The organism is Burkholderia sp. SR8 (assembly GCF_052851275.1).
Genome location: NZ_JAULUC010000003.1, coordinates 282803 through 338427, shown reverse-complemented (window position 1 = coordinate 338427; position 55625 = coordinate 282803). Strand labels below are relative to the sequence as shown.

Annotated in this window: 58 protein-coding genes and 1 riboswitch (1 of these 59 cut by a window edge); of the genes, 24 read left to right on the top strand and 34 right to left on the bottom strand. The window is 68.6% G+C overall.

Translation table 11 applies throughout. The features are described from left to right. Positions 1-14 precede the first annotated feature (14 nt). The 5 genes from Q3A80_RS05755 to Q3A80_RS05735 all read left to right on the top strand — a co-directional run bounded on the left by Q3A80_RS05755 (position 15) and on the right by Q3A80_RS05735 (position 3944). Entirely contained in the window at positions 15-431 is a 417-nt protein-coding gene (locus Q3A80_RS05755) for a nuclear transport factor 2 family protein (protein WP_446328099.1), read from the top strand. A 3-nt stretch (positions 432-434) separates the two neighbouring features. After that, the gene (locus Q3A80_RS05750; RefSeq protein WP_446328098.1) at positions 435-1292 is read left to right on the top strand and encodes an SDR family NAD(P)-dependent oxidoreductase; all 858 of its coding nucleotides are present in this window, start codon (positions 435-437) and stop codon (positions 1290-1292) included. A gap of 40 nt (positions 1293-1332) precedes the next feature. After that, a complete protein-coding gene (locus Q3A80_RS05745; protein ID WP_446328097.1) occupies positions 1333-2091 on the top strand; it encodes an SDR family oxidoreductase in 759 nt (252 codons plus the stop codon). 37 nt (positions 2092-2128) lie between these two features. After that, positions 2129-2965, top strand: coding sequence for an SDR family NAD(P)-dependent oxidoreductase (locus Q3A80_RS05740; protein ID WP_446328096.1), 837 nt, complete (start codon positions 2129-2131; stop codon positions 2963-2965). Between the two features lie 73 nt (positions 2966-3038). Next, a complete protein-coding gene (locus tag Q3A80_RS05735; RefSeq protein WP_446328095.1) occupies positions 3039-3944 on the top strand; it encodes an NAD-dependent epimerase/dehydratase family protein in 906 nt (301 codons plus the stop codon). 95 nt (positions 3945-4039) lie between these two features. On the opposite strand, the gene Q3A80_RS05730 is transcribed toward Q3A80_RS05735, so the two are convergent. From Q3A80_RS05730 to Q3A80_RS05710, 5 genes are all read right to left on the bottom strand, one after another. After that, complete coding sequence (locus Q3A80_RS05730) at positions 4040-5905, bottom strand: phosphoenolpyruvate carboxykinase (GTP) (RefSeq protein ID WP_446328094.1); 1866 nt, start codon at positions 5903-5905, stop codon at positions 4040-4042. A 525-nt stretch (positions 5906-6430) separates the two neighbouring features. Beyond that, entirely contained in the window at positions 6431-7207 is a 777-nt protein-coding gene (locus tag Q3A80_RS05725; RefSeq protein WP_446328093.1) for a glucose 1-dehydrogenase, read from the bottom strand. Positions 7208-7332: 125 nt separating this feature from the next. Next, positions 7333-8088, bottom strand: coding sequence for an SDR family NAD(P)-dependent oxidoreductase (locus tag Q3A80_RS05720; protein ID WP_446328092.1), 756 nt, complete (start codon positions 8086-8088; stop codon positions 7333-7335). Between the two features lie 8 nt (positions 8089-8096). Beyond that, a complete protein-coding gene (locus Q3A80_RS05715) occupies positions 8097-8963 on the bottom strand; it encodes an SDR family NAD(P)-dependent oxidoreductase (protein ID WP_446328091.1) in 867 nt (288 codons plus the stop codon). A gap of 53 nt (positions 8964-9016) precedes the next feature. Next, the gene (locus Q3A80_RS05710; protein ID WP_446328090.1) at positions 9017-9517 is read right to left on the bottom strand and encodes a nuclear transport factor 2 family protein; all 501 of its coding nucleotides are present in this window, start codon (positions 9515-9517) and stop codon (positions 9017-9019) included. 186 nt (positions 9518-9703) lie between these two features. On the opposite strand from Q3A80_RS05710, the gene Q3A80_RS05705 reads away from it, so the two are divergent. Then, positions 9704-10216: a nuclear transport factor 2 family protein gene (locus Q3A80_RS05705; protein WP_446328089.1), complete on the top strand. Its 513-nt coding sequence runs from the start codon at positions 9704-9706 to the stop codon at positions 10214-10216. A 51-nt stretch (positions 10217-10267) separates the two neighbouring features. Further along, on the top strand, positions 10268-10984 hold the full coding sequence (locus tag Q3A80_RS05700; RefSeq protein ID WP_446328088.1) for an EthD domain-containing protein: 717 nt from the start codon (positions 10268-10270) through the stop codon (positions 10982-10984). 54 nt (positions 10985-11038) lie between these two features. Here Q3A80_RS05700 and Q3A80_RS05695 read toward each other — a convergent pair whose 3' ends face one another. Then, complete coding sequence (locus Q3A80_RS05695; protein ID WP_446328087.1) at positions 11039-12625, bottom strand: isocitrate lyase; 1587 nt, start codon at positions 12623-12625, stop codon at positions 11039-11041. 410 nt (positions 12626-13035) lie between these two features. Here Q3A80_RS05695 and Q3A80_RS05690 point away from each other — a divergent pair, with 410 nt between their 5' ends. From Q3A80_RS05690 to Q3A80_RS05675, 4 genes are all read left to right on the top strand, one after another. Further along, entirely contained in the window at positions 13036-13584 is a 549-nt protein-coding gene (locus Q3A80_RS05690; protein WP_446328086.1) for a YbaK/prolyl-tRNA synthetase associated domain-containing protein, read from the top strand. Continuing rightward, positions 13581-14219 carry a helix-turn-helix transcriptional regulator gene (locus Q3A80_RS05685; RefSeq protein WP_446328085.1) on the top strand — a complete coding sequence of 213 codons (639 nt, stop codon included), beginning with the start codon at positions 13581-13583 and terminating at the stop codon, positions 14217-14219. Before Q3A80_RS05690 ends, Q3A80_RS05685 begins: the two co-directional genes overlap by 4 nt. Before the next feature lie 70 nt (positions 14220-14289). Then, positions 14290-15264: a threo-3-hydroxy-L-aspartate ammonia-lyase gene (locus tag Q3A80_RS05680; RefSeq protein ID WP_446328084.1), complete on the top strand. Its 975-nt coding sequence runs from the start codon at positions 14290-14292 to the stop codon at positions 15262-15264. Positions 15265-15394: 130 nt separating this feature from the next. Next, on the top strand, positions 15395-15628 hold the full coding sequence (locus tag Q3A80_RS05675; protein ID WP_446328083.1) for a hypothetical protein: 234 nt from the start codon (positions 15395-15397) through the stop codon (positions 15626-15628). 76 nt (positions 15629-15704) lie between these two features. Here Q3A80_RS05675 and Q3A80_RS05670 read toward each other — a convergent pair whose 3' ends face one another. From Q3A80_RS05670 to Q3A80_RS05650, 5 genes are all read right to left on the bottom strand, one after another. Beyond that, positions 15705-16529, bottom strand: a complete 825-nt coding sequence (locus Q3A80_RS05670; RefSeq protein ID WP_446328082.1) for an SDR family NAD(P)-dependent oxidoreductase — start codon at positions 16527-16529, stop codon at positions 15705-15707. 1 nt (position 16530) lies between these two features. Then, positions 16531-17406, bottom strand: coding sequence for an SDR family NAD(P)-dependent oxidoreductase (locus tag Q3A80_RS05665; RefSeq protein WP_446328081.1), 876 nt, complete (start codon positions 17404-17406; stop codon positions 16531-16533). 43 nt (positions 17407-17449) lie between these two features. Beyond that, complete coding sequence (locus tag Q3A80_RS05660) at positions 17450-18442, bottom strand: NADP-dependent oxidoreductase (RefSeq protein WP_446328080.1); 993 nt, start codon at positions 18440-18442, stop codon at positions 17450-17452. An 80-nt stretch (positions 18443-18522) separates the two neighbouring features. Further along, the gene (locus Q3A80_RS05655) at positions 18523-19155 is read right to left on the bottom strand and encodes a Dabb family protein (protein WP_446328079.1); all 633 of its coding nucleotides are present in this window, start codon (positions 19153-19155) and stop codon (positions 18523-18525) included. After that, a complete protein-coding gene (locus tag Q3A80_RS05650; RefSeq protein WP_446328078.1) occupies positions 19145-19489 on the bottom strand; it encodes a hypothetical protein in 345 nt (114 codons plus the stop codon). The genes Q3A80_RS05655 and Q3A80_RS05650 overlap by 11 nt, the downstream gene beginning before the upstream one ends. Positions 19490-19659: 170 nt before the next feature. Between Q3A80_RS05650 and Q3A80_RS05645 the strand changes: the two genes are divergently transcribed. Both Q3A80_RS05645 and Q3A80_RS05640 read left to right on the top strand, forming a co-directional pair. Next, a complete protein-coding gene (locus tag Q3A80_RS05645; RefSeq protein ID WP_446328077.1) occupies positions 19660-20700 on the top strand; it encodes an AraC family transcriptional regulator ligand-binding domain-containing protein in 1041 nt (346 codons plus the stop codon). 108 nt (positions 20701-20808) lie between these two features. After that, positions 20809-21000: riboswitch (cobalamin riboswitch) on the top strand. A gap of 351 nt (positions 21001-21351) precedes the next feature. Then, entirely contained in the window at positions 21352-23280 is a 1929-nt protein-coding gene (locus tag Q3A80_RS05640; protein WP_446328076.1) for a TonB-dependent receptor domain-containing protein, read from the top strand. A 58-nt stretch (positions 23281-23338) separates the two neighbouring features. Here the strand turns inward: Q3A80_RS05640 and Q3A80_RS05635 are convergent, their stop codons facing one another. Continuing rightward, the gene (locus Q3A80_RS05635) at positions 23339-23977 is read right to left on the bottom strand and encodes a LysE/ArgO family amino acid transporter (RefSeq protein ID WP_446328075.1); all 639 of its coding nucleotides are present in this window, start codon (positions 23975-23977) and stop codon (positions 23339-23341) included. A gap of 115 nt (positions 23978-24092) precedes the next feature. On the opposite strand from Q3A80_RS05635, the gene Q3A80_RS05630 reads away from it, so the two are divergent. Continuing rightward, positions 24093-24554 (top strand): Lrp/AsnC family transcriptional regulator, encoded by a 462-nt coding sequence (locus Q3A80_RS05630; RefSeq protein WP_446328074.1) that lies wholly within the window; start codon positions 24093-24095, stop codon positions 24552-24554. A 63-nt stretch (positions 24555-24617) separates the two neighbouring features. Continuing rightward, positions 24618-25028, top strand: a complete 411-nt coding sequence (locus Q3A80_RS05625; protein WP_446328073.1) for a VOC family protein — start codon at positions 24618-24620, stop codon at positions 25026-25028. A 186-nt stretch (positions 25029-25214) separates the two neighbouring features. Here the strand turns inward: Q3A80_RS05625 and Q3A80_RS05620 are convergent, their stop codons facing one another. From Q3A80_RS05620 to Q3A80_RS05610, 3 genes are read right to left on the bottom strand one after another with little or no spacing between them, the layout of a single operon-like run. Continuing rightward, on the bottom strand, positions 25215-25565 hold the full coding sequence (locus tag Q3A80_RS05620) for a copper-binding protein (protein ID WP_446328072.1): 351 nt from the start codon (positions 25563-25565) through the stop codon (positions 25215-25217). Positions 25566-25603: 38 nt separating this feature from the next. Next, on the bottom strand, positions 25604-26395 hold the full coding sequence (locus Q3A80_RS05615; protein ID WP_446328071.1) for a DUF2182 domain-containing protein: 792 nt from the start codon (positions 26393-26395) through the stop codon (positions 25604-25606). Next, on the bottom strand, positions 26392-27036 hold the full coding sequence (locus tag Q3A80_RS05610; protein WP_446328070.1) for a DUF1326 domain-containing protein: 645 nt from the start codon (positions 27034-27036) through the stop codon (positions 26392-26394). The genes Q3A80_RS05615 and Q3A80_RS05610 overlap by 4 nt, the downstream gene beginning before the upstream one ends. Before the next feature lie 334 nt (positions 27037-27370). Between Q3A80_RS05610 and Q3A80_RS05605 the strand changes: the two genes are divergently transcribed. Beyond that, positions 27371-28534: an MFS transporter gene (locus Q3A80_RS05605; RefSeq protein WP_446328069.1), complete on the top strand. Its 1164-nt coding sequence runs from the start codon at positions 27371-27373 to the stop codon at positions 28532-28534. Between the two features lie 12 nt (positions 28535-28546). Here Q3A80_RS05605 and Q3A80_RS05600 read toward each other — a convergent pair whose 3' ends face one another. Beyond that, entirely contained in the window at positions 28547-28795 is a 249-nt protein-coding gene (locus tag Q3A80_RS05600; protein ID WP_446328068.1) for a hypothetical protein, read from the bottom strand. A 137-nt stretch (positions 28796-28932) separates the two neighbouring features. On the opposite strand from Q3A80_RS05600, the gene Q3A80_RS05595 reads away from it, so the two are divergent. After that, on the top strand, positions 28933-29346 hold the full coding sequence (locus tag Q3A80_RS05595; protein ID WP_446328067.1) for a hypothetical protein: 414 nt from the start codon (positions 28933-28935) through the stop codon (positions 29344-29346). Here Q3A80_RS05595 and Q3A80_RS05590 read toward each other — a convergent pair. The 5 genes from Q3A80_RS05590 to Q3A80_RS05570 all read right to left on the bottom strand — a co-directional run bounded on the left by Q3A80_RS05590 (position 29321) and on the right by Q3A80_RS05570 (position 33342). Beyond that, positions 29321-29887, bottom strand: a complete 567-nt coding sequence (locus tag Q3A80_RS05590) for an acyltransferase (RefSeq protein WP_446328066.1) — start codon at positions 29885-29887, stop codon at positions 29321-29323. The two genes, Q3A80_RS05595 and Q3A80_RS05590, sit on opposite strands and share 26 nt — an antisense overlap. Before the next feature lie 3 nt (positions 29888-29890). Next, positions 29891-30850 carry an electron transfer flavoprotein subunit alpha/FixB family protein gene (locus Q3A80_RS05585; RefSeq protein WP_446328065.1) on the bottom strand — a complete coding sequence of 320 codons (960 nt, stop codon included), beginning with the start codon at positions 30848-30850 and terminating at the stop codon, positions 29891-29893. Positions 30851-30866: 16 nt separating this feature from the next. Then, the gene (locus Q3A80_RS05580; protein WP_446328064.1) at positions 30867-31616 is read right to left on the bottom strand and encodes an electron transfer flavoprotein subunit beta/FixA family protein; all 750 of its coding nucleotides are present in this window, start codon (positions 31614-31616) and stop codon (positions 30867-30869) included. A 38-nt stretch (positions 31617-31654) separates the two neighbouring features. Further along, on the bottom strand, positions 31655-32443 hold the full coding sequence (locus Q3A80_RS05575; RefSeq protein WP_446328063.1) for an SDR family NAD(P)-dependent oxidoreductase: 789 nt from the start codon (positions 32441-32443) through the stop codon (positions 31655-31657). A gap of 62 nt (positions 32444-32505) precedes the next feature. Continuing rightward, the gene (locus Q3A80_RS05570) at positions 32506-33342 is read right to left on the bottom strand and encodes an alpha/beta fold hydrolase (protein WP_446328062.1); all 837 of its coding nucleotides are present in this window, start codon (positions 33340-33342) and stop codon (positions 32506-32508) included. 137 nt (positions 33343-33479) lie between these two features. Between Q3A80_RS05570 and Q3A80_RS05565 the strand changes: the two genes are divergently transcribed. The 7 genes from Q3A80_RS05565 (at position 33480) to Q3A80_RS05535 (ending at position 41823) form a co-directional block, all read left to right on the top strand. After that, positions 33480-34259 (top strand): SDR family oxidoreductase, encoded by a 780-nt coding sequence (locus tag Q3A80_RS05565; protein WP_446328061.1) that lies wholly within the window; start codon positions 33480-33482, stop codon positions 34257-34259. A gap of 150 nt (positions 34260-34409) precedes the next feature. Next, on the top strand, positions 34410-35975 hold the full coding sequence (locus Q3A80_RS05560; protein ID WP_446328060.1) for a DUF1302 domain-containing protein: 1566 nt from the start codon (positions 34410-34412) through the stop codon (positions 35973-35975). A gap of 41 nt (positions 35976-36016) precedes the next feature. Next, entirely contained in the window at positions 36017-37399 is a 1383-nt protein-coding gene (locus tag Q3A80_RS05555) for a DUF1329 domain-containing protein (RefSeq protein WP_446328059.1), read from the top strand. A 106-nt stretch (positions 37400-37505) separates the two neighbouring features. Then, entirely contained in the window at positions 37506-38288 is a 783-nt protein-coding gene (gene dmpE / locus Q3A80_RS05550) for a 2-oxopent-4-enoate hydratase (RefSeq protein WP_446328058.1), read from the top strand. 13 nt (positions 38289-38301) lie between these two features. Continuing rightward, positions 38302-39201, top strand: a complete 900-nt coding sequence (locus Q3A80_RS05545) for an acetaldehyde dehydrogenase (acetylating) (RefSeq protein WP_446328057.1) — start codon at positions 38302-38304, stop codon at positions 39199-39201. A 16-nt stretch (positions 39202-39217) separates the two neighbouring features. Further along, entirely contained in the window at positions 39218-40249 is a 1032-nt protein-coding gene (gene dmpG / locus Q3A80_RS05540) for a 4-hydroxy-2-oxovalerate aldolase (RefSeq protein WP_446328056.1), read from the top strand. A gap of 194 nt (positions 40250-40443) precedes the next feature. Further along, positions 40444-41823: an MFS transporter gene (locus Q3A80_RS05535; RefSeq protein ID WP_446328055.1), complete on the top strand. Its 1380-nt coding sequence runs from the start codon at positions 40444-40446 to the stop codon at positions 41821-41823. A gap of 12 nt (positions 41824-41835) precedes the next feature. Here Q3A80_RS05535 and Q3A80_RS05530 read toward each other — a convergent pair whose 3' ends face one another. From Q3A80_RS05530 to Q3A80_RS05470, 13 genes are all read right to left on the bottom strand, one after another. Beyond that, positions 41836-42084, bottom strand: coding sequence for a hypothetical protein (locus Q3A80_RS05530; protein ID WP_446328054.1), 249 nt, complete (start codon positions 42082-42084; stop codon positions 41836-41838). Continuing rightward, positions 42081-43346, bottom strand: coding sequence for an alkaline phosphatase family protein (locus tag Q3A80_RS05525; RefSeq protein ID WP_446328053.1), 1266 nt, complete (start codon positions 43344-43346; stop codon positions 42081-42083). Before Q3A80_RS05525 ends, Q3A80_RS05530 begins: the two co-directional genes overlap by 4 nt. Before the next feature lie 435 nt (positions 43347-43781). Further along, a complete protein-coding gene (gene infA / locus Q3A80_RS05520; protein ID WP_006483034.1) occupies positions 43782-44045 on the bottom strand; it encodes a translation initiation factor IF-1 in 264 nt (87 codons plus the stop codon). Between the two features lie 464 nt (positions 44046-44509). Further along, positions 44510-44713, bottom strand: coding sequence for a cold-shock protein (locus Q3A80_RS05515; RefSeq protein ID WP_006751843.1), 204 nt, complete (start codon positions 44711-44713; stop codon positions 44510-44512). A gap of 294 nt (positions 44714-45007) precedes the next feature. Then, positions 45008-46087 (bottom strand): Rieske 2Fe-2S domain-containing protein, encoded by a 1080-nt coding sequence (locus Q3A80_RS05510; protein WP_446328052.1) that lies wholly within the window; start codon positions 46085-46087, stop codon positions 45008-45010. Positions 46088-46157: 70 nt separating this feature from the next. Then, positions 46158-48638: an efflux RND transporter permease subunit gene (locus tag Q3A80_RS05505; protein WP_446328051.1), complete on the bottom strand. Its 2481-nt coding sequence runs from the start codon at positions 48636-48638 to the stop codon at positions 46158-46160. Positions 48639-48726: 88 nt separating this feature from the next. Then, positions 48727-49686, bottom strand: a complete 960-nt coding sequence (locus Q3A80_RS05500) for a WD40/YVTN/BNR-like repeat-containing protein (RefSeq protein ID WP_446328050.1) — start codon at positions 49684-49686, stop codon at positions 48727-48729. A 157-nt stretch (positions 49687-49843) separates the two neighbouring features. Further along, a complete protein-coding gene (locus Q3A80_RS05495) occupies positions 49844-51049 on the bottom strand; it encodes an acetyl-CoA C-acyltransferase (protein WP_446328049.1) in 1206 nt (401 codons plus the stop codon). 30 nt (positions 51050-51079) lie between these two features. Continuing rightward, positions 51080-51565: a MaoC family dehydratase gene (locus Q3A80_RS05490; RefSeq protein ID WP_446328138.1), complete on the bottom strand. Its 486-nt coding sequence runs from the start codon at positions 51563-51565 to the stop codon at positions 51080-51082. Next, on the bottom strand, positions 51565-52365 hold the full coding sequence (locus tag Q3A80_RS05485) for an SDR family oxidoreductase (protein ID WP_446328048.1): 801 nt from the start codon (positions 52363-52365) through the stop codon (positions 51565-51567). The genes Q3A80_RS05490 and Q3A80_RS05485 overlap by 1 nt, the downstream gene beginning before the upstream one ends. Then, entirely contained in the window at positions 52362-53564 is a 1203-nt protein-coding gene (locus tag Q3A80_RS05480; RefSeq protein ID WP_446328047.1) for an acyl-CoA dehydrogenase family protein, read from the bottom strand. The genes Q3A80_RS05485 and Q3A80_RS05480 overlap by 4 nt, the downstream gene beginning before the upstream one ends. Further along, the gene (locus Q3A80_RS05475) at positions 53561-54814 is read right to left on the bottom strand and encodes an acyl-CoA dehydrogenase family protein (RefSeq protein WP_446328046.1); all 1254 of its coding nucleotides are present in this window, start codon (positions 54812-54814) and stop codon (positions 53561-53563) included. The genes Q3A80_RS05480 and Q3A80_RS05475 overlap by 4 nt, the downstream gene beginning before the upstream one ends. 3 nt (positions 54815-54817) lie before the next feature. Continuing rightward, a protein-coding gene (locus Q3A80_RS05470; RefSeq protein WP_446328045.1) for an SDR family oxidoreductase crosses the window boundary here: on the bottom strand, positions 54818-55625 show its 3' portion. 71 nt of this gene lie beyond the right edge of the window; only the last 808 of its 879 coding nucleotides appear in the window; its start codon lies beyond the right edge, outside the window — the gene reads right to left on this strand; its stop codon occupies positions 54818-54820.

Sequence of the window (55625 nt, the reverse complement as noted above, 5' to 3'; positions counted from 1 at the left end):
CCACGGGAGTACGCATGACCGATTCGAATCCCCGCTACGCGCTGTACGAGCTCGCGTGCCGCTACGCGCAAGCCGTCGACCGGCGCGACTGGCCGCGCCTCGCCACGCTCTTCACCGCCGACGCGCAGCTCGACGGCCCCGGTTTCCGCTTCGACGACCGCGACGCGATCGTCGCCGGCATGCGCGTGATCGAGCGCTACGAGACGACGCAGCATCACGTGCACAACCAGCTCGTCACGCTCGCCGGCGGCGAGGCCGATGTCGAGACCTACGGCGTCGCGTGCCACGTGTACGTGCGCGGCGGCGTGAAGCGCAAGCTCGACTGGGGGCTGCGCTATCGCGATCGCTGCGTGTTCGACGGCGGCACGTGGCGCTTCGCCGCGCGCACGCTGCACGTCGACTGGTCGCAAGACCTGCCGCTGGAGGGCTGAACGATGCGCGCTTCCGTTCCCCTCGCCGGCCGCACCGCGCTCGTCACGGGCGGCTCCGGCGGCATCGGCGCGGCCTGCGCGCACGCGCTCGTCGCCGATGGCGCAGCCGTCGTGCTGATGGGCCGCCGCCGCGATGCGCTCGAACGCACGCAACGACAGTTGAGCGACGCGGTGCCCGGCAGCCGCGTCGCGATCCACGCCGGCGACGCGTGCGACGACGCCGACCTGCAAGCGGCGCTCGACACCGCCTGGGCGCTCGACGGCCGGCTCGACATCGTCGTGCCGACCGTCGGCGGCGCCGGATTCCGGCCGCTGCTGCTGCACGACGCGGACAGCTTTCGCGCGGCACTCGACCTGAACCTGCACAGCGCGTTCGCCGCGATCCGCCACGCGGCGCCGCGGCTTGCCGACAGCGGCGGCGGCGCGATCGTCTGCATCTCGTCGACGGCCGCGCAGATCAATTTCCGCTGGCTGAGCGCGTACTGCACGGCGAAGGCCGCGCTCGAGGCGCTGGTGCGCGGCGCGGCCGAGGAACTCGCCGGGGCGCAAATCCGCGTGAATGCGGTGCGGCCGGGCCTCACGCGGTCGGAGGCCACAGCGCCGATGTTCGACGACCGTGCGCTGGTCGACAGCTTCCTCGCCCAGATTCCGCTCGGCACGCTCGGCGAACCGGAAGCGATCGCGCATGCGGTGCGCTACCTCGCCGGCCCGGAGTCGGGCTGGGTCACCGGTCAGAGCTTCGCGGTCGACGGCGGCCACGAGCTGCGCACCAACCCGCGCGTCGACGACACGATCGCGCAGATCTACGGCGCGGCCGCGCTGGACGCGGTCAAGGCCGGCCGTGTGCCGGACGCCGCATGAGCGCCCGCCTTCATTCAACGTCACAGGAATACGACCGGACATGAATCGAGTCGCAAACAAGGTCGCGCTGATCACCGGCGCGGCGAGCGGCGTCGGCCGCGCGGATGCGCTGCTGCTGGCTGCCGAAGGCGCACGCGTGGTGCTGACCGACATCGACGACGACGCGGGCCGCGCACTGGCGCGCGAGATCGGCGACACCGCGCTGTTCGTGCATCAGGACATCGCCGACGAAGACGGCTGGCGGCAGGCGATCGCGTCGACGCTCGCGCGCTTCGGCCGTCTCGACGTGCTCGTCAACAACGCGGCGATCTGTCCGGTCGGCTCGATCGAGGACACGAGCCTCGACACGTGGCGGCGTGTGCTGCGCGTGAACGCGGACGGCTATTTCCTCGGCTGCAAGTACGCGATCGGCGCGATGAAGGGCAACGACACGCCGGGCTCGATCGTGATGATGTCGTCGGTCGCCGCGCTCGGCGGCCTGCCGATGATGTGCGCGTACACCGGCTCGAAAGGCGCGGTGACGGCGCTCGCGCGCAGCGTCGCCGTGCACTGCAAGCGCAGCGGCTACCGGATCCGCTGCAACTCGATCCATCCGGACGGCATCTGGACGCCGATGACGCAGGCTTTGATGCCCGGCCTCGATCCGGCCGAACTCGGGATCGGCAACGATCCGATGGCGCGCATGTGCGATCCGCAGGACGTCGCGAATCTCGTGCTGTTCCTCGCGTCCGACGAATCGCGCTTCGTGAACGGCGCGGAACTGCGGATCGACAACGCGCAACTGGTGTCGTCGCTGTGATGCGGCGTGCGGCTTTTCCGTTCGAAGGAGGGTTTCGATGATTTCATTTGGCGGCAAGACCGTGCTGGTGACCGGCGGCGGCGCCGGTATCGGCCGCGCGTGCGCGGAAGCGTTCGGCGCGGCAGGTGCGCGCATCGCGGTCGCGGAGAGCGATCCCGCACGTGCGCAGGACGTGCGGCAGGCGCTCGAGGCCGCGGGCGTCGATGCGCTGGTCGGCACCGTCGACGTCACGCGCCGCGACGAGGTCAACGCATTCGCGCGAACGATCGACGCGCGCTTCGGCGGCCTCGACGTGCTGGTCAACAACGTCGGCGATTTCCTGCAGATCGCGAAACCGTTCGACGACCATACAGACGACGACATCGCGCGGCTGTTCGACGTGAACCTGCGCCAGGTGTTCGTCGTCACGCGCGCGATGCTGCCGTTGCTGCGCCAGCGCGGCGCGGGCAGCAGCATCGTCGGCATATCGTCGATCGAAGGCTTCCGCGCGATTCCGAACTGCACCGTCTATGCATCGTGCAAGGCCGCGCTGACCGGCTTCACGAAAAGCCTCGCGCTCGAACTCGGGCCGGCCGGCATCCGCGTGAACCAGATCGCGCCCGAAACCACCGAGACGCCGCAGGTGCCCGTGAGCGCGATGGTCGCGGCCGCGCATCGCGAGCACATCCAGCGCTGGATTCCGCTCGGGCGCTTCGGCGCGGCCGGCGACATCGCCGGCGCCGCGCTGTTCCTCGCGAGCCCGCTCGCCGCGTGGGTCACCGGCACGACGCTGCACGTGGACGGCGGCGCACTCGCGGCGGCCGGCTGGTATCGCGACCCGAACGGTTTCTGGACCAACTTGCCGGTCGTCATCGGCAACGGCTTCGGTTTCTAGGCAGCGGCCGGCCATCGAGACGGTTTCATCCGTTCAATTCACGCGGCGCGCGCGCGCCGCCACCGGAGACATCATGAAAATCCTGATCATCGGCGGTACCGGCCTCATCGGCGGCCACGCCGCGCTGCATCTGCGCGCACAAGGCAACGACGTGACGCTTGCCGCGCGCAAGCCGCCGGCGCCCGGCAGCGCGCTCACGCAATTCGACGTGCTGCTGCGCGACTACGTGGCCGGCGATTTCACGCGCGACGATCTCGCGCCGTTCGACGCGATCGTGTTCGCGGCCGGCAACGACATTCGCCATCTGCCGCCGGGCACCGACGAAGCCGCGCACTGGGAACGCGCGAACGTCGACGCGGTGCCGCGCTTCTTCGCGCTCGCGCGCGACGCGGGCGTGAAGCGCGCGGTGCTGGTCGGCAGTTTCTATCCGCAGGTCGCGCCGGCGCTCGTCGACACCGTGCCGTACGTGCGCTCGCGTCATCTCGCCGACGAACGCGTGCGCGCGCTCGCGTCGCCGTCGTTCGCGGTGTGCAGCGTCAATGCGCCGTTCGTGGTCGGATCGGTGCCGGGGTTGCGCAACGAGATGTTCGCCGCGTACGCGGCCTATGCGCAGGGCAAGCTCGCCGGCCTGCCGGTGTACGGACCGGCCGGCGGCAGCAATTTCATTTCGACGCAATCGCTGTCCGAAGCGATCTGGGGCGCGCTGCAACGCGGCGAGGCCGGTCACGCGTATCTGGTCGGCGACGAGAACCTGAGCTTTGCCGACTACTTCGCCGCGTTCTTCCGCGCGGCCGGCAATCCGCAGCCGGTGCCGTCGCTCGACCAGGAGCATCCGCTGCTGCCGGACATCGCGATCTACACGGGGCGCGGCAACGTCGTGTCGTATGAGCCCGATCCGGCCGATATCGCGTTGCTGCGCTATCGGCGCGGCGACGTGCAGCGTGCGGTCGATGAAGTCGTTGCGCAGTGCGGCGCGTGAGCGCACGGCACAAACGACAACGTCCAGCCGCCGGCGCTGCATGCCGGCGGCGGGACGTTCATACCGCGTTCGACCCGTGACGTCGATACCGCGCGTCACGCGCCGATGCGCTGTTCGATCCTCTTCATCGTAGCGGTCATCTCGGCCGGCAGGCGCAGCTTCAGCTTGTCGAACAATTCCGCATGCAGCTTCAGCTCCTCGCGCCATTCGTCGGCGTTGATCGACGTGACTGCGTCGAACTGCTCGCGCGTGAAGTCGAGCCCGTCCCAGTGCAGGTCGTCATACGCGGGCGACACGCCGAACGCGTGTTCGCCGCCGCCGCCGTTGCCTTCGAGACGATCGAGCATCCACTTCAGCACGCGCATGTTCTCGCCGAAGCCCGGCCACACGAACTTGCCGTTCGCGTCCTTGCGGAACCAGTTCACGCAGTAGATCTTCGGCAGCTTCGCGCCAGCGGCTTCGAGCTGCTTGCCGAGCTTCAGCCAGTGCGCGAAATAATCGCTGACGTTGTAGCCGCAGAACGGCAGCATCGCGAACGGATCGCGGCGCACGATGCCCTGCTGGCCGACGGCGGCGGCGGTCGTCTCGGAACCCATCGTCGCGGCCATGTACACGCCTTCGACCCAGTCGCGCGCTTCCGTCACGAGCGGCACGGTCGTCGAGCGGCGGCCGCCGAAGATGAACGCGTCGATCGGCACGCCGGCCGGATTCTCCCAGTCCGCGTCGATCGACGGGCATTGCGACGCCGGCGCGGTGAAGCGCGAGTTCGGATGCGCGGCCTTGCGGCCGGTTTCCTTGCCGATTTCGGGCGTCCACGGGTTGCCCTGCCAGTCGGCGAGCTTCGCGGGCGGCGTGTCGGTCAGGCCTTCCCACCACACGTCGCCGTCCTCCGTCAGCGCGACGTTCGTGAAGATCACGTTTTCCTTCAGCGTCGAGATCGCATTCGGGTTGGTCTTCACGCCGGTGCCCGGCGCGACGCCGAAGAACCCGGCTTCCGGGTTGATCGCGTACAGGCGGCCGTCGCGGCCCGGTTTCAGCCACGCGATGTCGTCGCCGATCGTCGTGACCTTCCAGCCGTCGAAGCCCTGCGGCGGAATCAGCATCGCGAAGTTGGTCTTGCCGCACGCGGACGGGAATGCCGCCGCGACGTGATACTTCTTGCCGGCCGGCGACGTCACGCCGAGGATCAGCATGTGTTCCGCGAGCCAGCCCTGGTCGCGGCCCATCGTCGACGCGATGCGCAGCGCGAAGCACTTCTTGCCGAGCAGCGCGTTGCCGCCGTAGCCCGAGCCGAAGCTCCAGATTTCGCGCGTGGCGGGGAAATGCACGATGTATTTCACCGGATTGCACGGCCACCGCACGTCCTGCTGGCCCGCTTCGAGCGGATGGCCGACGCTGTGCACGCACGGCACGAATTCGCCGTCCTCGCCGAGCACGTCGTACACGTCGCGGCCCATGCGCGTCATGATCCGCATGTTGACGGCCACGTACGGGCTGTCGGACAGTTCGACGCCGACGTGCGCGATCGGCGAGCCGAGCGGGCCCATCGAAAACGGCACGACGTACAGCGTACGGCCGCGCATCGAGCCGCGGAACAGGCCGTTCAGCGTCTCGCGCATTTCGTCCGGCGCGATCCAGTTGTTGGTCGGACCGACGTCGTCGGGCGATTCGGTACAGATGAACGTGCGGTCTTCCACGCGCGCGACGTCGGACGGATCGGACTGCGCGAGATACGAGTTCGGCCGCTTCGCCGGGTTCAGGCGAATCAGCGTGCCCTGGTCGACCATCGCCTGGCACAGCGCGTCGTTTTCTTCCTGCGAGCCGTCGCACCACACGACGCGTTCGGGCTCCGTGAGCGCCGCGATGCGCGACACCCAGTCGATCAGCTTGCGATGTTTGACGAATGCCGGGGGAGCGATCAGCGGGCCGTGCGTCGCTTCGGCCAAAGAGTTTTGCGACATGGAAATGTCTCCAGATTATTGGGCGGGGATGGGGGATGCGGGGCGAGCCCGCGAGATGGGGAATGCGGTCGGAGCGCAGGTTGAAGCGACGCGCAAGGCGGGACGCGCGAGCGGAGCGCGTGTCGATGCCGCGATGCGGGCGAGAGAAGGTGATGTCTCGTATGAGTGTGCGAACGCGAGTTTCGCCATGCAAGCAACCTGCCGTACAACTCCATGCCGGCCAGCATACCATCGCCGTTATTGGGCGGGCGTTGCGTTGCAACAAGAAACAACTGTGACGACGCACCGGCACGCGCGTTGCAGGCAGGTCCTTTTTACTGGATCGTCGCGCGCGCTTTGGGGACGAATCGGCTGGAACGTCCGTCCCGCAAGGGTTCCGCGCACGCGGAAAAATTGCCGTCGCGCATGCGCGTGCGATGCACGCGAATGCGCGCGGCGCGAATTCGCGTTTTCGCTACTCAGGCAAACCCTGAATTAGGTTGCGTACACAAACATCCGTCGCGACCGCGTTGGGTACGCTACCGCTCAAAACGGCGCGCCGGGCAATCCGGGGTAATACGCGCCTGCCGCCATCCCGCCGTCGACCGACAGTTCCGCACCGTTGCAGTACGACGCTTCGTCGCTCGCGAGAAACAGCGTCGCGCGCGCGATTTCGTCGGGCAAGCCGACGCGCTGCAGCGGCACGTGCGTGTAGTGCTTGTTGACTTCATCGAGCGGCGCGCCGGTCGGGTTCGACATGACCGTGTTCACGCCGCCCGGATGAATCGAATTCACGCGCACGCCCTGGTGGCCGAGTTCGAGCGCCGCGACTTTCGTCAGTCCACGCACGCCCCATTTGCTCGACACGTACGCGGCGAGCGCGTTCACGCCGCGCAGTCCGTCCACCGACGAAATATTGACGATCGATCCGCGCTTCTGCGCAATCATCAGCGGCGCGATCGTGCGGATGCCGACGAACGTGCCGACCAGGTTGATCGACACAGCGCGTTCGAAATCGCGTTTCGACAGCTCGGTGATCGCGCCGAACGTCAACACCGCCGCGTTGTTGACGAGCACGTCGATGCGGCCGAACTGCTCGACGGTCGCGTCCGCCACGCGTTGCCAGCTGGTTTCGTCCGACACGTCGAGCCGCATGAAACGCGCCGCGTCGCCGAGCTCGCGCGCGAGCGCCTCGCCTTCCGCATCGAGCACGTCGCCGATCACGACGCGCGCACCCTCTTCGACGAACAGCCTGCACGTTGCCGCGCCCATCCCGCGCGCGCCGCCCGTGACGATCGCCACCTTCCCTTCCAGTCGTCCCATGTCGTTTCCTCTTCGATGCCTTCCGATTGCGGTTTGCCGGCCGCGACGCAGCGCTGCGTGCGTGCGAGCCGGCGCTCCCGATTCACCGGCGCCGCAGCGATAGGCCGCACGCGCCGCGTATGCGTTCAGCCCCAGTACGCCTGCCCGCCGTCGAGCGGCAGCGTCGCGCCCGTCAGGTACGCGGCGTCGCGGCTCGCGAGAAACACGATCGCGCGCCCGATGTCCTCCTCGCAGTCGCCGACGCGGCCGAGCGGGATCGTGCGGAAGAACGCCGCGGCTTCGTCCGGGTTCGCGTCGACCCAGCCCTGCAGCCCCGGCGACAGCGCATGCGGCGCGACCGCGTTCACGCGGATCCCGTCGGCGCCCCATTCGCAGGCCGCCGCCCGCGTGAGCGCACGGATCGCTTCCTTGGTCGCCGCGTACGCGCCGTATCCCGACGTGTCCCAGCGCACCGCGGCCGACGACGCGAAATTGACGATCACGCCGTCGCCCTTCAGATGCGGATGGCACGCTCGCATCATCCGCAGCGTCGCGATCGGCCCCGACTCGAGACCCGCGAGAAAATCCGCGTCGGTCACATCGAGCAGGCGGCCGAGCGGCACGACCTGCGCGTTGTTGACGAGGATCTGCACGCCGCGAAAGCGCTCGACCACCGCATCGACGCACTGCCGGATCTGTTCGGCATCCATCACGTCGCAGACGAACGGCTCCGCGACACCGCCGCGTGCACGAATCGCGTCGCACGTCGCGACCAGCTTGCCGCGCGTGCGGCCGACCACGGCCACCTGCGCGCCTTCGGCCGCGAGTGCGTGCGCGACGCCTTGGCCGACGCCCTGCCCCGCGCCCGTCACGAGCGCGACCTTTCCGTCGAGCATGCCCATGCGCGCCCTCAAGCGACGATCGCCGGATGCGCCTGCACGGGGCCGCCGAGCAGATCGCGATACGACGGCGGCTGCTTGCCGTCGAGATCCGCGATGCCGTACCGCAGCGCCGCTTCCGCACCGACCAGCACCTGCCCGGACAGCGCCATGCGTTGCGGATCGGCGTGAATCGCATGGATCACGCGCCCGGTGAATTCCGGGCTTTCGGCGACCAGCGAGAATTCCTTGTACAGATCGGGATGCTCGTCCCACACGCGCGTCGTGCGCTCGGTGCGCAGCGGCCCCATCCAGATCGACACGGCCGCGACATCGAACGGCTTCAGGTCCACGGCCATGTCCTTCGCGAACTTGTCGACGCCGGACTTCTGCGCACCATACGCGGCGCCATGCATGTAGCAGCTCGCGCCGAACGACGACGTGAACGCGATCAGCCCGCTGCGGCGCTTCGCCATCAGCGGCGCCGCATGCCAGCTCGCGACGTACGCGGAGCGCAGCCCGACGTCGAGGATGTTCACGAGATCGAGCGACTTCTCCCAGAACGGGCCCGGCAGGATCAGCTGATCGTGCAGGTAGGTCGCGTTGTTCACGAGGATGTCGAGCCGGCCGCTTTCGCGTTCGACGCGCTCGAACAGCGCCTGCACCTGCGCGTCGTCCGCGTGGTCGCACGCGACCGCGATCCCGCGGCCGCCGAGCGCGTCGATCTCGCGCGCGGTCGCGTGGATCGTGCCGGGCAGCGATGCGTCGCCCTCGTTCTGCGAGCGGCCCGTCACGTAGACGGTCATGCCGGCCGCGCCGAGCGCGCGTGCGATGCCCTTGCCCGCGCCGCGCGATGCGCCCGTCACGACGGCGACCGGCGCCTCGTGGTTCTGTGTCATGTTCGGTGTCTCCTGGGGGATGGTTCTCGACCGGCGTGGATCGCGTGCGAGCATCAGGCAGCAGGCAGCTGCGCGCCGGCGAACAGCACGCGCGGCGCATCGCCGTCGTAGCGGGCGGACAGCGTCGACGTGACGACGCAGCGCGTGGCCGCGATCTTCCATTCGCCGTCGACTTTCCGGTATTCGTCGTCGTAGGTCGCGCCGAGCTGCGTGAGCGTGCGCGCATGGGTATCGAGCATCTGGTAATGCAGCCCCCACGTGCCGCGCGCATGCGTGTCGTCCAGCACGGTGATGTCGGGGTTCACGCCGTGGTGCATCTCGACGATGTGCGGGTGGCAGCCCAGCCGCTCGAACACGTCGACGAGCGCGTCGCGATGGTCGAACGTGCCGATCCGGCCGTAGTCGATGTGCACGGTGCCGGGCGCGAAGCAGTCGCGCATGCCCTGCGGATCCTTCCGGTCGCAGCACGCGAAGTAGCGGGCCTTCAGCCGGCGGATCGCGTCGGCGTCCTCGAGCCTGCGCACGCGCACTTCCATTCGTTCGATCGGGGTCATGCCGTCTCCTTGGTCTCGTGTGCGCGGATCGCAAGCCGCGTCGACGCCACGTTACAGGCGCACGGGATGCCGGCCATCACCTGTTTGGATGAACCCGCTGGCCGGTCGCTGCGTTCGTCCGAACGGACGATGCGATGCACGCGGCTTCGTTCCTACCATCGGACGACACCACCACGAGATACCGCGATGGACGACACGACCCGCACGCTCCACGAATACGAGCAGATCCGCCAGCTGAAGTACCGGTATTTCCGCGCGATCGACACGCACGACTGGTCGCTGTTGGAACAATGCGTGACCGATGACTGCGAAGTGCGGCTGCAAGGCGGCCGCTATGCGTACGACGGCCGCGACGCGTTCGTGTCGAGCCTGCGCGCGCTGATCGGCAAGCCGACGTTCCTGACGATGCATCACGGCCATCATCCCGAGCTCACGCTGGTGTCTGCGGACCACGCATGCGGCGTGTGGTTTCTCGAGGATCACGCGATCAATCTCGACGAGCACTACCTGGTGCACGGCACCGCGTTCTACGACGATCAATACGTGAAGCGCGACGGCGTGTGGCGCATTCACGCGACGCGTCACGAGCGGCTGTTCGAAACCGTCACGTCGCCGATCCCGCCGTCGTTCACGCTGACCGCGAACCGCTTCGTGCCGCGTACGCGCGGCGCGGCCGAATCGACATTCGACGTTTCCTGAAACCCGGCGGCAGCGCCGCCGATCCCGTCATTTCCCGCTGGAGCCGGAACAATGGAGAAAGTCATTTACGTGTTGTGGCGCGATGCGCAGGCCGCACCCGAGCCGTGGAGCCGCAGCGTGCGCGCGCAGCTCGCCGACAAGCTGCTGTCGCTCGGCGCGCACGGCGTGCAGGTGAACGTCGCCGACGCCGACGTCGCGCCGGCCGCCGGCCTGAAGCAGACCAACACGCAGCCGGGCATCGACGGCATCGTCGCGGTGTGGGTCGACAGCGCGAACCCGATGTTTCGCCAGCCGTTCGACGACGCGGTGCGCGCGGCCGTCCCGCACATGGCCGCGTATCTCGTCACCGAGTCGCAGCCGATTCCGAACACGCGCTTCCCGGCGCGGCCCGGCGAACGCACGACCGGCTTCTCGCAGCTCGCGTTCCTGAAGCGCCCGCCGCGGCTCACGCACGAAGCGTGGCTCGACGTGTGGCACGGTCATCACACGCGCGTCGCGATCGATACGCAGGACAACTTCCTGTACGTGCAGAACGTGGTCGTGCGTGCGCTCACGCATGCGGCGCCCGGCTACGACGCGATCGTCGAGGAATGCTTCCCGGCTGCGGCGATGACCGATCCGCACGCGTTCTTCGATGCGGTCGGCGACGACGAGAAATTCCAGCGCAATGTGGCGGAGATGATGGACAGCTGCGCGCGCTTCATCGATTTCGACAAGATCGACGTGGTGCCGACGAGCCAGTACGTCGTGAAGCCGGTGCGCGGATAAAAAAAAACGCCAACCCGCGATGAACGGGCTGGCGTCGTGCCGCGGGTCGGGCGATTACGAGAACTGATTCATCGTGTTGTCCTTGCCCGCCGCCTTCAGCGCTGCTTCGCCGCTGAAGTATTCCTTGTGGTCGTCGCCGATATCCGAGCCGGACATGTTCTGGTGCTTGACGCACGCGATGCCCTGGCGGATTTCCTTGCGCTGTACGCCGGCCACGTAGCCGAGCATGCCCTGGTCGCCGAAGTATTCCTTCGCGAGGTTGTCGGTCGACAGCGCAGCCGTGTGGTACGTCGGCAGCGTGATCAGGTGATGGAAGATGCCCGCTTCGCGCGATGCGTCGGCCTGGAACGTGCGGATCTTCTCGTCGGCGATCTTCGCGAGTTCCGTGTCGTCGTACTCGACGCTCATCAGGCGGGCGCGGTCGTATGCCGACACGTCCTTGCCCTCGGCCTTCATCGCGTCGTAAGCCTGCTGACGGAAGTTCAGCGTCCAGTTGAACGACGGGCTGTTGTTGTACACCAGCTTCGCGTTCGGGATCACCTTGCGGATTTCGCTGACCATGCCGCCGATCTGCGCGATGTGCGGCTTTTCGGTTTCGATCCACAGCAGGTCGGCGCCGTTCTGCAGCGACGTGATGCAATCCAGCACGCAGCGCGCTTCACCCGTGCCCGCGCGGAACTGGAACAGGTTGCTCGGCAGGCGCTTCGGACGCAGCAGCTTGCCGTCGCGCTTGATCACGACGTCACCGTTGCCGAGCTGGTCGGCCGACAGTTCTTCGCAATCGAGGAACGCGTTGTATTGATCGCCCAGGTCGCCCGGCGTGTTCGTCACGGCGATCTGCTTGGTCAGGCCGGCGCCGAGCGAGTCGGTACGCGCGACGATGATGCCGTCGTCCACGCCCAGTTCGAGGAACGCGTAACGGATCGCGCGGATCTTCGCGAGGAAGTCCTCGTGCGGCACGGTGACCTTGCCGTCCTGGTGGCCGCACTGCTTCTCGTCGGACACCTGGTTCTCGATCTGGATGCAGCATGCGCCCGCTTCGATGAACTGCTTGGCCAGCAGGTAGGTCGCTTCCGCGTTGCCGAAGCCGGCGTCGATGTCGGCGATGATCGGCACGACGTGCGTCACGTGGTTGTCGATCTTTTCCTGGATCGCGGCCTTCGCGGCGGCGTCCTTCGCCGCATCGAGCTCGCGGAACAGGCCGCCGAGTTCGCGCGCGTCGGCCTGGCGCAGGAACGTGTACAGCTCGCGGATCAGCGCGCTGACCGAGGTCTTCTCGTGCATCGACTGGTCCGGCAGCGGGCCGAACTCCGAGCGCAGCGCGGCGACCATCCAGCCCGACAGGTACAGGTAGCGGCGTTCGGTGCTGTTGAAGTGCTTCTTGATGGAGATCATCTTCTGCTGGCCGATGAAGCCGTGCCAGCAGCCGAGCGACTGCGTGTACTTGGACGGGTCGGCGTCGTACGCGGCCATGTCCGCGCGCATGATCTTCGCGGTGTAACGCGCGATGTCGAGGCCCGTCTTGAACTTGTTCTGGGCACGCATGCGGGCGGCGTACTCGGGATTGATGGCATTCCACGCGCTGCCGTGGTTTTCCTTCAAACCAGCCACTGCCTTGATGTCGTCTTGATATTGGGACATGTCTATCTCCTGGGAACGAAGCGCATTTGAGTAAAGCGTTCAGCGTGTCCGCCGCGTGTGACGAAGCGAACTGCATGGACTCAATACTAACGCCGGCCGTCGCGGTTTCGAACAACTCTTATATAAGACATAAGATATAAATTTCGCTTGTTTTTCAATGAGATAAGCAAGCCGTTTTGCGATGCAAAACAGGTTTTCAAGCGGCGGGACGGCGTTGCGGCGGGAATTCGGCTCGCATTCCGCGATATGAAACGATCTTTCGGCACCTGGTGGAACGACAGATTTCGCAGTCCACGCGTCACGGCCCTGCCGCGGATGTGACAAAACGTCTATACTTGGACGATTCATCGACGGCGAACGACACGCGCCGTCTCCGCGTATCGCGATGCGCCCCTCCTGCCTGGAACGACATGAGCGACTACCCTGTTTTCGACGCGCTGTGCGAGCTGCTGACGACGTCCGGCGCGCGGTTCCGCGTGCTCGAGCACCCGGCCGAAGGCAAATCCGACGTGATCGCCGCGATTCGCGGCACGCGTCCCGAACAAGGCGCGAAGGCGATGCTTTGCACGTTCAGGGACGGCGGCGATGCCGCGGCGCTCGCGGTGATCCCCGGCCATCTGAAGATCGATTTCCGCAAGGTCGCCGACGCGCTCGGCCGCCGCAAGGCGACGCTCGCGCCGCCCGAACTCGCCGCCACGGTCACGCGCTGCGTGATGGGCGCCGTGCCGCCGTTCGTGTTCGACGCGAACGTGACGCTCGTCGTCGATCCCGCGCTGATCGCGCTCAATGACGAAATCGCGTTCAACGCGGGCCGGCTCGATCGCTCGATCGTGCTCGATGCGTCCGACTATGTGCGGATCGCCCGGCCGCTGCTGGCCGACATCACGCGGCCGCAAGCGAGCGATGCGGGCACCGCAGCCGCCGCACCGGCCGCGCCGACGCTCGAGGCCGACGCATGACCACACCCCGCCGCCACCCGCCATCCGAACAGGCGTCGCTGATCGAACAGGTGCTGCGCATCGCCGAAGGGCTCGGCGCGATGTTCGCACCGTTCACCGAGGTCGTCGTGCACGACCTGCGCACGCCCGAGCACGCGATCCTCGCGATCCACAACAACCTGTCGGGCCGTGCGGTCGGCGATCCGGCGACCGAGCTCGGCCTTGCACGCATTGCCGACGACGACTTCCCGCAGGTGCTCGCGAACTACGCGAACCGCTTCGCCGACGGCCGCACCGCGAAAAGCACGTCGGTCGGCATCAAGGATTCGACCGGCCGCTACGTGGCCGCGCTGTGCCTGAACGCGGACGTCACGCTGTTCCGCGGCTTCCAGGGAATGCTGAACCAGTTCTGCAGCACCGAAGGCGAGCCGGTCGCCGAAACGCTCGACCCGGCCGGCGCGGATGCGATCCGGCAGCGCATCGATGCGTACGCGACGCGCCTCGCGACCACGCCGCGCGAATTGAAGACCGACCAGCGCCGCGAGCTGATGCAGACGCTGAAGGCGGACGGCTTCCTCGAAGTGCGCCGCGCGATGGAAATCGTGTCGCAGCATCTCGGCGTATCGCGCGCCACTGTATACAACGATGCGAAATGAAACGTGACGCGAACGCGCACGCGCCGCGCCTCGCGTTGACCTGTTGACTGACTCTTCCGACGAGCGACTCATGAACACTCCGACCCTCCCCACCTACGACGACGTCGCGGCCGCCGCGGCACGGCTCGAAGGCCACGCGCACCGCACGCCCGTGATGACGTCGCGGACGATCGACGAAGCGCTCGGCGCGCAGGTGTTCTTCAAGTGCGAGAACCTGCAGCGCATGGGCGCGTTCAAGTTCCGCGGCGCGTTCAACGCGCTGTCGCGCTTCGACGCGACGCAGCGCCGCCACGGCGTCGTCGCGTTCTCGTCGGGCAACCATGCGCAGGCGATCGCACTGTCGGCGCGCATCCTCGGGATCCCGGCGACGATCGTGATGCCGCAGGACGCGCCGGCCGCGAAAATGGCCGCGACGCGCGGCTACGGCGGCAACGTCGTCACGTACGACCGCTACACCGAAGACCGCGAGCAGATCGGCCGCGAGCTCGCCGACAAGCACGGGCTCACGCTGATCCCGCCGTACGACCACGCGGACGTGATCGCCGGCCAGGGCACCGCGGCGAAGGAACTGTTCGACGAAGTCGGTCCGCTCGATGCGGTGTTCACGCCGCTCGGCGGCGGCGGCCTGCTGTCGGGCACCGCGCTCGCGACGCGCGCGCTGTCGCCGCATGCGAAGCTGTACGGCGTCGAGCCGGAAGCCGGCAACGACGGCCAGCAATCGTTCCGGTCGGGCTCGATCGTCCACATCGACACGCCGCGCACGATCGCCGACGGCGCACAGACGCAGCATCTCGGCAACCTGACGTTCCCGATCCTGCGCCGCGACGTCGACGCCATCCTGACCGCGACCGACGCTGAACTCGTCGACTGCATGCGCTTCTTCGCGACCCGTATGAAGATTGTCGTCGAGCCGACCGGCTGCCTGTCGTTCGCGGCCGCGCGCCGGATGAAGGACGAATTGAAAGGCAAGCGCGTCGGCATCGTGATCAGCGGCGGCAACGTCGATCTCGAGAACTTCTGCGCGCTGGTCTCCGCGTCCGCATGACCGCCGCGGCGCGTCGGTGACGCGACGAAGATCGCGTCCGTCACGCGCTGCCGCTCCTTCACGTCGCGTTAAGTTTCGCGCCCTAGACTGATTGGGTCGTCCCGCAGTCAGTCGTGAAGAAGGAGCCACCATGAACATGCACGCGATCGTCGCCGCCGCCCTCGCGGCAGCGTCCCTGTCGGCGTTCGCTCAACCGAACGCCGCGTCATCCGGTTTTGCCGCCCCGTCGCCACGCGACCACGTTGCGCAGGCCGGTCATCATTCGACCGCCGGCTTCGTGCTCGCGAAGATCGATCAGAACAATACGCCGCCCGATCGCGGCGGCGATCCGGGCGGCCGCACGCACGCCGGCACGCATATGTAACCGCGGCACACGTCACGCTGCGGGAGCCGGCCGCGTCGGTCGGCCGGCTCCCGCAGCGGCATCCCCCATCCCCCCATCACAGCGACGGCAGCGACGGATCGCGTGCCGCAAGAATGTCCGCGGTGCGCCGCTGCAATGCGCCGTCGAGCGTCTCCGGCTGCGGAATCAGCCAGTAGCGCCCGTCGCGAATGCCGTCGAACACCCTTGCGGCGAACGCGTCGGGCGTGAGCCCGTGCGCATTCAGCATCGAACGCATCGTGTCGACGAAGCGCTGCACTTCGGGCCGGTCGTGCACAGCGCCGAACGGATCGTCGAAGATGCCCGACTGTACGGGGCCCGGCGCGAGCAGCGACACGCCGACCGGCGCGCCGAGCATCCTGAGCTCGCCGTACAGCGATTCGGTCAGCGCGACCACCGCGAACTTCGTCGCCGAGTAAGGCGACATCAGCGGGCTCGGCAGGAAGCCGCCGACCGACGCGGTATTGACGATCCGCGCCGGCACGTTGCGTTCCAGCATCCGCGGCACGAAGCTGCGAATCCCGTTCATCACGCCGTGCACGTTGATCGCGAAGCTGCGCTCGAACCGCTCCGGCGCGATTTCCCAGCTGAAACCGGTCGCCATCACGCCCGCGTTGTTGAACAGCAGGTCGACGCCGCCGAAGCGCTGCCATGCCGCGTCGGCCAGCGCATCGACGGCATCCGGCCGGCTCACGTCGGTCGGCACGCACAGTACGTCGGTGTCGAGCGTCGCGGCGAATGCGTCGAGCTTCGCCGGGTCGAGGTCGGCCAGCACGACGCGCATCCCGAGTGCGGCCGCGTGGCGCGCGAGCCCGCTGCCGATGCCGCTGGCCGCGCCGGTGATCACGGCGGTGCCGCCGCCGAAGCGAATCGAATGCGTCATGTCAAAGTCCTGTCGGGTCGATGTGCGGATGCGCATACGCGGGAATCACCGGCGGCGGCAGCGGCGTGCGGCCGTCGAGCGAGCGCACCGCGAGCCCGTGCGACAGCGGGAAATGCAGGCTGTGCGCGACGAGGCCCGTGCGCTCGCGCGCCGGCAGGCTGCACAGCGCGAGCGCGGTTTCCGCGAGATACGCGACGTCCTCGGTCGGATAGCCTTCGGGGATGTAGCGCGCCGCGCCCGGCGTGCGGATCGCGGTGCTCGGCGCGACGAGGTTCACCGCGATGCCGTCGGCCTCCAGTTCGGCCGCGAGCCCCTGCGTGAAGCGCGACAGCGCGGCCTTCGCCGCCGCGTACACGGTCGCGCCGCCCGCGCGCGAGAAATCGTCGAACGGCCGCAGCGGCGCGAGTGCCGTGACCGAGCCGACGTTCACGATCCATCCGGCGCCGCGTGCGCGCATCAGCGGAATCGCCGCCTGGCTCAGTGCGAACGGGATGCGCAGATAGTGCTCGATCGTCGTGTCGAACATCGCCATCGGCATCGCGTCGACGCATGCGTAGTCGGCCACGCCCGCGTTGTTCACGAGGATGTCGAGACCGCCGGCCGCGTCGGCCGCGCGGGCGACGAGCGCGTCGCGCTCGGCAGGATTCGACAGGTCGGCAGCCAGCGCGATCGCGCGGCCGCCGGCCTGCTCGATCAGCGCGACCGTTTCGGCGAGCGTGCCGGCGGTCGTCGCGGACTGCGTGAGGCTGCGCGCGGTCACGACGACGGTCGCGCCCTCGGCTGCCAGCCGCTGCGCGATCGCGCGGCCGATGCCGCGGCTCGCGCCGGTCACGAGCGCGCATTTGCCCGCGAGCGTCGCGGTTCGGGTGTCGTTCATGGTGTCTCCGGTGAAGGTGGGGTTCCGTGCGGACCGTTCGGCGTCAGCCCGCGATATCCGCAACGTGCAGCACGAACTTCGTTTTCGCGTCGCCCGTTTGAACGAGGTCGAGTGCGCGCGCCGCCTGTTCCAGCGGAAAACTGTCGAAGCGCGGCACGCGCAGCGCACGCCGGCCGAGCCGGTCGGCGATCGATGCGAGCGTGGCGCCGCTCGGCATCCGGCTGTAGGTCATCGCGGTGCGCAGCCCGCGCCGCTCGGCTTCCGCTGCCGTCGCGGCCAGCCGCTGCGCGTCGCCGGGCGCGAGCGTCATGATGTTCGCGAGCGTGCCGCCGGGCGCGAGCAGGTCGAGTGCGGCGGGCAGCGTGTCGCCGCCGACCGCGTCGAGCACGAGGTCGACGCCGCCGGGTGCCCACGCGTTCACCGCGGCCGCGATGTCCTGCGCGCGATAGTCGATGCTCGTCGCCGCGCCGAGCGACTCGACGGTGTCAAGGTTGCGCGCCGAGCACGTGGCCGCGACGCGCGCGCCGGCTTGCGCGGCAAGCTGGATCGCGAACGTGCCGACCGCGCCCGCGCCGCCGTGCACGAGTACGGTCTGCCCGGCGCCCAGGCCGCCGTCGTCGAACAGGCCGGCCCATGCGGCGAGCGCGGGTGTCGGCGTGGCGGCCGCTTCCGCGAAGCCGACCGCCTCCGGCAGCCGCACGACCGAGTCGTGACGCACCGCGACGTATTCCGCATACGCGCCCCAGCGCCCTGCGCCGACGTCGGTCTGCGCGAACACGCGCATCCCCGGTGCGAATCCGTCGACGCCGTCGCCGACCGCCTCGACCACCCCGGCCGCGTCGAAGCCGATCACGAACGGAAACGTCATCTGCATGAACGCGCCGAGATAGCCTTCGCGGCATTTCCAGTCGGCGGGATTCACGCCCGCGTACGCGACGCGAATCAGCACGTCGCCGGGGCCCGGCTTCGGCGTGGGAACGTCGGCCACGCGCAGCGCGTCGGAATGGCCGACGCGGTCGATCAGCAAGGCTCGCATTGCTTGTGTCTCCGGATGATTGGAAATCGGTTTGCACGCCGGCCGGGGCCGGTCGGCCGGCGCGCGTTACGCGTGACGCGTCACGCCGCCGTGTCGGCCAGCAGGCTCGATGCGAGCGGACAGAACGCGTGCGAAATCGCGTCGACGGTCCAGTCGGGGCTTTCGGCGTCGAAACGGCGGTCGACCCAGCCCCAGTGATACGGATGCAGCAGGTATTCGCCGAGCAGATCGCCGACGTGCGCGAACTCCTGCTGCCATACATGCGTCCACGCGCCGGGCGTCACGATCCGGCTCAACCGCCAGTTGCGGATGCCGGGCATGAACGCAGGCATGCGTAGCAGCTCGCGCTCGAGCTCGCGTACCTGCGCTTCGCTGGCCGTCGGCCGCACCCGCAGCATCAGCGTGCGCCACACGCCGTCGCGCAGCGCCGGCTCGCGCAGGCCGCCGCCGATCGCGTCACAGGCGGCGCCGTCGATCCGCACGACGCCCGGCACGCGCGCAAGCGCCGTGAAATCCGTCGCGCGGCCGGTCGCCCGTTCGTCGCGCAGCACGTCGAGCGTGTAATCGCCCGCGCCCCAGCAGCCTTCGAGATTGCGTGCGAGCGCCACGCGTGACACGCCGGGCAGCGCATGCGCGGCGTCGCGCAACGCACGTTCGAGCGCGGCGACAGCGCCGTTCGCCGAAACCTGGATCTGGGCCGTGTCATGCCGCATGGTCGGCCTCCATCGGTGCGGGCAGCGGCGTGTCGGCGCCGGTCATCACATGGCGGCGGCGGGCGTCGCACAACGCATCGACGGCGATCCAGAATGCGACCGCGTCGGCGTCGGTCAGCGCACGCATCCGGTAGTACGACGGCGCATCGGCAACCTGCCAGATCAGCCACAACGTGCTCGGCTGCCCCGGCACCGCGACGGGCGGCGACACCCAGCAGCCCGCAGCGGTCAGTCCGCGGGCGGCATGGCCCGGCAGATAGCGGTCGCGCAGCAGCGCGAGCACGTCGGGAATGCGCTCGGGCGCGACGGTGATTTCGTCTACGATCTGGATCATTTCGCGGGTCGTCTCCGAGGCTTCGTGGCGGAATGCGAAACCGGCCGCCTACGCCGTTCCGGCGAGGCCGGATGCGGCCGGCGTGGATAGCATTCTTGCGTGGCGGCGCGCGGCCAACCCCTACCGGCGCGCTCATCGGCCCCTGTCATCGCGTTCAAAACGGAACACACATGAAACAGCACGCAATGCCGGCCCGCGGGCGCGTACTACCGGGCCTCGGCGCCCGCCTGCTCGACGAGCTGACGCGCAGCGGCGCGCTGCCGGAGCAATCGCGCGGGACCTCGGCCGCGCCGTCGGCAATGCCGACGCGCGACGGCTTCGTCGCGCTGTATCGCGACGCGATCGAGCGGCTCGAGGCGCAGGTCGCGCGCGGCAACGGCCATCCGCCGATGCGCAAGCAGGAAGTCGACCTGATGTGCCGCTGCCTGCTCAGCTGCGCGACGCTCGCCGACGCGATCCGCTGCGCGGCCGAGTTCTGCGCGATGCTGACGCCGCGCGCCGGCGCGCTGTCGCTGACGGTGCGCGACGGGCAGGCGGCGTTCCGGATGGATTCGCTGCGCCGTACGCGCAGCCCGGCCGCATGCCTCGTCGACCTGACGGGCCTGTTCTGCTATCTGCAGCTGTTCGGCTGGTTGATCGGGCAGCCGCTGCGGCCGCACGACGTGTGGCTGGCCCATCCGCGCCGCGACGACGCGATGCCGCTGCTCGGGCTGTTCAACGCGCCGGTCGACGTGGGCCGCGCTACCTACGGCTTCGCGTTCGACGCGGCACGGCTCGATGCTCGCGTGGTGCGCCAGCCGGGCGAACTGGCCGCGTTCCTCGTCGATTTCCCGTTTCGTCTGATCGATGCGGCGCCGGCCGTCGTGTCGTGGACGCAGCAGGTGCGCGGCTTTCTCGACGCGGCGCTCGCGCGCGAGCAGGCGCTGCCCGCGCTCGCGGAGCTGGCCGCGTGGCTCGGCGTCAGCGCAGCGACGTTGCGGCGGCGGCTGGCCGCCGAACGCAGCGGCTATCACCTGTTGCGCGAGCAGTGCCTCGCCGACGTCGCGCGGCGCTGCCTGCGCGAATCCGACTGGCCGGTCGCGCGGATCGCCGCGCATCTGGGATTCGGCGGCGAGGAAGCATTTCGGCGCGCGTTCGTGCGGTGGACGGGCGTCGCGCCAAGCCGGTTCCGGCGCAACGGCGGTGGTGCCGCCCCGCTTCGTCCGACGTGAATCGGGGCCCGCATACGCAAAAGCACGGTTCCGGAAAGCGTCCCGCGAACACTGACGTTTTTTCGCACCGCGCGCTGCCGGGCAATTGACGCCCGCAAGCGCTCGCCATTACGCTTGCGCGCTGATGGTTCCCGGAGACGGGATCAAAAGGGAACGCAGGGAGGCCATGCCTCGAATCTGCGGCTGCCCCCGCAACTGTAAGCGGCGAATCCGCGCCACCGCATGCCACTGGGAGACCGGGAAGGCCGGCGCGCATAACGACCCGCGAGCCAGGAGACCTGCCATCGACCCGAGGTCCAAGCAGCCGCACCGGGCGGGGTGTCCCGGCGCGCCAGGCACCGCCTTTGGCGGGCGCCCCGTTGCATGGACGGCCCGACCTCAGGACCCTTCCGATGTCCGTACTTGCCGGATCCGCTTCCCCGCCGGAAGCATCGCGCCGCCACGCCGCCCGCATGCGCGGCCGGGCCGCGCCCGTGTGCCGCGCCGCGCCGCCGGCTGTGCCCGGCGAGTGCCGCACGTGCGACGACGACACGCGCCGCGCTCGCCCGCACTGCCCGGCCGCGCGATGACCCGCCCGACGAACCCGCACGGGCCGCACCGCGCCCCGCATACGCTCGCCGTACCCGCAACACGATCACGTTTCGCTGCCCCATGAACCTTCGCCACCTTCTCGCCACGTCCGCCGCCACGGCGCTGCTGTCCCCGCTCGCGCATGCCGCCGGCGACGCGGCGCTCGCGCAGCCGCCGCAGCCCGCGGACGCCACCGACCTGCCGACGATCACCGTGACCGACACGCGGCACCTGCCCGAGTCGTTCGACCAGCGCTATGCGACGACGCAGGTGCTCACGCGTGCCGATCTCGACCGCCTGTCGCCGAGCGACCCGAGCATCACGCAGGCGCTCGCGACGCTGCCGGGCGTGACCGTGTCGCAGAACGGCGGCCCGGGCTCGTCCGCGTCGGTCAGCATCCGCGGCTCGTCGGCCAGCCAGGTCGCGGCCTTCATCGACGGGATCCGGATCGGTTCGCCGACCACCGGCGTCGCGCCGTGGGCCGACCTGCCGACCGACGCGTTCGAGCGCGTCGAGGTGATTTCGGGGCCGGCCGCCGCCTCGTTCGGCGCGAACGCGATGGGCGGCGTCGTGCAGCTGTTCACGCGCCGCGCGGCCGGCCAGCCGAACCAGACCACCGTGTCGTTCGGCGGCGGCTCGAACAAGACCTTCGACACGCAGCTGCGCACGTCGGGCACCGTGCCGTCGACGGGGCCGCTCGCCGCCCTCGGCGGCCTCACGTACGCGCTCGGGCTGCACGACTACAACACGGCCGGCATCGATTCGACGCGGCCCGTGTTGCCGTACCACGAGAACGGCCGCAACCCGTATCACGCGCAGGACCTCGACGCGCGGCTCGGCTATGCGCGCGACAACTGGTCGATCTCGACGTTCGCGCTGTACCACCGCTCCGACCTGTCGTTCGACAACGCGGGCTTCGCGAACCGCGAGCTCGATCATCAACTGACGACCGGCATCGCGTTCCATCTCGACATCACGCCCGACACGCAATTCGACCAGTCGGTCGGTTATGCGAACGACCGTCAGTTCCTGTATGCGAACGATCCGGCCATCGCGACCGACCAGATCGACTCGCAGCGCATCAGCACGTCGACGTCGCTCACGCACCAGGAACATGGCTTCCACCTGTTCGGCCTGCCGCTGTCGGGCGAGACGAAGCTCGCGTACGACTTCACGCGCGAGCAGGCGTTCCTGCCGGTCGACGTGCCGGACGGCGTGCCGACCCGCAACGATTCCGCATTCTCGCTGCATCAGTCGGCCACGCTCGGCAGCGTGACGATGTTCGTCGCGGGCCGCCACGAGATCATCGCGGGCAAAGCCGTGAACACCGGCAACGCGGCACTGTCCTGGGCGATCACGCCGGCGTATGCGGCACGTGTGTCGTACGGCAACGCGTTCCGCCTGCCGTCGTTCAACGACCTCTACTACCCCGGTTACGGCAATCCGGACCTGAATCCCGAGCGCAGCAATACGGTCGAGGCCGCGCTCGACGCGAACACCGCGTACGGCACCTTCAGCGCCGCGATCTACGACACGCGCGTGAGCAACCTGATCGCGTACAACCCCGCGACGTTCTCGCCGGTCAACATCGGCCGCGCGCATATCCGCGGGATCGACCTGTCGTACAAGGGCACGATCGGCCGCTCGACGCCCGTCAGCGTCGCGATCGGGATTCTGAATCCACAGGACGAAACCAACGACGGCTGGCTGAACCGCCGGCCGCGGCAGACCGTCAGCGTGAACGTCGACCACACATGGGACGAGCTGAAGCTGCACGCGCTGAGCACCGGCGCGTCGTTGACCTACGGCGGCACGACGTTCGACGACCCGGCCAACGCGACCTATCTGCCGTCGTATCTGACCGTCAACCTGCGCGCGTCGTACCGGATCAACGCGCATCTGACGGTGTCCGCGTCGCTGTCGAACCTGTTCGACCGTCAGTACATGACCGCATACGGCTACAACACGCTCGGCCGCACCGCGTTCGGCAAGGTCAGCTACACGTTCTGACGCGCGCCGCCGGCCTATCGGCGCCCACGGTCGCGGGCGTCGATGCGTCACGTGCGCATCAGGCTCCGACCGCGCTGCGCACGCCGGCGACCATCTGGATCGCGCCGAACCCGGCAATCACGACGGCCGATACGCGCGACAACCGGTGCATGAACGTCAGCGACATCCTCGTGCGCAACGCGGCGCTCGCGCTGCTCAGGCACAGCCACCACATCGCGGAACCCAGAAACACGCCGGCGACCATCAACGCCACGGTCGGGCCCATCGCGCCGGCCTCCGTGCCCGCCAGCGGCCCGAGCGCCGCGAAGATACCGACGAACGACAGGATCGTCATCGGGTTCGACAGCGTGAGGCCGAACGTCGTCAGGAAATCGCGCAGCACGGTCGTGCGCGGCAAGCCGCCCGGTGGCGCGGAGGCCGCAGGCGCCTGCCGCGCGATGCTCGCGGCGAGCCACACGAGGAATGCGCCGCCGCCGATCTTCAGCGCGACGGTCAGCGCCGGAAACGCGGTGACGATACCGGCGACGCCCAGCGCGCCGAGCAGCCCGTAGAGCGCGTCCGCGCATGCGGCGCCGATGCCCGTCGCGAAGCCCGCCTGAAAACCGCGGCTCAGGCTGCGCTGGATGCACAGCATGCCGATCGGGCCGACCGGCACCGCGATCGACAATCCCATCACGACGGACTTGATGAACAACATGGCCGGCTCCTTGCGAGATGCGATGACTCGAACCGCCATCGTAGGGAAAGTCCGGCCGCCGCCGAAGCCGGTTTTTAAGGAAAAATGGCGGCTTCACCTTAAAAACTCCGCCGCGATGGACGAACTCGACTGGAAGATGCTTGCGCTGCTGCAGGCCAACGGCCGCATCAGCTACACGGAACTGGCGCGCCAGGTTCACCTGTCGGTGCCGGCGGTGACGGAGCGCGTGAAGCGCCTCGAATCGGCCGGCGTGATCGACGGCTATACGGCGCGCGTCAATCCGGCCGCGGCCGGCTACCCGGTGAGCGCGCTGATCGGCATCACGGTGCCGCAGCCGGCGAAGGCGAAATTCCTGAAGCTGCTGGAAACGATCCCCGAAGTGGTCGAGTGCCATCACGTGACCGGCGCCGATTCGTACGTGATGCGGTTCGTCGCGGTCAGCATGGCGCACCTCGAGCAACTGATCGAGCGCATCAACCTGTACGGCGAAACGCGCACGTCGATCGTGATGTCGACGCCGCTGCCGGCGCGCGGGCTTGCGCGTCCCGCCGCGGCGATCAAAGGCATGCGGGGGTGACAGGACGCCCCGCGCTGCGCGATGCTGTGCAAAGCGCACCCTGCACGAACCGGACACCCTGCCATGTCAGTCATCGGACTCAATCATTACAACCTGCGCGCGGATCGGGCGACGCTCGAGACGCTGCGCGATTTCTACGTGAATGTCGTGGGCCTCGAACCCGGCCATCGGCCGCCGTTCCGGAGCGCCGGCTACTGGCTGTACGCGGGCACGCAGGCGATCCTTCATCTGTCGGAAGCCCGGCCGGGCGAGATGCGGCCGTCGCACGCGGTCAATACGTTCGATCATGTGGCGTTTTCGTGCGAGAACGCCGCGGGCATGGAACGGCGCCTCGCCGATGCGCAGGTCCGCTACTCGCGCACCTACGTGCCGCTCACGCGCCAACTCCAGCTCTTTTTTGCCGATCCGGCCGGGAATGGTGTCGAGTTGAATTTCACGCAGCCGGAGGACGTTTCCGGTGACGACGCGCGTTAGCGCGGCATCGTCGCTTGCGAATCCGGCGTCGTCGTCGGACGCCATGCTTCCGCGGGCCGCGTGACGGCAGCGTCTTCGCGCCGGACGCGTCCTGGTTCCGGCCCGGGCCATGCCGACACGGACGGCGACGCGTCGAGCAAGGGGATGCCGACTGCGACGCGGATCGGCGCGCGCGCGGCAACCGTATCACCGCGGCTTCACGAGCTTCACGACCGTCAGCGCGCCGTTCACGCGCTCGATGCGGACCTTGACCCTGTCGCCCGCGCGCAGCGAGTCGAGCATCGCCGGGTCGCCGGCCTTGAACGTCATCGTCATCGGCCCCATTCCGACGTTCTCGAGTGCGCCGTGTTTCAGCGTCAGCGTCCCGTGCGCGGCGTCGATCCGCTTCACCTCGGCATCGGTCAATGCCGCATCCGGCGCGGACGACTTCATGTCGCCCCTGTTCATGTCGGACATGCTGCCGGCCGCGCGCACCGGCATTGCCATGACGACGACCATCACGCCGAGCACGGCGACTGCAACGCAGCGGATCTTCATGGAGCCCCTCCCCGGCCGCAGCATGATGAACGCGCGCGTCACACCAGCAACGTCGCGACCGCCCACGAGATCAGCACGACGCCCAGCGCGCGGCCGACCTGCTCGCCGCCCGGCAGCACCTTCTCGACGAGCACGATCAGCGACAACGCGACGATCCACACGACGTTCATCACGCCGCCGACGAACAGCAGCGCCATCAGCAGCCAGCAACAGCCGACGCAATACGCGCCATGACGCGCGCCGAGCACGAAACTGCCGACGACACCCGGGCGCCAGCAGGTCGCGAGAAACCGCACCGGCGACCGGCATTGCCGCAGGCACGCGCGTTTCAGCGGAGAAAACTGATAGACGCCGGCCAGCGCGAGGACGAGCGCGGACAGCGTCGCGCTCTTCGACCACCACATCATCCCGGAGATCAGGCCGGCGGGCTGCAGCAGCATCTGCAGCACGGCCGCGCCCACCGAGAACGCGAGCCACGCGGCCAGATAGCCGGCCAGCAGCAACGCCGACGTGAGCGCCGCGCCCGATCCGTCCACACCGTGATGCCGCAGCACGCGGCGGTACAGCAGCACGAGCGGTGCCGCGGCAGGCGTCATCATCGCGATCATCATCACCCACCACATCACGATCACGGTGGCCAGCGACGGCGCCATCGCGCTCATGTCGTCGGCGAGCCGATGCGGGAACAACGCGAGCGCCGTCATGTCCCGCGCGGACATGCCGGTGCCGGCGCCCATCCACAGATACGCGCCGCACGCACCGACGAGCGCCGCCATGCCGACCAGCGTGACGACACGCTCGCGCCGCAGGACGTCGTCGAGGACGATCATGCCGTGGCGCGATGCCGGATCAGCCCGTGGTTGTTCATGTGCAACCGCGCGAACTGCGCATAGGTGCGCTCGAGATCGAGCTCGATGTGGCCGCGCGATCGGCTGGTGCCCGAACCGATTTCCGCGAGCTCGTATTCGAAGCCGTGCGGCAGGTCGATCCGCGCGCGATGTTCGGCGCCCGTCACCGGATTGCGGATCGGTTCGCCGACGAGGTCGAACACGCCGTCGACGCTGATCCGGCCGCGCCGCGCATCGACATCGACGTCGAATTCGATCTTCGCGAAGATCGGTTCGTACGCCTGTTCGAGCGTCGACGCGAACACCGAGAACATCGTCGCGAATGGATCGGTATCCTGACCGGTCATGATCTTCAAGACGGCCTCGCATTGCGCGGGGCTCGCACGCTCGTCGACGATCGGCTGGCAACGGCCGTGGCCTTCGTGAATCGGCCCGGGCCACTGAAACACGACCGCGATCCGGACGCCGTCGAGCACCACGTCGCCGTAGTGACCGCTGTCGATCGAAATCGCACCCATCGCTTCGCAGTGGCCGTGCGTCGGCAGCGAATTGAACTGGCACGGGCAACCGTATGAGCAATTGCAGTTGATCAGCTCGGTTCCCTGAATCTCCCACGGTGTCATGGCTTCACCTCGCGCGGTCGGTGGCACGTAATGCTTCGAATCTAGTGCACCGCACAGGGAAAGCAAAGGACGCGCGATACGCGGTAAAACCGGGCTCCACGCGGCGTGCAACGGCCGTGCGCCGACGAATTCGTCGCACCGTCACGCAGCCGCATCGATGCGCGTCGCACGGCAGGAAACGCAGCGGTCGATCGAGCGTGTTCGAACCGGTGCGGCCGGGGCCGCGACCGCTGCCGCGTCACTGCAAATGCGGGCACCGCGCATCGGTCCTGGTCCATACTGTCTCGCAATCGACGACTGCCCCGGCCGTCGACGCTGCTCCCGGATGCCCGTCATGCGCATTCAAAGTGCATTGCTGTTCCTCGTCGGCACCCTGCTCACCGCAGGCGGCTACGGCGCGACCTTCCTGCTGTCGATGCGCTTCCATGCCATCGGCGGTAGCGATCTCGATACCGGCGCCGCACTGGCCGCGGCGACGGTCGGCACGTTCGCCGGCTTGTCGTTCGTCGGCTGGTTCTCGCAACAGATCGGCACGGCACGCATCGCCGCGCTGTCGTCGCTGTGCATCGGCACCGGCATCGTCGGCTTCGCGCTCGTCGGGCGCGCGCCGCACGCCGACCTGCCGTCCGGCTTTCTGGTCGGCTTCGGCTGGGGCGCGTTTCACCTCGCCGCGCCGATGTCGCTCGCCGAGCGCACCAGCGGCGCCGAGCGCAACGTGTGGTTTTTCCGGTCGGCAACCTTTCAGATGACCGGAATCGGTGCGTCGCCGGCGTTTGCCGCGTATGCGATGCGGCTGCTGCACTGGTCGATCGACGACACGCTCTATGCGGTCGGCGCGCTGTGCGTGCTCGCGTCGCTGATGCTGGAGGCGTTCGGCCGCCAGTCTCCGCGCCCGCCCGCCGCGCCGTCCGGCGGCCGCTGGGTACGCGAGCTTCCCGCCATCTCGCGCACGCGCGCGGCCGTGCCGATCGCGATGATCGCGCTCGGCACCTGCGTGTTTTCGGGGCTGATGACGTTCCAGATGTCGTTCGTGCAAGGCACGCAAGCGCGTGCCGGCACATTCTTCAGCCTTTACACGCTCACCGTAATCAGCGTGCGCTGGCTGCTCAGCAGATGGGTCCGGATGGCGCGCCCGGCCACGGCGACCAAGGGCCTGCTCGTGACGATGCTGCTCGGTGCGCTCGCGATGCTCGGCGCTTCTGCGCACGCGTCGTTCCAGTCGATCGCGGCCGTGCTGCTCGGCGCCGGCTACGGGCTCGTGTACCCGGTCATCCAGGCGCAGGCGCTCGACGACTGCGCGGACACGCAGCAGCACGGCGTGCTGACGTGGTTCGTCGCGTCGTATTTCATCGGCACGTTCGGCTTTCCGTCGGTCGGCGGCTGGGTGATGGTTCACGCGGGCAAGGTGGCGTTGCTGATGCTGATCGCGAGCTGCGGGCTGGCGGCGCTGTCGCTCGCGATCCTGCACGACCGGCCGGCGCCGGTGCGCACGCATTAGGCGGCCGCGTGGTCAACCTTGCTTCTTCGGCGCGCGTGCGACGGCGAACCACGCCATCACCGCGCCCGCGACCCACGCGCAGGTCAGCAGCAGGTCGAAATCCATCATCCCTTCGAAATTCGCGGTGTTTTCGAAGCTGCAATGCCGGCTGCCGCGCGATTCGATGCAACCCGTGATGATCCACTGGATGTGCATGAACACGTGATAGAACGCGAAAGTCGAGGCGATGATGGCGACGCGCAGGCGTATAGGTGTTTTCATTCGGCGTCGAAGGCGAAGGACTGAGCTGACGCCGATCTTATGACAACGACGCCGCATCAGGCAATCCATCGGACCCGAACCATCGGGCCGGCATGCACGCGGGCGCTACACCATCCGCATAAACCCGGAGAAAAGCCATGACCGAACCCCACAGGATCGCGCTCGTCGTCGATCCGGCCTGCGGTGAGCGCATTCGTGAAATTGCCGGCGGTGTCCGGCATACGTGGGTCGTGACGAGCGATGCGAACGATCCGGTCGTCGAGCGGATCCGGCACGAATCGCGCACGACCCGCATGGCCGGCGATGCAGGCGGCGTCACGAAGTTCATCCGCTACGGCGACGATCCGGAAAGCTGGGGCGAGCACATGCTCGACGCGATCGAAGATCACCATGGCGGCCAGTCGTCACATCCGTGCTACACGGCACTCGACGTTCATGGCACTGCGCTTTCCCGCCGCCTTCGCGCGGCGCTCACCGAACGCGGGTTTGCAGCGTTCATGCCAACGAGCGACGGCTTTCTCGCCGTCAGGCTCGCGTGGTCTGACGAATGACCCGCGGCGCGTGCGTGCCGTCGATCTCCTTGAGCGTCTTCAGGCAATCGGCCGCCAACTGCTGATAGATCCGCGTGCCGTTCGCCTTCGCGGCGATCTCCGTGTCGCTCAGCTGCCGCACCACGCGCGCCGGCACGCCGGCGAGCAGCACGCCGCGCGGCACGTCGTAGCCGGCCTTCACGAACGCGCACGCCGCGACGATCGTGGTCGCGCCGATCGTCGCGCCGTCCATCACGACCGCGTTCATCCCGATCAGCGTGTCCGGCTCGAGCGTCGCGCCGTGCACGATCGCACCGTGGCCGACGTGGCTGTTCACGCCGAGCCGGCACGTGTCGCCGATGCCGACGTGCAGCACGCAGCCGTCTTGCACGTTGCTGCCGTCGCCGATGACGATCGCACCGAAATCGCCGCGCAGGCTCGCATGCGGACCGATGTAGCAGCGCGCGCCGATCGTCACGTCGCCGATCACGACCGCGCTCGGATGCACGTATGCGGACGGATCGACGCGCGGGCGCATCCCGTTGAATTCGAACAGCGGCATCGCTCAGAGCACCGCGGCTGCTTCGGGCACGAGCGTGAACAGGTCGCCGACCACACCGTAGTCGGCCACACTGAAGATCGGCGCGTCCGGATCCTTGTTGATCGCGACGATCACCTTCGAATCCTTCATCCCGGCCAGATGCTGGATCGCACCGGAGATGCCGACCGCGATGTACAGCTGCGGCGCGACGATCTTGCCGGTCTGGCCGACCTGATAGTCGTTCGGCACGTACCCGGCGTCGACGGCCGCGCGCGATGCGCCGAGCGCTGCCGACAGCTTGTCGGCCAGCGGCTCCAGCACCAACGCGAAGTTCTCGCCGCTGCCCAGACCGCGGCCGCCCGACACGACGATGTTCGCGCTGGTGAGTTCGGGGCGATCGAGTTTCGTCACCTCGCGGCTGATGAACCGCGAAACGCCCGCATCCGCAGCGGCTTCGATCCTGTCGATCGACGCGCTGCCGCCTTGCGCCGCCACCGGATCGAAACCCGTCGCACGCACCGTGATCACCTTGACCGGATCGCTCGACTGCACCGTCGCGATCGCGTTGCCCGCGTAGATCGGGCGCTCGAACGTATCGGCCGCCACCACCGCAGTGATCTCGGAGATCTGCGCGACGTCCAGCTTCGCGGCGATGCGCGGTGCGATGTTCTTGCCGTAGGCCGTCGCCGGCGCGAGGATGTGCGAGTAGTTCGACGCGATCGTCAGCACGGTTGCCTCGACGTTTTCCGCGAGGCCTTCGGCCAGTTGCGGCGCGTCGGCGAGCAGCACCTTCGAAACACCTGCGATCTTTGCTGCTGCATCGGCCGCCGCTTGCGCGTTGTGGCCCGCGACCAGCACGTGGATGTCACCGCCGATCTTCGCCGCCGCTGCGACCGCGTTCAGCGTCGCGGGCTTGATCGACGCGTTGCCCCCCAACGGGGCTTCCTTCGGTGCGTCGCACTCTGCAATCACCAGAATCGTCATGTCCGTCCGCTCCCTGTTACAGCACCCTGGCTTCGGTCTTCAGCTTGTCGACCAGCGTCTTCACGTCCGGCACCTTCACACCGGCCGCGCGCTTCGGCGGCTCGTTCACGTTGAGCACCTTCAGGCGCGGCGTCACGTCCACGCCGAGGTCGGCGGGCTTCACCGTTTCCAGCGGCTTCTTCTTCGCCTTCATGATGTTCGGCAGCGTCACGTAGCGCGGCTCGTTCAGGCGCAGGTCGGTCGTGACCACGGCCGGCAGCGTCAGCGACAGCGTTTCCGCGCCGCCGTCGACTTCGCGTGCAACCGTGGCCTTGCCGTCGGCGATCGTGACCTTCGATGCGAACGTCGCTTGCGGCAGCCCTGCGAGCGCAGCCAGCATCTGGCCCGTCTGGTTCGAATCGTCGTCGATCGCCTGCTTGCCGACGATCACCAGTTGCGGCTGCTCTCTGTCGACCAGCGCATTCAGCACCTTCGCGACGCCGAGCGGCTCGACCGCGTCGTTCGCTTCGACGAGGATCGCGCGATCCGCGCCGATCGCCAGCGCCGTGCGCAACGTTTCCTGCGCTTGCGCGACACCGACCGACACGGCCACCACCTCCGTCACGATGCCCGCCTCCTTCAGCCGCACCGCTTCTTCCACCGCGATTTCGTCGAACGGGTTCATCGACATCTTCACGTTCGCGATGTCGACGCCGGTGCGGTCGGACTTCACGCCGACCTTCACGTTCGCGTCGGCCACGCGCTTCACTGCCACGAGCACTTTCAACTGCGTGTCTCCTGTTTCGTTGCGACTGCCGCGGCGCGTCAGCGCGCGGTGTATCCGCCGTCGATCACGAGTTCCGCGCCGGTCACGTAGCGCCCGGCCGGCGACACGAGATACAGGATGCCGGCCGCGATGTCGCGCGGACTGCCGATCTTCGCCATCGGCACGTTCGTCTGCATGTATTCGAACGCGCGGTCCGGATCCTGGCCCATCTGGCGGAACGCATCCTCGAGCATCGGCGTGCGGATATAGCCGGGATGCACGGAGTTCGCGCGGATGTTCTTCGCCGCATACAGCATCGCATCGACCTTCGCCATCATCCGCACCGCGGCCTTCGACGCGTGATACGCGGGCACGTCCGGGCCGCCGACGATCCCGTACATCGACGACAGGTTCACGATCGAGCCGCCGCCTGCCGCGTCGATGTGCGGAATCGCCGCGCGCGTGCACAGGAACACGCCGTTGACGTTCACGTCCTGCACGCGCTGCCATTGCGCGAGCGTCAGTTCGTGCGTCGGCACGTTGTGACCTTCGATGCCCGCGTTGTTCACGAGCACTTCGAGGCGCCCGAAGCGCGCGACGATCTCGCCGAACACGCGCGCGACGTCGGCCTCGTGCGTCACGTCGAGCGACCAGAACGCGGCCTGCCCGCCCTGCGCGCGAATCTCGTCGACGAGCGCTTCCGCCGGCTGCGACAGCACGTCGAGAATCGCGACGCTCGCGCCGGCCGCGGCCAGCGTGCGTGCCGTTTCCGCGCCGATGCCGCGCGCGCCGCCGGTGATCGCGGCCACCTTGCCGCGCAGGTCGAACAGGTCTTCGATGAGTTTCATCACGTCTCCAGGTAGTCAGGCGGAACGACCCCGAACGGGCCGGCCATCAAGGGCAGCCAGTGTTATCGCGCATTCGTCGCAGCGAGGAAATCGATGCATTCCCGGTTGAAATACGCCGCATGCTCGACCATCACCCAGTGCCCGCAGCGGTTCAACAGCACGAAGCGCGCATCGCGGCAGCGTTCGAGGAACGTCAGCGCGCCGCCGACCGGATTGAAGCGGTCGTCCGTGCCCCAGAAGCCGAGCACCGGGCAGCGCAGGTCGCCGAGCGCGCCCGTCAGGTTCGGCACGCTCATCGTCGACAGCACCTCGGTCGGCTGCTCGACGCACACCGTCATCCGCTCGGCGACGAGCGCGTCGGTGACGATCGCCGGATCGTGCACGAGCAGCGTCAGCAGCTCGCGCATGGTGTCGTCATTCATCTGGCGATTGGTGAACAGCTTCACCATCCGCTGGATCCCTTCCATCCGGAAATAGGTGTCGCGATCCTCGACGCCGCCCGGCGCCATCATGATCAGCCCGTCGACTTCCTCGGGGTAATCGAGCGCGTATTTCAGCGCGATCGCGCCGCCGAGCGAGTTGCCGAGCAGCACGGCCGGCCCGACGCCGAGCGCGGCGAGCTGCGCATGCAGCGCGCCGACGAAGAAATCGAGCGTATAGGCGACGTCGGACGGTTTCGACGACTGCCCGTAGCCCGGCAGGTCGACGACGATCGCGCGATGGCCGGCGGCCGCGAACGCCGGGTAGTTGTGCTTGAAGTTGCTGAAACCGCTGGCGCCCGGGCCGCTGCCGTGGATGAACACCACCGGCCGGCCGTCGCCCGCTTCGAAATGATGCAGGCGCAGGCCGCCCGGTACGTCGGTGAAGATGCCGGCCGGCGGCGTCGTGGGGGTCGTCATCGCGGGTTGTCTCCTTCGTCGGTCGATCGATGCGTGCCACGATGATTGCGCCGTCGGCGCCGGCCGGCATCATCCTTTCAGACTACGAAGCCGCGCGCGCTTGTTCCTATCATCGGGCCACCAAACGGAGGCAGACGATGAACGGATTCGACTACAGCGGCAACACGGTGCTCGTGACGGGCGGCACCAAGGGCATCGGGCGGCGCATCGCCGAGCGGTTTCTCGCGGCCGGCGCGCGCGTGTTCGTGTGCGGACGCAGCGCGCCCGGCACGCTGCCTTCGGCCGGCGGCCGCACGGCCACGTTCGTCGCGGCCGACCTGCGCGACATCGAGCAGGTCGATGCGCTGCTCGCGACGATCCACGACGCGGCCGACGGCCTCGACGTGCTCGTCAACAACGCGGGCGGTTCGCCGTTCGCGCTCGCGGCCGACGCATCGCCGCGCTTCACCGAATCGATCGTGCGGCTGAACCTGATCGCGCCGCTGCAGCTCGCGCAGCGCGTGAACGCGATCATGCAGCCGCAGCCGCACGGCGGCGTGATGCTGTTCATCGGCAGTGTGAGCGCATCGCGGCCGTCGCCCGGCACCGCGGCGTACGGCGCCGCGAAGGCCGGGCTCGTCAACGCAGTCGCGTCGCTCGCAGTCGAATGGGCGCCGCGCGTGCGCGTATGCGCGATCAGCCCGAGCCTCGTGCAGACCGAATCCGCGGCCGAAGGCCACTACGGCGACGACGCGGCACTCGACGCGATCCGCGCGACGATTCCGGCCGGACGGCTCGCGACGCCCGACGATGTCGCATCCGCGTGCCTGTTCCTCGCGTCGCCCGACGCGTCGTACGCGTCGGGCGCGAACCTGCGGCTCGACGGCGGCGGCGAACGGCCGGCGTTCCTGTCGGCGGCGCAGGCGCAAACGCGATGATGCGTACGGCGCCCGCAGCGGCGTTCGATCGTTGCCAGTCCTAGGGAAGTCATCTAGTTCATTTTGACGATTCCCTGCTACCGCGATCTCCCTACTCTGCCTCTCACGACAACCACAGTCGACCGTCGTCGATACCCCAGAGGAGACACCATGCATCAACGGATTTCGCGCCGTACCGACAGGCGGGCCCCCGCCACGCTGTCGACGCTGGCCGCCGCGCTGCTGTCGTGCGCCGTTCCCTGCGCGCACGCCGGCAGCACGATCGAGCTTGGCGCCGACACGACGCTGGACTACACGTTCACGCTCAGTTACGGCCTCGGCATGCGCACGCGTGCGCCGAGCGGCAATCTGCTGACGCCCGCGAACATCAACGGCGACGACGGCGATCGCAACTTCGCGAAGAACAAGCTGATCGAGAACCAGGTCAGCCTGCTCGGCGAAGTGAACCTCAAGCACGACGACTGGGGCGTGTTCGTCCGTGCGAACACGTTCTACGACCAGGCCTATCACCGCCCGAACTACAACGATGCGCCGGGCACCGTGAACCAGTCGGGCCAGTACAACAACTTCACGAGCGATGCGCGCTACTGGTCCGGCGGTCACACGACGCTGCTCGCCGCGTATGCGTACAACACGTTCCGCCTCGGCGCGACGAGCCTGAACGTGAAGGTCGGCGACCAGGTGGTCGCATGGGGCGAAAGCCTGTTCTTCCCGAACATCGCGGGTGCGCAGGGCCCTGCCGATGCGACGAAGTCGTACATGGCCGGCGCCGAGGTGAAGGACATCCTGCTGCCGGTGCCGCAGATCTCGACGCAATGGCAGATCACGCCGAACTTCAGCCTGCTCGGCTACTACCAGTTCTCGTTCCAGCAGAACCGTCTGACCGCACCGGGCACGTACTGGAGCTACTCCGACGTGACGGGCCCCGGCGCACAATTCATCATCGGCCCGGGCGGGATGATCATTCCGCGCGGCGCCGACGACAAGCCGAGCGCGCGCCACCAGTGGGGGATCGGCGCGCGGTTCCGCGTGCTCGGCGATACGGAACTCGGCCTGTACCACCTGCACTACAACGACATGAACCCGAGCGTCGTCACGACGTACTTCCCGACGCTGCAGTACCAGCAGAAGTATTTCAGCAACATCAAGCTGACCGGCGCGAGCTTCTCGACGCAGGTCGGCCCGGTGAACGTCGCCGGTGAAGTGTCGTACCGCCAGGGCGCAGCCGTACTCGTCAACACGCCGACCGGCCCGCAATCGACGCGCGCGAACGTGCTGCAGACGAACCTGTCGGGCATCTACTCGATCGGCCCGAGCTTCCTCGCGAACTCGCAGTCGCTGATCGGCGAACTGACGTACGTGCACGCGGGCAGCATCTCCGAGCTCGACGGTTCGACGACGCTCACGAACTCGCGCAACGCGCTCGCGATGGAGATCGCGTGGACGCTCAGCTACAAGAACGTGTTCAACGGCTGGGATCTCGACGTGCCGCTGACCTACACGCACGACCTGACCGGCACGTCGCCGCTCGCGGGCGCGCTCGGCTCGCTGACGGGCCAGGGCGATCACCGCGTGACGGCGGGCGTGACGTTCACGCGCCTGAGCAACCTGCAGCTGTCGCTCGTCTACGCCAAGTTCCTCGGTTCGCCCAATCCGGTCACGCGTCCGCTGTCGGATCGCGACTACGTGCTCGCCACGGCGACCTACCACTTCTGAGCGGCCCGGCCGCTCGTCACTCAGCAAGAAGAGGATTTGTCATGAAACGAACTCGTCTCCCCCTCCTGCGCGCGTCGGTGATGGCCGCGTGCGCGCTCGTCGCGACGGCGTCGTTCCCGAAGGTCACGCCGGAGGACCTGAAGGCGCTCGACGGCCCGCTCACGCCGATGGGCGCGGTACGCGCCGCGAGCAAGGACAACGGCGTGCCGGAGTGGTCCGGCAAGTGGCTCGGCACGCCGCCCGACGTGCAGTACAAGCGCGGCAGCCGCTATCCCGACCCGTTCGCGAACGAGAAGCCGATCGCGACGATCACCGCCGAGAACATGGCGCAGTATGCGGAACACCTGACCGACGGCCAGAAGGCGATGTTCAAGCGCTACCCGGCCACGTTCAAGATCAACGTCTACCCGAGCCATCGCGACTTCCGCTATGCGGATTCGGTCTACAAGGACATCCGCACGTACGCGCCGGATGCGACGATGACGTCCGACGCGAACGGCATCACGAACGCACCGCCGACCGTGCCGTACCCGATCCCGAAGACGGCCGCCGAACTGCTGTGGAACCAGCGCTTCTCGTCGGCGATCGGCGCGGAGCAGGCCACCTACGATCAGGCGGTCGTGTACTCGGACGGCAACATCGCGTGGGGCAAGGTGCGCTACGACATCTACTCGCCGCGCAACTCCGGCAAGTACGACGTGAAGAACGACCTGAACAACCGCACGTTCTATCGCAACGCGACGGAGCTGCCGCTGTCCGACCGCGGCTCGCTGATCGTCGGCTTCACGAACTGGGACAAGGCCGGCGCGGACAACTCGTCGCGCACGTGGATGTACAACCCCGGCACGCGGCGCGTGCGCCAGGCGCCCGAATACGGCTACGACCAGCCGCAGGGCCCGGGCGGCTTCCGCACCGTCGACGACGACCGCCTGTACAACGGCCCCGGCGACCGCTACGACTGGAAGATCGTCGGCAAGCGCGAGATCTACGTGCCGTACGACAACTACAAGGCGATGGACAGCTCGGTGAAGTATGCGGACCTGCTGACCAAGGGCCATGAAAACCCCGCGTACATCCGTTACGAGCTGCATCGCGTATGGGTGCTGCAGGCGACGCTGAAGAGCAACTACCGTCACCAGTACGCGAAGCGCGTGCTGTACATCGACGAGGATTCGTGGATGACGCTGCTCGCCGACAACTACGACGCACGCGGCCAGCTGTGGCGCACCAACGTCGCGACGACGCTGTACGCGTTCGATGCGAAGGTGTTCTATCCGGGCGTCGTGTTCTATCACGACCTGATCTCGGGCGCATACATGGCCGACCGCCTGACCAACGAAGGGCCGATGCCGAAACTCGACAACAGCCCGCAGTTCAGCGAAGCGTACTTCTCGCCGGACGCGATCCGCAGTTCGGGGAACTAAGCACCGAGCACACGGCGCGGCACGGCCGCGCCCCGCGCGCCGGCGCGCTGCTCCGGCGCACGATGCCGCCCGGGACGGCGGCCTTTTTCCATTCGAGGGCCCTACCATGTCCAACCGCTTGCACGCGGCGCTCGGCGACGAGCTGTACGCCGCGTGGCACTCCCGCGCGCCGGTCGCGCCGCTGTCCGGGCGGCCGCGCCAGCTGTCCGTCGACGATGCGTACCGGATCCAGCAACGCTTCATCGAACGCCGCGTCGCGCGCGGCGAATCGGTGGTCGGCAAGAAGATCGGCGTGACGAGCCAGGCCGTGCAGGACATGCTGAACGTGCGGCAGCCGGACTTCGGCATCCTGCTGTCCGGCATGCACTACGCGGCCGGCGCGGCGATCGCCGCCGACTCGCTGATCGCACCGCGCGCCGAAGGCGAGATCGCGTTCGTCCTGTCGCGCGACCTGCGCGGCCCGGGCATCGATCGCACCGACGTGCTCGCCGCGACGGCCGCGGTCGCGCCGTGCTTCGAGATCGTCGATTCGCGCATCCGCGACTGGGCGATCCGCATCGAGGACACCGTCGCCGACAACGCGTCCTGCGGCGTGTACGTGCTCGGCGATGCGCGTGTCGACCCGCGCACGCTCGACCTCGCCGCGTGCGAGATGACGATCGAGAAGAACGGCGAGCCCGTCGCGCAAGGCCGCGGCGATGCGGCGCTCGGCCACCCCGCCGACGCGGTCGCGTGGCTCGCGAACACCCTCGCCGAATACGACGTGCCGCTGCTGGCCGGCGAGATCGTGCTGTCCGGCTCGCTCGCGAAACTGATTCCGGTCACCGCCGGCGACGCGCTGTCGATGCACATTTCCGGCATCGGCGGCTGCGACGTCCGCTTTATCTAAAGGAACCAAGCCGATGAAGAAAATCAAATGCGCAGTGATCGGGCCGGGCAACATCGGCACCGACCTGCTGGTCAAGCTGCGCCGCTCGGCGGTGCTCGAACCGGTGTGGATGGTCGGCGTCGACCCGGCGTCCGACGGCCTCGCCCGCGCGCGCGAATTCGGGCTGAAGACGACCGACAAGGGTGTCGACGGGCTGCTGCCGCACGTCGCCGACGACGGGATCCGCATCGCGTTCGACGCGACGTCGGCGTACGTGCACCGCGACAACTCGGACAAGCTCACCGCGCTCGGCGTGAAGATGATCGACCTGACGCCCGCCGCGATCGGGCCGTATTGCGTGCCGCCGGTGAACCTCGACGCACATCTCGACAGCGCGCAGATGAACGTGAACATGGTGACCTGCGGCGGGCAGGCGACGATCCCGATGGTGTACGCGGTGTCGCGCGTGCAGCCGGTGGCGTACGGCGAGATCGTCGCGACCGTGTCGTCGCGCTCGGTCGGCCCGGGCACGCGCAAGAACATCGACGAGTTCACGCGCACGACCTCCGGCGCGATCGAGCAGGTGGGCGGCGCCCGCAAGGGCAAGGCGATCATCGTGATCAACCCGGCCGAGCCGCCGCTGATCATGCGCGACACGATCCACTGCCTGACCGACGGGCCGCCCGACGTCGACGCGATCACCGCGTCCGTGCATGCGATGGTCAACGAAGTGCAGCGCTACGTGCCCGGCTACACGCTGAAGAACGGGCCGGTGTTCGACGGCAACCGCGTGTCGGTGTTCATGGAAGTCGAGGGGCTCGGCGACTACCTGCCGAAGTACGCGGGCAATCTCGACATCATGACCGCCGCCGCGGCCGCCACGGCCGAGCGTTTCGCCGAACAGATGCTGGCCGCGACGGCCGCCACCGCTTGAGTCGAGGAGTCACACGATGTCACTTGCAGGCAAGAAGATCACCGTTCACGACATGTCGCTGCGCGACGGGATGCATCCGAAGCGTCACCAGATCACGCTCGAGCAAATGCGCGACATCGCGCGCGGGCTCGATGCGGCCGGCGTGCCGCTGATCGAGGTCACGCACGGCGACGGACTCGGCGGCGCGTCGGTCAACTACGGCTTTCCCGCGCACACCGACGACGCGTACCTGGGCGCGGTGATTCCCGAACTGAAGCAGGCGAAGGTGTCGGCGCTGCTGCTGCCCGGCATCGGCACCGTCGAGCACCTGCGCATGGCGCACGAACTCGGCGTCGGCACGATCCGCGTCGCGACGCACTGCACCGAAGCCGACGTGTCGGAGCAGCATATCGGCCTCGCGCGCACGCTCGGGCTCGATACGGTCGGATTCCTGATGATGGCGCACATGTCGTCGCCCGAGCAGCTCGTCGTGCAGGCGAAGCTGATGGAGTCGTACGGCGCGAACTGCATCTACATCACCGATTCGGCCGGCCACATGCTGCCCGACGACGTGACTGCGCGAATCGGCCCCGTGCGCGCGGCGCTGAAACCCGAGACGGAACTCGGCTTCCACGGCCACCACAATCTCGCGATGGGCGTCGCGAATTCGGTCGCGGCGGTCGCCGCCGGCGCGAACCGGATCGACGCGGCCGCGGCCGGGCTCGGCGCGGGCGCCGGCAATACGCCGATGGAAGTGTTCGTCGCGGTGTGCGACCGGATGGGGATCGAGACGGGCGTCGACGTGTTCGCGATCTCCGATGTCGCCGAGGATCTCGTCGTGCCGATCATGGACGCGCCGATCCGCCTCGACCGCGATGCGCTGACGCTCGGCTACGCAGGCGTCTATTCGTCGTTCCTGCTGTTCGCGAAGCGCGCGGAAGCCAAGTACGGGATTCCGGCGCGCGACATCCTCGTCGAACTGGGCCGGCAACGGCTCGTCGGCGGACAGGAGGACATGATCGAGGATGCGGCGCTGACGATGGCGCGGGCACGGGCAGTGGTGGCCTGAGCGCCCTGCCGTTCGGCCTCGGCTGAAGCCGATCGGGATACGGGGCACTGCCCCGTTTTTCTTTTGCGGAAGAGGATTGGATCGGCGCATGCGCAGGCATGGTGTTTGCGCCGCGTGTTGCCCTCGCCTGCTGACACCACGTTGGCAGCAGGCGGCGCGTAAGGTGGCAGGATCGTCTGCCGAGGAATGTCGCCATGGCCCGGACCGGAGCACCCGCCGACCACGCCGTCAAACACCGCAGCGTGACGTTGTTCACGCTGTGCATCGCCGTGCTCGTCGCGCAGATCGACACGGCCGTCGTCAATCTCGCGACGCGCGCGATCGGCGCATATTTCCATGCGGGCGTCGGCGCGCTGCAATGGGTCGTCGACAGCTACAACCTCACGTATGCGGTGCTGCTGCTGACCGGCGGGCTGCTCGCCGACCTGTACGGCCGCCGCCGCATCTTCATGGCCGGCACCGCCGTGTTTACCGCCGCCTCGTTGCTGTGCGCGCTCGCGCCGTCGGTGTCGGTGCTGATCGGCGCACGCGCACTCGCCGGTGTCGGCGCGGCGCTGCTGCTGCCGGCGTCGCTCGCGATCATCCGCGTCGTGTGGCGCGACCCGGTCGAGCGCGGCCGCGCGCTCGGCATCTGGGCCGCTTGCAACGGCGTCGCGATGGCGATCGGCCCGACGCTCGGCGGCGTGCTGATCCGCCACTTCGGCTGGCGCAGCATTTTCTTCGTCGTGGTGCCGCTGAGCATCGCGGCGATGCTGCTCGCGATGCCGGCCGTGCCCGAGTCGTCCGATCCGCGCGGCCGGCATTTCGACGGCGGTGCGCAGGCCGCGGGCGCGCTCGCGCTCGGTACGCTCGCGTATGCGGCGATCGTGTTCCGCGAGTCGCCGCTCGCGAGCGCGCTTGCCGCGTGCGTCGCGATCGCTTCGCTCGTCGCGTTCATCGCGATCGAACGCCGCCATGGCGACGCCGCGCTCGTGCCGCTCGACATCTTCCGGCTCAGCGCATTTCGCGGCGCGATTGCCGCGACCACCGGCATGACGTTCGGGATGTATGGCGTGCTGTTCCTGCTGCCGTTGACGTGGCAGAGCATCGGCCGGCTCGATTCGACCGGCGCCGGCCTCGCGCTGCTGCCGATGGCGCTCGTGTTCGTCGTGGTGTCGCCGTGTTCGGGGCGGCTGTCCGAGCGCGTCGGCACGCGGGTGACGACGGCCGGCGGCGTCGCGGTGATCGCGAGCGGGCTCGCGGTGATCGGCACATCCGCTGCGTCGCCGGGCCTGCTCGGCGCGGAGATCGGGCTCGCGTTGACGGGGCTCGGAATGGGGATCGCGACGGGGCCGCTGATGACCGTCGCGGTTGGCTCGGTGAATGCCGCGCGCTCGGGCACGGCGAGCGCGCTCGTCAACGTCGCGCGGATGGCCGGCGCGACGCTCGGGATCGCCGTGCTCGGCACGCTGTTCGCGATCGCGCACGGCGGCACCGCGGGCTTGCGCGCGGCGATGTTCGCCGGCGCGGCGGTTCAGCTCGCGGGTGCGGCGGGGTCGGCTGTCAGCGTGCAGCGCGCGCGGCAGTCGGCGTGATGTCCCGCTCCGTCACCGATGCTTGCCGCCATGTCTGCGCCGCCGATGCGTTTCCCGCGCCTGCTTCAGCGCCGGTATCAGTTCCTCGATGTACTGCCGCGCCTGTCCGCGCGTGACGATCTCGCTGAAACGCCGATGGGCCTCGTCGTGGCCGACCAGCGCCGCGTGCGCCTTCTTCAGAATGTGCAGATACGCGATCAGGCTCGTGCCGTCGCGCACGGGCAGCGCGTCGCGCGGGTCCGCAACCGGGGGCGTCGTCATGATCCGATCCTCGCGGGGCAGTCGGTGCGGCACGTGGCGGTGACGAGCGACAGCAGGTCGTTCGCCGCGCGATCGCGGTCGGTGAGCGGCGCAAAACCGAACAACCGCCCGAGCGTCGCGACCACCGAGCTGTGATCGTACGGCGTGTGGTCGACATGCGCCGCGGCAACCCACGGCGACACGACGATCGCCGGCACGCGCACTCCATGGACGTCGAACGCGAATCCGCTCGCGTTCAGCGCCGCGGCCGCGCCGTCGTTCGGCGGCGGCGCCGCACCGGGCCTGACCGAATCGTAGAACCCGCCGTGCTCGTCGTAGACGATCACGAGCAGGCTGCTGTCCCACACCGGCGAATTGCGAATCGTGTCGTACACGCGTGCGGCGAGCTGGTCGCCGCCGGCGAGGCCGTCCATCGGATGATGCGAGCTGCCGTTCCGATAGGTGCCGTGCACGATGTCGCCATATCCCGGCTCGATGAACGTGTAGCGCGCGGTATAGCCGGCCGCGAGATCGGCTTCGAAGTGCGCCAGGTCGTCGACGTCGAAGAAGCTCACGCCCTTCAGCGACGCGACCTGCGGCACGTGGCCGAGCGGATCGCCCGACTGGTCCTGGTAGATGCGCCAGTTGTCGTCGCCGAGCGCGGCGAAGATCGATCCGTTCGGATAGCGGAAGCCGTCGAACGCATCCCATCCGGCCATTTCTTCCTTGGTCGGCGAATGATCGAGCCCGGCCGACGACGCACCGTGCAGGAAAAACCGGTTCGGCCAGGTCGGCCCCGGCATCGACGCATGCCAGCGGTCGCACAGCACGAACGCGTTCGCGAGCGCGTACAGCGACGGCGCCTGCGTGCGGATGTCGGCGCCCTGCATGATCGTGCCGATGGTGCCTGCCTGCGGCGGCGTGCCTTCCGAATGCGACGTCGCATAGTTCGACACGAATCCCGAATTGTCGACGCTCGGATAGGGCCGCCCTTTCACGAACGGCACACCGGCGCCGCACAACTGCTCGACCACGTCGGTGAATTCGTGACAGGGATCGGTCGGCATCCGGTCGGGCGCGCCGCCGCCGAACGGATAGACGGTGCCGCCGTACGCGTTGCTGTCGCCCGGCGACGCGGCGGTGATGTTCGCGATGCCCGACAGCGCGAACAGATGATCGAACGAACGGTTCTCGAGCATCAGCACGAAAACGTGCTTGATGCGGTCCTGAACCGGCGGCGCTGCGGGAACTGACGAAGATGCGGGGGCTGCGTCTGCACTCATGGCGCCTCCTGGCGTCGCGCGACGAATGTCCGGCTGGCACGATCGCGGCGGCAGCGAACGCAGCTGAAAGCGACTGAAAGGAAAGGCGCTGCAGCGCAGGCGTCCCGCGAATTGCCGACGAGTGTACGGCTACGCCGGCCCGCACGTAAAGCCGCATGCAACGTGCGGCAATGCGTCGGTATTCAATCGACGGCCGATGTAGCGTATCGAGGCGATGCGCAGCGCATCAACGAAACGAGTGCGGGGAAATTAAGATGGGGATCGGGCGATGCGGTCTAAACGATGCGACGTTGTCGACCCTGGCCACCGCGGCACTGCTCCGCCGCCGGCGACCGACGAACGGCGCGAACTGCGCCGCCCATCCGGTATGCCCGGCCGCATGACGAGGCCGGACGGTTTTCGATCGAAGCGCGTGGCGCGCCCGATCGTGACGGCTTAGCGGCGCGGTTGCCCGCTGCGCGGCGGACGCGGCGAGTTTGCGTCCTTGTGACGGAAGTTGATGCGGCCCTTCGTCAGGTCGTACACCGACAGTTCGAGCGTCACACGGTCACCCGCGAGAATGCGGATGTGGTTCTTGCGCATGCGGCCCGACGCGTACGCGCCGACCACCACGCCGTTTTCCAGCGTGACACGGTATTTGCTGTCCGGCAGCACTTCGTCGACGATTCCGTCCAGTTCCAGCAGTTCTTCTTTTGCCAAACCAATTCCTCCAGACAAGGTGATGACCGCGGCCGCGGCGAGCTCGCCGGCGCCGTGCCCGGCAACGGGACGGCGGCCGGCGCGATGCCGGGAATCCATTCGTTCGGACGGGCAACGCGCCCGTCCTGCAATCGGGGCCCGGCGCAATGCGGCGGTCGGGCGGTCGGTGGCAGCGGCGGTGCGATCGGCACCGCGCACAATCGGGACCGCGCCGCGTGCGGCATGGCGACGGTCACTCGGGTTGCAGCATGGGCCGCTGGCGACGCGGCGAGCGCATCGCGAGGGCGTTGAATCGCAGGTCGTACGGACTTGCGATGGATGAGGGAAGCACACGACCGATGCATCGTGACGACCGCGATGCATCGGTCGTGTGCGTCGAAACGCGCGGGACGCCGGCCAGGGCCGGCATCCGCGCGAGATCCACAAGGCAGCGACCGCCGATCGGCGGCCGGTGCCGACGCGGCTTACTGCGGCGTGATGTTCGACGCTTGCAGACCCTTCGGGCCACGCTTCACTTCGTAGCTGACCTTCTGGCCTTCGGCCAGGGTCTTGAAACCCGTGCCGCGAATTTCCGAGAAATGGGCGAACAGATCGTCGCCGCCGTTGTCCGGGGAGATGAAACCAAAGCCCTTGGTTTCGTTGAACCACTTGACGGTACCGGTATCCACAAATACTTCCTTAATACGAATGAAAATGAACATGCGCCCGTGGCGGGCACAGAAAGAATCAAAGAGGGAGAGACCAACGACTGCCGCACGGCGTGGCATGCGGCCAATGATGAGCAATCGGACTTCTTGAAGACTTCGGTCTCGGACACTACGCGGTACCGGCCGATCCGTCAAGCTCTTTCGGTGCGACGCAGGCGCGCGGCAGCGCGCGCGCCTTGTGCGGCGGGCTTCTGCGGCCGGACGGGGGCGCAGCGATACGTCCCCCCTTTTTCGGCCGGCAGCGGCGTTCGTTCGTTACTGCGGTTCGAACACGTGATGCAGCGGCGGCGGTGTCGCGCCATCGCGGATCGTCATCTCGAACGCCTTGCGCGCGACGCTCGACGGCCGCACGTCGGCCGCGTCCAGATAGAACTGCGAATACCAGTCGCGCATCTGGTACAGCGGCCCGTCGCCTTCGCACAGCAGCGGGTTGTCGATCCGCGTCTTGCTGTGCCAGATGTCGACGTCCTCGTAGAACGCGCGCTGCGCTTCCTTCACATACGCGTTCGCGATCTCCATGTTCTGCTCGTCGCTCAAGCCCGCCACCTTCTTCACGATCACGCCGTAGCGCAGCTCGAAGCTGTTCATGTCGATCGGCACGTGACAGTTCAGCAGCACCGAATGGATCGGCTGGCCGTTGCTCTGCCCCGTCATCCGCGTGATGTGCACGGCCGGCCCGAAATACGTCGACAGCGCGGTCAGCGCGTCGCCGCCCAGCTTTTCGCTGCGCCCGACCATCAGCTGCGTCGCCTTGTGGTCCTCGAACAGGTTCGCGAAATAGTCGATCGGCGCGCGGTGCACGGTCGCGAAGTGCGCGACGTCGGAGATGTTGTCGACCAGTTCGCGGCAGTTCGCGTGGATCACCATCTTGTCGACGACCCAGTCCGACCATTCGTCGGAGAAGCACACGTCGAGGCGCGGAATCGCGACTTCCGGCGGCGGCGCATTGCCTTCCGGGTCGTTCCACACGAACAGCAGGTTGTTCTCCTCGCAGGTCGGCCACGCGCCGATGCGTGCCTTCGGCGGAATGCGCTTGCAATACGGGATCGATGCGCACTGCCCTTCGCCGTTCCACGCCCAGCCGTGGAACGGGCACACGAGGTTGTCTGCCTGGACCGTGCCGAGGCTCAGGTCGGCGCCCATATGCGGGCAGTATGCGTCGACGATGTTGACCTTGCCGGCCGAATCGGCGAACGCGGCGAGCTTGCGGCCGAAGATGTTCAGCGTATGCGGCTTGCCGTCCTTGTAGTCGCGGGCGAGCCCGAGGCAGTGCCAGCCGCGCGCATAGCGCTGCGCGAGCGGCTGGGCTTCGATCTTGTAGGGGCGTGCGGACATGTGGGTTGACTCCTCTTGACGAACGCGCGGCGGCCCGCCGCGCACCGGGGTAACGGGATGGTTGCGGCGCTCAGCGCACCGGATTGCCGGGTTCGAGCGCGCGCGCCGGCTTCAGCGCCGATGCGGACGCCGGCGCGGCCGACTGCGGCGACGCCGGCTGCGGCTCACGCGCCACGCGGCGCTCGGCACGCTCGACGCCGAGCCATGCGGCCAGCGCGGGCAGCAGGAACACCGCGCCGAACAGGTTCACGAGGAACATGAACGCGAGCAGCACGCCCATGTCGACCTGGAACTTCAGCGCGGAGAACGCCCACGTGCCGACGCCGATGAACATCGTGACGGCCGTGAACAGCGCCGCGGTGCCGCGCTGGCGCATCGCGTCGGCGAAGGCGTCGGGCAGCGTCGCGCCGTGGCGCAGGTCGTGCTGCAGCCGTTCGTACAGATAGATCCCGTAGTCGACGCCGACCCCGACGCCGAGCGTGATCACCGGCAGCGTCGCGACCTTCAGCCCGATGCCGAGCCGCGCCATCACCGCGTTGCACAGGATCGACACCAGCGTGAGCGGCACGATGATGCACAGCACCGCGCGCCACGACCGGAACGTGACCGCACAGAGCAGCGCGATCGCACCGAAGATCGACAGCAGCATCGCGATCTCCGCGTCGCCGACCGCCTCGTTGGTCGCGGCCATCACGCCGACGTTGCCGCCGGCGAGCCGGAACGCGACGTTCGGCGTCGGGTGCTCGGCCGCATAGCGCCTGATCTCGTCGACGATGTGCGCGATCGTCGTGCCTTCGTGGTTCTTCGTGTAGATCAGCACCTGGATCGCCTTGCAGTTCGCGGTGTTCATCCCGTTGTCCGGGTCGAACGCGTTGGATCCCTGCGTGAGCCCGTCGCTGGAGCGCGGCAGCGCGGCCCAGCGCGGATTGCCTTCGTTGAAGGCGGCGATGAACACCTTGCCCTGCGACGCGACGCTCGTCACCGACTGCACGCCGGCCACGCCGCGCATCGTCATCTCGAACTGCTCGATCGCGCTCATCACCGGGTAATGCAGGCATGCGTCGTCGAAGCCGGTCGTCTCGACGATCACCGACAGCACGTCGACGCCGATGTTGTACTGGTGCGTGATCGCCGCGTTGTCGACGTTGTAGCGCGAGTTCGCGCGCAACTCCGGCGCGCCGGTGCCGATGTCGCCGATCTCCAGCCGGCGCGATTCGAGCGTGCCGTACGCGAGCAGCGCGAGCGCCACCGCGCACACGCCGAGCGCCGGCGCCGGCCGCGCGAACAGCGCGAAGCGCGACCACATCCGGCTGCCGCCGGCCGCCGCGGTGCGCTGCGCGCGCGCCAGCGTGCCGCGCTCGAGCCGCGTGTACGACAGCAGGATCGGCAGGAACACCTTGTTGGTGACGATCATCAGCAGCACGCCGAGGCATGCGGTGATCCCGAGCTCGCGCACGATGTCGATCCTGATTCGCATGATCACCATGAAGCCGAGCGCGTTGGTCAGCAGCGCGACCGTGCCCGGCACGAACAGCTTGCGGAACGCGTCGCGTGCGGCGTCGGCCGGCGACGCGCCGCGCACCAGCGCCTGTTTCCACGCATTGGTCATCTGCACCGCGTGCGACACGCCGATCGAGAAGATCAGGAACGGCACGAGGATCGACATCGGATCGATGCCGAGCCCGAGCAGCGGCAGCGCGCCGAGCAGCCACACGACCGGCAGCAGCGCGACGACGAGCGCGAGCACGGTGGTCTTCAGCGAGCGCGTATAGCCGAACAGCAGCGCGGCCGTCACGAAGAATGCGAGCGCGAAGAACGCCATCACGCCGGCGATGCCGGCCTCGACGTCGCCGACCAGCTTCGCGAAGCCGATGATGTTCACGTCGATGCCCTGCTTCGCGTAGCGCGCACGAATCTCTTCGAGCTGGCGCGCGACCGCGCTGTAGTCGAGCCGCTTGCCGGTCGCCGGATCGGTCTCGCGCAGCTCCGCGCGGATCAGCGCCGACTTCAGGTCGTTGCCGACCAGCCGCCCGATCTGTCCGGAGCGCGCGACGTTGCGGCGCACTTTCCCGAGATCGTCCGGGTTCGCGCTCGAGAACTGACCGGGCACGACCACGTCGCCGCGAAAGCCGGCTTCCGTCACCTCGGTGTAGTGGACGTTCGGCGTGAACAGCGAAAACACGCGCGAGCGATTCACGCCGGGGATGAAGAACACGTCGTCGGTCGCATGGCGCAGCGCGTCCATGAAGGTCTGGTTGTAGATGTCGCCGTCGCCGTTCCAGCGCAGGCTGACGAGAATCGTGTTCGCGCCGGGGAACGCGCCCGCGTAGCGCTCGAACACCTGCATGTACGGGTGCTGCATCGGGATCATCTTGTTGAAGCCCGGATCGAGCTTCACGCGCGTCGCGGACAGGCCGAGCGCGAGCGTCACCGCGACGCACAGCAGCATCAGCAGCCGGCGCCGCCGGATGATCGTGTCGGCGCAGCGCTCGACGAACGCGGCGAGGCGCGATGCGGGAACGGCTTCGGTGGGGCGTGACAGGTCGTTCATGGATGTCTCGGGTCGGAACGGACGGAACAGGCGGTGCGGACGGAGGCGGACGATGCGGGCGGCGGCCACGGCCGCCGGCCGCCGCGCATCAGGACGGCGATGCGGCAAGCGGCGCGACGCCGGCCTCGCCGCCGAGCAGCAGCCCGCCGCGGCCCATGTCGAGCACCGCCGCGAGGCTCTGCACACCGCCGAGCTTGCGCACGTCGAACGTCAGCCCGCCGTCGCGCGACGCGACGATCGCGCCGCCCTGCCCGACCAGCACGAGCTCGCCGTCGGCCAGCTGCGTCGCGCCGAAGTACGACACCGGCACGTGACTGTCGACGTGCGTCCAGGTCGCGCCGCGATCGGTGCTGCGCAGCACGTTGCCGCGCATCCCGTATGCGATCCAGTCGCCGTTCGCGAGCATCAGCGCGCCGAACAGCGAGCCTGCGTACGGCGACGGCAGCTTGTCCCACGTCGCGCCGTCGTCGGTCGAGCGCAGCAGCGTGCCGCTTTCGCCCGCGATCAGCAGGCTGCCGCGGCCGTCGCCGACGATCGCGTTCAGGTGGCGGTCGCCGGCCGGCGTCTTCAGCGGCTGCCACGTGAGGCCCGCATCGTCCGAGCGCAGCAGCTGGCCGAAGCTGCCGGCCGCGAACAGCGGGCCGTGCGCGCTCCCCCACACCGACAGCAGCGGATCGGAATGCGTACGGTCGAGATGGACCTCGCGCCAGTGCACGCCCGCGTCGTCGCTGCGCACGATCCGGCCGTCGTGGCCGACCGCGATTCCGAGCGTCGGCGTGACGAAGCTCACCTGCGTCAGCGTCGAGCCGTTGTCGGGCGTGACCGACGCCGGCCGCCAGTGGCTGCCCGCGTCGTCGCTCAACAGGATCACGCCGCGCTCGCCGACCGCGACGATGCGCGTGCCGGCCCGGGCGAGCCCGTTGATCTGCAGGCGGTCGGCATGGATCGCGGTGGCCGGGAACGCCGGCAGCGGGCGCGGCGAGAACGCGAACAGCGCGGCGCCGAGCACGAGCGCCGACATCGCGAGTCCTGGCAAAGTACGTTTCATCGGTTTGTCTCCTTCTCTGCGACCGGCGTGACCCGCGCCACCACGCGTGCCACGCCGCTGCCAGTCTCCGGGCCGTCGGTCGTCGCCGCGGCCTCGCATGGTGCCGAATGCGCAACGGCTGAACCGGTGCCCGGTCCTGCCGCGTTGACGCGTGTCATCAAGCGCCGACTTCGAACAGCGCGGCGGCACCCATCCCGCCGCCGATGCACATCGTCACGACCGCATGCCGCACGCCGCGGCGCGCGCCCTCGAGCAGTGCGTGCATCGTCATCCGCGTGCCCGACATGCCGAACGGATGGCCGAGCGCGATCGCGCCGCCGTCGACGTTCAGCCGCTCGTCCGGGATGCCGAGCGTGTCGCGGCAATACAGCGCCTGGCACGCGAATGCCTCGTTCAGCTCCCACAGCCCGACGTCGCGCACGGTCATCCCGAAGCGCGCGAGCAGCTTCGGAATCGCGAACACCGGGCCGATGCCCATCTCGTCCGGCTCGCAGCCGGCCACGGCCAGGCCGCGGAACGTGCCGATCGGCGCAAGCCCGCGGCGCTCGGCCTCGGCCCGCGACATCACGACCACGGCCGCCGCGCCGTCCGACAGCTGCGATGCGTTGCCGGCCGTCACGAACTCGCCGTGCTCGACGACCTTGCCGCCGCTCCACGACGGCTTGAGCCCCGCGAGCCGTTCGGCCGTCGTATCGGCGCGCACGCCTTCGTCGCGGGCCGCGTGCACGTGTTCGTGGCCGCTCGGGTTGCCTTCCCTGTCGAACAGCGCGCGGCGCACGTCGAGCGGCGCGATTTCCGCGTCGAAGCGGCCGGCCGCCTGTGCGTCGGCCGTGCGCCGGTGGCTCTGCAGCGCAAACTCGTCCTGCGCCGCGCGGGAGATGCCGTAGCGGCGCGACACGATCTCGGCCGTTTCCATCATCGCCATGTACGCGGCCGGCTGATGGTCGAGCACGGCCTGCGAACGTGCGCGGTAGCCGTTCTTGTGCTTGTTCTGCGTGAGCGAGATCGATTCGACGCCGCCCGCGACGACGATCCGCGCGTCGCCCGCGCCGATGCTGCGCGCGGCACTTGCAATCGACATCAGCCCCGACGAGCACATCCGGTCGATCGCCATTCCCGGCACCGACGCCGGCAGCCCGGCCGCCGCGGCCGACAGGCGGCCGATGTTGTAGCCCTGCGTGCCCTGCTGCGCGGCGCAGCCGATCAGCACGTCGTCGACGTCGGCGGGCGCGATGCCCGCGCGCTCCAGCGCGGTGCGCACGACGTGCCCGCCCAGCGCGGGCGCCTCGGTGTCGTTGAACATGCCGCGAAACGCCTTGCCGATCGGCGTGCGGGCGACGGAAACGATGACTGCGTCTTCCATGGGCTGGCTCTCTGAATCGGAAATCGGAAACTAGAAGGTGTAGCGGCTGATCGTGTCGGCGACGCAGCCCGGCCGCGCGTCGCCTTCGATCTCGACGGTCACGCGGATCCAAGCCTGCACGCCGCCGTCGAGCGGCTCGACGCGCAGCAGCTCGCCGACGCCGCGCACGCGGGCGCCGACCCTCACCGGCGCCGGGAAGCGGATCCGGTCGCAGCCGTAGTTCACGCCGAGCCGCGCGCCGTCGATCCGCACGATCTGCGGCAGGAAATGATTGACGAGCGACAGCGTCAGGTAGCCGTGCGCGATGCACGCGCCGAACGGGCCGTCCTTCGCGCGCTGCGGATCGACGTGCACCCACTGGTGATCGCCGGTCGCGTCCGCGAAACGGTCGATGCGGGTCTGGTCGATCGCGAGCCAGTCGCTCGCGCCGAGCGTGTCGCCGACGGCCGCCGCGAGTTCGCCGGGATGCGCGAACACTCGGGGCGCCGCGCGCACGGGGTCGAGGGTCGTCGCCATCATGCGTGCTGGCTGCTGACCGACAGCACTTCGCCCGTCATGTACGACGCGTAATCGCTTGCAAGGAACACCATCACGTTCGCGACCTCCCAGACTTCGGCGGCGCGCCCGAAAGCTTCGCGCGACGCCAGTTGATTCAGCAGGTCGGCCGGAGCCGACTTCTTCAGAAAATCGTGCATCGCGATGCTCGGCGCGACCGCGTTGATGCGCACGCCGTACGGCGACGCCTCGAGCGCCGCGCAGCGCGTGAGCGCCATCACGCCGGCCTTCGCCGCCGCGTAGTGCGCCTGTTCCGCCTGCGCGCGCCAGCCGAGCACCGATGCGTTGTTGACGATCGCGCCGCGGCCGCGGGCCTGCATGTGCGGCAGCATCGCGCGCGTCATCCGGAACGTCCCGGTAAGGCTAATGTCGATCACCCGCGACCATTCGGCATCGTCCATTTCGACGATGCGTCTGGCGCCGCCGAGCCCGGCGTTGTTGATCAACACGTCGACGCCGTCGAGCTTGTCCTGCGCGTCGGCGACGAGTGCCTGCACGTCGTCTTCCACCGCGACGTTGCACAGGCGGCCGTAGACCTGCTGCAGCCCGGTCTCGGCGCGCAGCGTCTCTACCGCCTGTTCGAGGCGCTTCTCGTGAATGTCGGAGACGAACAGCGCGCGGCAGCCTTCCTCCGCGCACCGGCGCGCGGCCGCGAAGCCGATGCCGGCGCCGGCGGCGGCCGTGATCAGCACCGACTTGCCGGCGAGCAGCTGGTGGCCCGGCACGTACGCCGGGGCTTTGCGGATCTGGGGTTCGGTCATGCGTTTCCTCGCGGTTCTCTGGGCATGCCGAGCCCGCGCTCGGCCATGATGTTCAGCTGGATTTCGTTGGTGCCCGCGTAGATCGTGTCCGCACGGGAGAACAGGAACACGCGCTGCAGATGGGTGAGCTTGTCGTCGGCCGGATCGAGCACGTTCGCGCGCGGCCCGAGTGCATCCATCGCGAGCTGGCCGAGGTCGCGGTGCCAGTTCGACCAGTAGTACTTGTAGATCAGCGCTTCGCGGCGCAGCGGTGCGGTGGCGCCGCCGTTCGCGTCGTCGGCGCCGGACAGCATCCGCAGCGCGTTGTAGCGCATCGCGCGCAGCCCGGCCCATGCGCGGCCGATCCGTTGGCGCAGCACCGGGTCGCGAGCGGCGCCCGATTCGCGCGCGGCGTCGATCACCCATTCGAGTTCGCGGACGAACTGCATCTGCTGGCCGAGCGTCGACATCCCGCGCTCGAATCCGAGCAGCGTCATCGCGATCCGCCAGCCGTCGCCCGCCGCGCCGACGAGGTCGCGTGCCGCCGCGCACGCGCCGTCGAAGAACACTTCGTTGAATTCGGCGCCGCCGTTGAGCTGTTTGATCGGGCGGATCTCGATGCCCGGCTGGTCGAGCGGCATCAGCAGGAACGACAGCCCCTTGTTGCCCTTCGATGCCGGATCGGTGCGCGCGAGCACGAAGATCCAGTCCGAATCGTGCGCGAGCGACGTCCATACCTTCTGGCCATATACCCGCCACGTCCCGTCGGCACCCTGCTCCGCGCGCGTGCGCACGTTCGCGAGATCGGAACCCGCGCCGGGTTCCGAGTAGCCCTGACACCAGAACTGCGTGCCGGCGAGAATGCCCGGCAGGAAGCGCGCACGCTGGTCGTCGGTGCCGCAGGCAACGAGCGTCGGCCCGAGCAGCCCTTCGCCGATATGACCCATCCGGCCGGGGCCGCCGGCGCGCGCGTATTCCTCGTGGAAGATCACCTGTTCGGCGACCGAGAAGCCGCGGCCGCCCGCGTTCGTCGGCCAGCCGAGGCCGGTCCAGCCGCCTCGCGCCAGTTCCCGCTCCCACGCCTTGCGCCGTTCCGGGAACGCTTCCTCGTCGCCGGGGCCGCCGCGGTATTTCAGGCACGCGAATTCGCCGGTCAGATGCGACTGCACCCAGTCGGCGACTTCGTGCCGCAATTGCTGTTCGCGCGTATCGCTGTTCATTGGAGCGCTCCTGTACGCGCGGCGGACGGACGCGTTGCCATCGGCACGGACGGCAACGACGACGGCGGCGAGCGCACCGCGTCGCGCTGCGACGTGCCGCCGTCGATTGCATGGCATGCGATCCATTCGAGCAGTTGCGGCGTCGTGCCGAACTGCGCGCCCGACGCCTGCGCGCGCTTGAAATAGAGATGCGGGTCGTATTCCCACGTGAAGCCGACGCCGCCGTGCAGCTGGATCGCTTCCTGCGCGCAGAACGCATACGCATCGTTGGCAGCGGCCTTCGCGGCCGCGACGTCGGCACACAGTGCGGCGCCGGGCGCCCCGTTGCCGGCTTCCGCGTCCCACGCATGCGCGGCGCCGAGCACGGCCGAACGCGCGGATTCGATCAGGACCATCATCTGTGCGCAGCGATGCTTGACCGCCTGGAACGACGCGATCGCGCGGCCGAACTGCACACGCTGGCCGGTGTAGTCGAGCGTGAGGTCGAGACATTGCTGTGCGCCGCCGAGCTGTTCGGCGGCCAGCGTGAGCGTCGCGAACCATGCGGTGCGTTCGAGCACCTGCGCGGCAACGGCGCCGACAGCGAACAATGCGTCGCGGCTCACGCGGCTTTCGTCGAGCGTGACACGCGCAATCGGCCGCGTCGCATCGAGCGTGTCGAGCGGCGTCACGCTCAGGCCGGCCGCCGTCGCGACGCCGATTGCAAACAACCCGATCGCCTGCCCTTCGTTCGCGATCCGCGCCGGGATCAGCAGCAGGTCGGCACGCGCGCCGTCGATCACCTGTTCGATCGTGCCGGACAGTGCGTAACCGCCTGCGGCTTCTTCCGCGACGATGGGCAGTTGGCGGGCCCCTGTCGGCAACTCGAACGGCAGCGCCAGCGTCGCGCTGCACGCGCCTTCGGCGATCTTCGCGAGCCAGCCGGTCGCGGCGGCCGTATCGGCGCACCCGGCCAGCGCCGTTGCGGCGACGCACGCCGTCGAAAAATACGGCACGCACGCAACCCGCCGGCCGAGCTGCTCCATCAGCAGCGTCTGCTCGACCGCGCCGAGCCCCATCCCGCCCGCCGCCTCCGGCAGCGACAGCGCGTTCCAGCCGAGCTCGCCCGAGAGCGCGGCCCACAGCGCGTCGTCGCGGCCGGCCGATTGCTCGATCGCGCGGCGCACGTCGGCGGATGCGCTGCGTTCGGCGAGCACGTCGGCCGCCGCGTCGCGGATCATCGCCTGTTCGTCGGTGAGCGTCAGATCCATGTGTCAGCTCCCGTACACGCGCTGCGCGGGCCGTGCGTCGGCGAGCAACTGCGCGACCGCCGGGCCGACGTCGGCCGGCGCCCAGCGCGCGCCGCGATCGACGCGCGGGCCGGTGCGCCAGCCTTCGGCGACCGCGATCATCCCGCCCGCGACCTCGAACACCTGGCCGGTCACGTCGGCCGACAGCGCGCTGCCGAGCCACACCACCAGCGGCGCGACGTTGGCCGGATCGAAATAGTCGAAGCCGCCGTCGTCGGGCTTCTTCATCATGTCGGCGAACACGCCTTCGGTCATCGACGTGCGCGCGGCCGGCGCGAGCGCGTTCACGCGTACGCCGTAGCGCTGCAGCTCGACCGCCTGCATCAGCGTGAGCGCCGCGATGCCGGCCTTCGCCGCGCCGTAGTTCGACTGGCCGATCGAGCCTTGCAGCCCGGCGCCCGAACTCGTGTTGACGATGCGCGCATCGACCGGGTTGCCGGCCTTCGCGGCATCGCGCCATACGCGTGCGAGCACGTTCGACAGGCAGAAGTGGCCGCGCAGATGCACGCGCATCACGTCGTCCCAGTCGGTCTCCGTCATGCTGGTGAACATCTTGTCGCGGCAGATGCCCGCATTGTTGACGAGCACGTGCACGTCGCCGAATGCGTCGCGTGCCGCATCGACGATCCGCTGCGCCGTGTCGAGCGTCGTGATGTCGTCGGCGTTCGCGAGCGCACGGCCGCCGCGCTGCGCGATCTCGTCGCACACCGCCTGCGCGGCGTCGTGCCGGATGTCGTTGACGACGACCGCCGCGCCTTCGGCCGCGAACGCG

Bases quoted from the DNA above. Each gene is read 5' to 3' on its own strand.
- dmpE (WP_446328058.1), top strand. From the start codon at position 37,506: ATGTCCAACCGCTTGCACGCGGCGCTCGGCGACGAGCTGTACGCCGCG.
- Q3A80_RS05480 (WP_446328047.1), bottom strand. From the start codon at position 53,564: ATGAACAGCGATACGCGCGAACAGCAATTGCGGCACGAAGTCGCCGAC.
- Q3A80_RS05630 (WP_446328074.1), top strand. From the start codon at position 24,093: ATGGACGAACTCGACTGGAAGATGCTTGCGCTGCTGCAGGCCAACGGC.
- Q3A80_RS05475 (WP_446328046.1), bottom strand. From the start codon at position 54,814: ATGGATCTGACGCTCACCGACGAACAGGCGATGATCCGCGACGCGGCG.
- Q3A80_RS05650 (WP_446328078.1), bottom strand. From the start codon at position 19,489: ATGATCCAGATCGTAGACGAAATCACCGTCGCGCCCGAGCGCATTCCC.
- Q3A80_RS05710 (WP_446328090.1), bottom strand. From the start codon at position 9,517: ATGACCCCGATCGAACGAATGGAAGTGCGCGTGCGCAGGCTCGAGGAC.
- Q3A80_RS05555 (WP_446328059.1), top strand. From the start codon at position 36,017: ATGAAACGAACTCGTCTCCCCCTCCTGCGCGCGTCGGTGATGGCCGCG.
- Q3A80_RS05735 (WP_446328095.1), top strand. From the start codon at position 3,039: ATGAAAATCCTGATCATCGGCGGTACCGGCCTCATCGGCGGCCACGCC.
- Q3A80_RS05485 (WP_446328048.1), bottom strand. From the start codon at position 52,365: ATGACCGAACCCCAGATCCGCAAAGCCCCGGCGTACGTGCCGGGCCAC.
- Q3A80_RS05545 (WP_446328057.1), top strand. From the start codon at position 38,302: ATGAAGAAAATCAAATGCGCAGTGATCGGGCCGGGCAACATCGGCACC.
- Q3A80_RS05755 (WP_446328099.1), top strand. From the start codon at position 15: ATGACCGATTCGAATCCCCGCTACGCGCTGTACGAGCTCGCGTGCCGC.
- Q3A80_RS05635 (WP_446328075.1), bottom strand. From the start codon at position 23,977: ATGTTGTTCATCAAGTCCGTCGTGATGGGATTGTCGATCGCGGTGCCG.
- Q3A80_RS05620 (WP_446328072.1), bottom strand. From the start codon at position 25,565: ATGAAGATCCGCTGCGTTGCAGTCGCCGTGCTCGGCGTGATGGTCGTC.
- Q3A80_RS05700 (WP_446328088.1), top strand. From the start codon at position 10,268: ATGGAGAAAGTCATTTACGTGTTGTGGCGCGATGCGCAGGCCGCACCC.
- Q3A80_RS05645 (WP_446328077.1), top strand. From the start codon at position 19,660: ATGAAACAGCACGCAATGCCGGCCCGCGGGCGCGTACTACCGGGCCTC.
- Q3A80_RS05560 (WP_446328060.1), top strand. From the start codon at position 34,410: ATGCATCAACGGATTTCGCGCCGTACCGACAGGCGGGCCCCCGCCACG.
- dmpG (WP_446328056.1), top strand. From the start codon at position 39,218: ATGTCACTTGCAGGCAAGAAGATCACCGTTCACGACATGTCGCTGCGC.
- Q3A80_RS05505 (WP_446328051.1), bottom strand. From the start codon at position 48,638: ATGAACGACCTGTCACGCCCCACCGAAGCCGTTCCCGCATCGCGCCTC.
- Q3A80_RS05695 (WP_446328087.1), bottom strand. From the start codon at position 12,625: ATGTCCCAATATCAAGACGACATCAAGGCAGTGGCTGGTTTGAAGGAA.
- Q3A80_RS05715 (WP_446328091.1), bottom strand. From the start codon at position 8,963: ATGACACAGAACCACGAGGCGCCGGTCGCCGTCGTGACGGGCGCATCG.
- Q3A80_RS05740 (WP_446328096.1), top strand. From the start codon at position 2,129: ATGATTTCATTTGGCGGCAAGACCGTGCTGGTGACCGGCGGCGGCGCC.
- Q3A80_RS05535 (WP_446328055.1), top strand. From the start codon at position 40,444: ATGGCCCGGACCGGAGCACCCGCCGACCACGCCGTCAAACACCGCAGC.
- Q3A80_RS05690 (WP_446328086.1), top strand. From the start codon at position 13,036: ATGAGCGACTACCCTGTTTTCGACGCGCTGTGCGAGCTGCTGACGACG.
- Q3A80_RS05750 (WP_446328098.1), top strand. From the start codon at position 435: ATGCGCGCTTCCGTTCCCCTCGCCGGCCGCACCGCGCTCGTCACGGGC.
- Q3A80_RS05670 (WP_446328082.1), bottom strand. From the start codon at position 16,529: ATGACGCATTCGATTCGCTTCGGCGGCGGCACCGCCGTGATCACCGGC.
- Q3A80_RS05595 (WP_446328067.1), top strand. From the start codon at position 28,933: ATGACCGAACCCCACAGGATCGCGCTCGTCGTCGATCCGGCCTGCGGT.
- Q3A80_RS05495 (WP_446328049.1), bottom strand. From the start codon at position 51,049: ATGGAAGACGCAGTCATCGTTTCCGTCGCCCGCACGCCGATCGGCAAG.
- Q3A80_RS05745 (WP_446328097.1), top strand. From the start codon at position 1,333: ATGAATCGAGTCGCAAACAAGGTCGCGCTGATCACCGGCGCGGCGAGC.
- Q3A80_RS05685 (WP_446328085.1), top strand. From the start codon at position 13,581: ATGACCACACCCCGCCGCCACCCGCCATCCGAACAGGCGTCGCTGATC.
- Q3A80_RS05500 (WP_446328050.1), bottom strand. From the start codon at position 49,686: ATGAAACGTACTTTGCCAGGACTCGCGATGTCGGCGCTCGTGCTCGGC.
- Q3A80_RS05615 (WP_446328071.1), bottom strand. From the start codon at position 26,395: ATGATCGTCCTCGACGACGTCCTGCGGCGCGAGCGTGTCGTCACGCTG.
- Q3A80_RS05730 (WP_446328094.1), bottom strand. From the start codon at position 5,905: ATGTCGCAAAACTCTTTGGCCGAAGCGACGCACGGCCCGCTGATCGCT.
- Q3A80_RS05705 (WP_446328089.1), top strand. From the start codon at position 9,704: ATGGACGACACGACCCGCACGCTCCACGAATACGAGCAGATCCGCCAG.
- Q3A80_RS05565 (WP_446328061.1), top strand. From the start codon at position 33,480: ATGAACGGATTCGACTACAGCGGCAACACGGTGCTCGTGACGGGCGGC.
- Q3A80_RS05640 (WP_446328076.1), top strand. From the start codon at position 21,352: ATGAACCTTCGCCACCTTCTCGCCACGTCCGCCGCCACGGCGCTGCTG.
- Q3A80_RS05725 (WP_446328093.1), bottom strand. From the start codon at position 7,207: ATGGGACGACTGGAAGGGAAGGTGGCGATCGTCACGGGCGGCGCGCGC.
- Q3A80_RS05600 (WP_446328068.1), bottom strand. From the start codon at position 28,795: ATGAAAACACCTATACGCCTGCGCGTCGCCATCATCGCCTCGACTTTC.
- Q3A80_RS05675 (WP_446328083.1), top strand. From the start codon at position 15,395: ATGAACATGCACGCGATCGTCGCCGCCGCCCTCGCGGCAGCGTCCCTG.
- Q3A80_RS05680 (WP_446328084.1), top strand. From the start codon at position 14,290: ATGAACACTCCGACCCTCCCCACCTACGACGACGTCGCGGCCGCCGCG.
- Q3A80_RS05660 (WP_446328080.1), bottom strand. From the start codon at position 18,442: ATGCGAGCCTTGCTGATCGACCGCGTCGGCCATTCCGACGCGCTGCGC.
- Q3A80_RS05590 (WP_446328066.1), bottom strand. From the start codon at position 29,887: ATGCCGCTGTTCGAATTCAACGGGATGCGCCCGCGCGTCGATCCGTCC.
- Q3A80_RS05585 (WP_446328065.1), bottom strand. From the start codon at position 30,850: ATGACGATTCTGGTGATTGCAGAGTGCGACGCACCGAAGGAAGCCCCG.
- Q3A80_RS05490 (WP_446328138.1), bottom strand. From the start codon at position 51,565: ATGGCGACGACCCTCGACCCCGTGCGCGCGGCGCCCCGAGTGTTCGCG.
- Q3A80_RS05525 (WP_446328053.1), bottom strand. From the start codon at position 43,346: ATGAGTGCAGACGCAGCCCCCGCATCTTCGTCAGTTCCCGCAGCGCCG.
- Q3A80_RS05575 (WP_446328063.1), bottom strand. From the start codon at position 32,443: ATGAAACTCATCGAAGACCTGTTCGACCTGCGCGGCAAGGTGGCCGCG.
- Q3A80_RS05530 (WP_446328054.1), bottom strand. From the start codon at position 42,084: ATGACGACGCCCCCGGTTGCGGACCCGCGCGACGCGCTGCCCGTGCGC.
- Q3A80_RS05510 (WP_446328052.1), bottom strand. From the start codon at position 46,087: ATGTCCGCACGCCCCTACAAGATCGAAGCCCAGCCGCTCGCGCAGCGC.
- Q3A80_RS05655 (WP_446328079.1), bottom strand. From the start codon at position 19,155: ATGCGGCATGACACGGCCCAGATCCAGGTTTCGGCGAACGGCGCTGTC.
- Q3A80_RS05720 (WP_446328092.1), bottom strand. From the start codon at position 8,088: ATGGGCATGCTCGACGGAAAGGTCGCGCTCGTGACGGGCGCGGGGCAG.
- Q3A80_RS05665 (WP_446328081.1), bottom strand. From the start codon at position 17,406: ATGAACGACACCCGAACCGCGACGCTCGCGGGCAAATGCGCGCTCGTG.
- Q3A80_RS05610 (WP_446328070.1), bottom strand. From the start codon at position 27,036: ATGACACCGTGGGAGATTCAGGGAACCGAGCTGATCAACTGCAATTGC.
- Q3A80_RS05625 (WP_446328073.1), top strand. From the start codon at position 24,618: ATGTCAGTCATCGGACTCAATCATTACAACCTGCGCGCGGATCGGGCG.
- Q3A80_RS05570 (WP_446328062.1), bottom strand. From the start codon at position 33,342: ATGACGACCCCCACGACGCCGCCGGCCGGCATCTTCACCGACGTACCG.
- Q3A80_RS05605 (WP_446328069.1), top strand. From the start codon at position 27,371: ATGCGCATTCAAAGTGCATTGCTGTTCCTCGTCGGCACCCTGCTCACC.